General features: G+C 41.8%; 46 protein-coding genes and 1 pseudogene (1 of these 47 running past the window's edge). 11 read left to right on the top strand and 36 right to left on the bottom strand.

Going from position 1 to position 57671, the window contains the following annotated elements; genetic code table 11:
- The 5 genes from CHI10_RS01530 to CHI10_RS01510 all read right to left on the bottom strand — a co-directional run.
- Nucleotides 1–107, bottom strand: the 5' end (the start) of a protein-coding gene (locus tag CHI10_RS01530; protein ID WP_095242516.1) for a helix-turn-helix domain-containing protein. Its footprint begins 1141 nt before the window's first position; 107 of the gene's 1248 nt are visible here — the first part of the coding sequence; the start codon lies at nt 105–107; the stop codon falls past the left edge of the window.
- Between the two features lie 109 nt (nt 108–216).
- A complete protein-coding gene (locus CHI10_RS01525) occupies nt 217–4404 on the bottom strand; it encodes a S8 family serine peptidase (protein WP_095242515.1) in 4188 nt (1395 codons plus the stop codon).
- Between the two features lie 211 nt (nt 4405–4615).
- Nucleotides 4616–4822 carry a hypothetical protein gene (locus CHI10_RS01520; RefSeq protein WP_095242514.1) on the bottom strand — a complete coding sequence of 69 codons (207 nt, stop codon included), beginning with the start codon at nt 4820–4822 and terminating at the stop codon, nt 4616–4618.
- Between the two features lie 109 nt (nt 4823–4931).
- The gene (locus CHI10_RS01515; RefSeq protein ID WP_095242513.1) at nt 4932–5876 is read right to left on the bottom strand and encodes an alpha/beta hydrolase; all 945 of its coding nucleotides are present in this window, start codon (nt 5874–5876) and stop codon (nt 4932–4934) included.
- A 67-nt stretch (nt 5877–5943) separates the two neighbouring features.
- Nucleotides 5944–7590, bottom strand: coding sequence for a flavin-containing monooxygenase (locus CHI10_RS01510; RefSeq protein ID WP_095242512.1), 1647 nt, complete (start codon nt 7588–7590; stop codon nt 5944–5946).
- 176 nt (nt 7591–7766) lie between these two features.
- Between CHI10_RS01510 and CHI10_RS01505 the strand changes: the two genes are divergently transcribed.
- On the top strand, nt 7767–8462 hold the full coding sequence (locus CHI10_RS01505) for a response regulator transcription factor (RefSeq protein WP_095242511.1): 696 nt from the start codon (nt 7767–7769) through the stop codon (nt 8460–8462).
- A 65-nt stretch (nt 8463–8527) separates the two neighbouring features.
- Here the strand turns inward: CHI10_RS01505 and CHI10_RS01500 are convergent, their stop codons facing one another.
- The 5 genes from CHI10_RS01500 to CHI10_RS01480 form a co-directional block, all read right to left on the bottom strand.
- Nucleotides 8528–9802 (bottom strand): L-cysteine desulfidase family protein, encoded by a 1275-nt coding sequence (locus CHI10_RS01500; protein WP_095242510.1) that lies wholly within the window; start codon nt 9800–9802, stop codon nt 8528–8530.
- 135 nt (nt 9803–9937) lie between these two features.
- Nucleotides 9938–10285, bottom strand: a complete 348-nt coding sequence (locus tag CHI10_RS01495; protein WP_095242509.1) for a hypothetical protein — start codon at nt 10283–10285, stop codon at nt 9938–9940.
- A gap of 107 nt (nt 10286–10392) precedes the next feature.
- Nucleotides 10393–11253: a carbohydrate ABC transporter permease gene (locus CHI10_RS01490; protein ID WP_095242523.1), complete on the bottom strand. Its 861-nt coding sequence runs from the start codon at nt 11251–11253 to the stop codon at nt 10393–10395.
- Between the two features lie 23 nt (nt 11254–11276).
- Nucleotides 11277–12164 carry a carbohydrate ABC transporter permease gene (locus tag CHI10_RS01485; RefSeq protein ID WP_095242508.1) on the bottom strand — a complete coding sequence of 296 codons (888 nt, stop codon included), beginning with the start codon at nt 12162–12164 and terminating at the stop codon, nt 11277–11279.
- A gap of 87 nt (nt 12165–12251) precedes the next feature.
- Nucleotides 12252–13520 (bottom strand): sugar ABC transporter substrate-binding protein, encoded by a 1269-nt coding sequence (locus tag CHI10_RS01480; RefSeq protein WP_179288922.1) that lies wholly within the window; start codon nt 13518–13520, stop codon nt 12252–12254.
- Between the two features lie 469 nt (nt 13521–13989).
- On the opposite strand from CHI10_RS01480, the gene CHI10_RS01475 reads away from it, so the two are divergent.
- From CHI10_RS01475 to CHI10_RS01460, 4 genes are all read left to right on the top strand, one after another.
- Nucleotides 13990–16158 carry a glycoside hydrolase family 3 N-terminal domain-containing protein gene (locus CHI10_RS01475; protein ID WP_095242507.1) on the top strand — a complete coding sequence of 723 codons (2169 nt, stop codon included), beginning with the start codon at nt 13990–13992 and terminating at the stop codon, nt 16156–16158.
- 79 nt (nt 16159–16237) lie between these two features.
- Nucleotides 16238–19573 (top strand): GH36-type glycosyl hydrolase domain-containing protein, encoded by a 3336-nt coding sequence (locus CHI10_RS01470; protein WP_095242506.1) that lies wholly within the window; start codon nt 16238–16240, stop codon nt 19571–19573.
- A 58-nt stretch (nt 19574–19631) separates the two neighbouring features.
- Complete coding sequence (locus CHI10_RS01465; RefSeq protein WP_095242505.1) at nt 19632–21248, top strand: glycoside hydrolase family 13 protein; 1617 nt, start codon at nt 19632–19634, stop codon at nt 21246–21248.
- Between the two features lie 67 nt (nt 21249–21315).
- Nucleotides 21316–22281, top strand: coding sequence for a LacI family DNA-binding transcriptional regulator (locus CHI10_RS01460; RefSeq protein WP_095242504.1), 966 nt, complete (start codon nt 21316–21318; stop codon nt 22279–22281).
- Between the two features lie 77 nt (nt 22282–22358).
- Here CHI10_RS01460 and CHI10_RS01455 read toward each other — a convergent pair whose 3' ends face one another.
- From CHI10_RS01455 to ystJ, 8 genes are all read right to left on the bottom strand, one after another.
- Nucleotides 22359–23813: a Kelch repeat-containing protein gene (locus CHI10_RS01455; RefSeq protein ID WP_179288921.1), complete on the bottom strand. Its 1455-nt coding sequence runs from the start codon at nt 23811–23813 to the stop codon at nt 22359–22361.
- Between the two features lie 195 nt (nt 23814–24008).
- The gene (locus CHI10_RS01450) at nt 24009–25106 is read right to left on the bottom strand and encodes a GerAB/ArcD/ProY family transporter (protein ID WP_095242503.1); all 1098 of its coding nucleotides are present in this window, start codon (nt 25104–25106) and stop codon (nt 24009–24011) included.
- A gap of 4 nt (nt 25107–25110) precedes the next feature.
- Nucleotides 25111–26280 (bottom strand): Ger(x)C family spore germination protein, encoded by a 1170-nt coding sequence (locus tag CHI10_RS01445; RefSeq protein ID WP_095242502.1) that lies wholly within the window; start codon nt 26278–26280, stop codon nt 25111–25113.
- A gap of 9 nt (nt 26281–26289) precedes the next feature.
- A complete protein-coding gene (locus tag CHI10_RS01440; protein WP_179288920.1) occupies nt 26290–27753 on the bottom strand; it encodes a spore germination protein in 1464 nt (487 codons plus the stop codon).
- Between the two features lie 161 nt (nt 27754–27914).
- Entirely contained in the window at nt 27915–29432 is a 1518-nt protein-coding gene (opuFB, locus tag CHI10_RS01435; RefSeq protein WP_095242500.1) for an osmoprotectant update ABC transporter permease/substrate-binding subunit OpuFB, read from the bottom strand.
- Nucleotides 29429–30382 (bottom strand): ABC transporter ATP-binding protein, encoded by a 954-nt coding sequence (locus tag CHI10_RS01430; protein WP_095242499.1) that lies wholly within the window; start codon nt 30380–30382, stop codon nt 29429–29431. The genes opuFB and CHI10_RS01430 overlap by 4 nt, the downstream gene beginning before the upstream one ends.
- Before the next feature lie 173 nt (nt 30383–30555).
- The gene (locus CHI10_RS01425; RefSeq protein ID WP_095242498.1) at nt 30556–30852 is read right to left on the bottom strand and encodes a hypothetical protein; all 297 of its coding nucleotides are present in this window, start codon (nt 30850–30852) and stop codon (nt 30556–30558) included.
- A gap of 137 nt (nt 30853–30989) precedes the next feature.
- A complete protein-coding gene (gene ystJ / locus CHI10_RS01420) occupies nt 30990–32195 on the bottom strand; it encodes an NADP-dependent malic enzyme (RefSeq protein ID WP_095242497.1) in 1206 nt (401 codons plus the stop codon).
- Nucleotides 32196–32334: 139 nt separating this feature from the next.
- On the opposite strand from ystJ, the gene CHI10_RS01415 reads away from it, so the two are divergent.
- Entirely contained in the window at nt 32335–33228 is an 894-nt protein-coding gene (locus CHI10_RS01415) for a LysR family transcriptional regulator (protein ID WP_095242496.1), read from the top strand.
- A gap of 47 nt (nt 33229–33275) precedes the next feature.
- Here CHI10_RS01415 and CHI10_RS01410 read toward each other — a convergent pair.
- Both CHI10_RS01410 and CHI10_RS01405 read right to left on the bottom strand, forming a co-directional pair.
- Nucleotides 33276–33979 (bottom strand): annotated as a pseudogene (locus tag CHI10_RS01410) (gamma-glutamyl-gamma-aminobutyrate hydrolase family protein).
- Between the two features lie 141 nt (nt 33980–34120).
- Nucleotides 34121–35770 carry a catalase gene (locus CHI10_RS01405; protein WP_095242495.1) on the bottom strand — a complete coding sequence of 550 codons (1650 nt, stop codon included), beginning with the start codon at nt 35768–35770 and terminating at the stop codon, nt 34121–34123.
- A gap of 229 nt (nt 35771–35999) precedes the next feature.
- Here CHI10_RS01405 and CHI10_RS22565 point away from each other — a divergent pair, with 229 nt between their 5' ends.
- Nucleotides 36000–36125: a hypothetical protein gene (locus tag CHI10_RS22565; RefSeq protein ID WP_258549827.1), complete on the top strand. Its 126-nt coding sequence runs from the start codon at nt 36000–36002 to the stop codon at nt 36123–36125.
- Nucleotides 36126–36423: 298 nt separating this feature from the next.
- Here the strand turns inward: CHI10_RS22565 and CHI10_RS01400 are convergent, their stop codons facing one another.
- Together CHI10_RS01400 and CHI10_RS01395 are read right to left on the bottom strand one after the other, a co-directional pair.
- On the bottom strand, nt 36424–37209 hold the full coding sequence (locus CHI10_RS01400; RefSeq protein ID WP_095242494.1) for a glucose-1-dehydrogenase: 786 nt from the start codon (nt 37207–37209) through the stop codon (nt 36424–36426).
- An 18-nt stretch (nt 37210–37227) separates the two neighbouring features.
- Nucleotides 37228–38082: a GRP family sugar transporter gene (locus tag CHI10_RS01395; protein WP_095242493.1), complete on the bottom strand. Its 855-nt coding sequence runs from the start codon at nt 38080–38082 to the stop codon at nt 37228–37230.
- 294 nt (nt 38083–38376) lie between these two features.
- Between CHI10_RS01395 and sstT the strand changes: the two genes are divergently transcribed.
- Nucleotides 38377–39609, top strand: coding sequence for a serine/threonine transporter SstT (gene sstT / locus CHI10_RS01390; RefSeq protein WP_095242492.1), 1233 nt, complete (start codon nt 38377–38379; stop codon nt 39607–39609).
- Between the two features lie 112 nt (nt 39610–39721).
- Here sstT and CHI10_RS01385 read toward each other — a convergent pair whose 3' ends face one another.
- From CHI10_RS01385 to CHI10_RS01365, 4 genes are all read right to left on the bottom strand, one after another.
- Nucleotides 39722–40027, bottom strand: coding sequence for a hypothetical protein (locus tag CHI10_RS01385; RefSeq protein WP_095242491.1), 306 nt, complete (start codon nt 40025–40027; stop codon nt 39722–39724).
- A gap of 57 nt (nt 40028–40084) precedes the next feature.
- Nucleotides 40085–40753 carry a P-II family nitrogen regulator gene (locus CHI10_RS01380; protein WP_095242490.1) on the bottom strand — a complete coding sequence of 223 codons (669 nt, stop codon included), beginning with the start codon at nt 40751–40753 and terminating at the stop codon, nt 40085–40087.
- Nucleotides 40737–42233: a DUF1538 domain-containing protein gene (locus CHI10_RS01375; protein ID WP_095242489.1), complete on the bottom strand. Its 1497-nt coding sequence runs from the start codon at nt 42231–42233 to the stop codon at nt 40737–40739. The genes CHI10_RS01380 and CHI10_RS01375 overlap by 17 nt, the downstream gene beginning before the upstream one ends.
- A 313-nt stretch (nt 42234–42546) precedes the next feature.
- Complete coding sequence (locus tag CHI10_RS01365) at nt 42547–44214, bottom strand: M4 family metallopeptidase (protein ID WP_095242487.1); 1668 nt, start codon at nt 44212–44214, stop codon at nt 42547–42549.
- A 410-nt stretch (nt 44215–44624) separates the two neighbouring features.
- On the opposite strand from CHI10_RS01365, the gene CHI10_RS01360 reads away from it, so the two are divergent.
- Together CHI10_RS01360 and CHI10_RS01355 are read left to right on the top strand one after the other, a co-directional pair.
- A complete protein-coding gene (locus CHI10_RS01360; protein ID WP_179288919.1) occupies nt 44625–46535 on the top strand; it encodes a CoA-disulfide reductase in 1911 nt (636 codons plus the stop codon).
- 138 nt (nt 46536–46673) lie between these two features.
- Nucleotides 46674–47006: a hypothetical protein gene (locus tag CHI10_RS01355; RefSeq protein ID WP_095242485.1), complete on the top strand. Its 333-nt coding sequence runs from the start codon at nt 46674–46676 to the stop codon at nt 47004–47006.
- Between the two features lie 50 nt (nt 47007–47056).
- Here the strand turns inward: CHI10_RS01355 and CHI10_RS01350 are convergent, their stop codons facing one another.
- Together CHI10_RS01350 and CHI10_RS01345 are read right to left on the bottom strand one after the other, a co-directional pair.
- Nucleotides 47057–47707, bottom strand: a complete 651-nt coding sequence (locus tag CHI10_RS01350; protein WP_095242484.1) for a YdeI/OmpD-associated family protein — start codon at nt 47705–47707, stop codon at nt 47057–47059.
- 22 nt (nt 47708–47729) lie between these two features.
- Nucleotides 47730–48182, bottom strand: coding sequence for an SRPBCC family protein (locus CHI10_RS01345; protein ID WP_095242483.1), 453 nt, complete (start codon nt 48180–48182; stop codon nt 47730–47732).
- Nucleotides 48183–48358: 176 nt separating this feature from the next.
- Between CHI10_RS01345 and CHI10_RS01340 the strand changes: the two genes are divergently transcribed.
- Entirely contained in the window at nt 48359–48757 is a 399-nt protein-coding gene (locus CHI10_RS01340; RefSeq protein ID WP_095242482.1) for a nuclear transport factor 2 family protein, read from the top strand.
- A 467-nt stretch (nt 48758–49224) separates the two neighbouring features.
- Here the strand turns inward: CHI10_RS01340 and CHI10_RS01335 are convergent, their stop codons facing one another.
- The 8 genes from CHI10_RS01335 to CHI10_RS01300 all read right to left on the bottom strand — a co-directional run bounded on the left by CHI10_RS01335 (nt 49225) and on the right by CHI10_RS01300 (nt 57422).
- The gene (locus CHI10_RS01335; protein WP_095242481.1) at nt 49225–49566 is read right to left on the bottom strand and encodes a hypothetical protein; all 342 of its coding nucleotides are present in this window, start codon (nt 49564–49566) and stop codon (nt 49225–49227) included.
- A 109-nt stretch (nt 49567–49675) separates the two neighbouring features.
- A complete protein-coding gene (locus tag CHI10_RS01330) occupies nt 49676–50383 on the bottom strand; it encodes a gamma-glutamyl-gamma-aminobutyrate hydrolase family protein (RefSeq protein ID WP_095242480.1) in 708 nt (235 codons plus the stop codon).
- A 93-nt stretch (nt 50384–50476) separates the two neighbouring features.
- Nucleotides 50477–51274 (bottom strand): M55 family metallopeptidase, encoded by a 798-nt coding sequence (locus CHI10_RS01325; protein ID WP_095242479.1) that lies wholly within the window; start codon nt 51272–51274, stop codon nt 50477–50479.
- Between the two features lie 378 nt (nt 51275–51652).
- Nucleotides 51653–53263 carry a peptide ABC transporter substrate-binding protein gene (locus tag CHI10_RS01320; RefSeq protein ID WP_095242478.1) on the bottom strand — a complete coding sequence of 537 codons (1611 nt, stop codon included), beginning with the start codon at nt 53261–53263 and terminating at the stop codon, nt 51653–51655.
- Nucleotides 53264–53336: 73 nt separating this feature from the next.
- Nucleotides 53337–54320, bottom strand: a complete 984-nt coding sequence (locus CHI10_RS01315; protein ID WP_095242477.1) for an ABC transporter ATP-binding protein — start codon at nt 54318–54320, stop codon at nt 53337–53339.
- A complete protein-coding gene (locus CHI10_RS01310; protein WP_095242476.1) occupies nt 54320–55318 on the bottom strand; it encodes an ABC transporter ATP-binding protein in 999 nt (332 codons plus the stop codon). Before CHI10_RS01310 ends, CHI10_RS01315 begins: the two co-directional genes overlap by 1 nt.
- A 191-nt stretch (nt 55319–55509) precedes the next feature.
- A complete protein-coding gene (locus CHI10_RS01305; protein WP_286136754.1) occupies nt 55510–56421 on the bottom strand; it encodes an ABC transporter permease in 912 nt (303 codons plus the stop codon).
- Nucleotides 56422–56495: 74 nt separating this feature from the next.
- Nucleotides 56496–57422: an ABC transporter permease gene (locus CHI10_RS01300; protein ID WP_095242475.1), complete on the bottom strand. Its 927-nt coding sequence runs from the start codon at nt 57420–57422 to the stop codon at nt 56496–56498.
- Nucleotides 57423–57671 lie beyond the last annotated feature (249 nt).

Genomic DNA, 57671 nt, shown 5'->3' with positions numbered 1-57671 from the left:
CGTTCGATTTTACTTAAATGAGTAACGGAACAGATTCCTTCCCCCAGCTGGCCCTGTGTCAGTCCTGCTTTCTCCCGGTAAAACTTAATAATTTTCCCAATGATCATGCTGCACCTCAGTATAAAGTTTCTATCATTATAGTGAAATTGGCGGGCATTTTCTATAGGATAATAGAAACAGGCAGGAGAACTTGACTCCTGCCTGCTGTTTTTATGATTATTTTTCTTTCGGCTCCAAACCAATCATCTTTAAGAAATCCGTAAGCCCTTTCTTTCCAATCCTGTCTTTCGGCTGATTTCCTTTTCCTGCTAATGAACCTTTCGTTAAGAAATTCTTTTCAATCCATCTGACATCTGTTTCATCGACTAAACCATCCTGGTTCATATCCAGATGAACATTTTTAGGGTTTTCTTCTCCATAATGATCAACAGCTTCTTTCAGATCCCGGATATCAACAATCTGATCCTGTGTAACATCCCCTGCAAGGTTATCTTCAGGATTAATTCTTACATACAGGCCTTGCTGCTCTCCCTCTTTTTCGATGCTTGCCATTACATTTTTATACTCAGCCATATGGCCAGGAACCTCTACATAGACCGTATAGGCTTTTTTATCTGCTGGCACAATGACCTCAAACAGCCCCCTGCTGTCCATTGACCCTTCATAGATTTTTCCATCTGCAGCTTTAGCATAAACCTTCGTCTTAAGCTTGGTAAAATCATATTTGCTGTCAATCCACCCTCCGGGAGTTAAGAAAGCTTCCGGAGCTATATTACCTGAAATACGTGAGTGAGTTGAAGTAAATTCAAAATGGTTTAAGCTGTAAGCCGGAATGTTTTCTGCTTTTGACTGACCTTGCTTCTGATAAGAAAGTTCCTTTAATCCAAAGGAGGTAAACCTTGTGAAATTAGTGTCGTCCACCATTTTAAAAGTAACATCAAGGAATGGCATATCTCCACTGATTCCTTCAAAGCCTGCTTTTAAAAGAGATGCTCCGACTTTCACAGTAGATTTTGAGAAAACTGGCTCATCTATTTTTATTTCAATTCCATTTTGATCTGCAAATTTCTGAAGCTCTGGATTTACTTTTACTTCCTGCAGCTCAAAGAAATCCAGATGAGGTTGAATCTCATATGAACCTGAGATAAAGTTCTTTACATTATTTAAATCAAGAGTCATGGTAATTTCATCATTCAGCTTCACACTGTTTTTATTAAAACGGCTCGCTGCATGTTCAGTGCCTTCCTTCATAAACACATACCGGGGAGATTTAAACATATTGGCTGCTGTTGCCATATCCCATGGGAATAGCCTTAATTGGTAAGGAGCCGTTTCATAATCTTCCGGAAGCACACCGAACTTCGTTGCGCCATCGTCATCCAGCGGCAGGAATCCGCTGATAAATGGTATTTCACTTTCATAATAAGCAGCTATATTGGTTTTTTGGGTATAATCCATCCCTTTTGACTGCAATAGGTCAACTGTTTTATCGGTCACCATTCCATGAACCCAGAATGCATGGTGGCCATCTTCAGTTGTTAACATGCTATCATTTATTTCAATCACACCCGGTTCAATGTCGAGATCCACTTCCGGCGGTGTATTGTCTACAATGCCTACACTTTCATGATGATAGGTCTTTCCCTCTGCATCCCGGCTGATTAAATCAAGGACATATTCACCTTCCGGCAGCTTTTGCATGTAATCGGCAATCGGCTGTTTCTTATTCCCTGTGAATGGATAAACAAGTCCTCTGTGGCCAAAGTATATGAGATATTCTTTATCAGGCATGGCCGCACTGGCATCATAGCTTCCTACAATTCCAACAGCCTTGCCTGTTTTTGCATTTTTTACAATTAAATCGAATGTCTCCATCGGGCTTTTAAATTTAAAGACAAAGTGCGTACCAGGCGCATAGTATTGGTGCATTGGTGTATCAGTCGTAATAGATGGCTGAAGCGGTTCTGCAAAATCGATGCCTTTATCCGTCACCCGGATCGCAAATGGAATTTGATAGCGTTCTTTTGGATTATCCTGATTCACCACATGAATATATCCTTCATAACGCCCGATTTCAGCTGTTTGCGGAATTGTAATCGCTGCTTGTAATTGTTCCGTTTTTCCCGCTCCTATTGTAACCGATTCTGGAAGGTCTACTTTAATATTATTTTTTACTCCATCCTGCACACCGTTCCGGGCTGAATGATATTCCACTGTTACATCATAGGATTGGTCCTGTCCGTTCTTGTTTGTCACTTGAAGTGTACGGCTATCCTTTATATCAGCACTGTCCAAATAGTGGTTTCCATAGCTGATGGAACCCGTGATTTCATCAGCCTCCACGTACTCTCCGTTTTCAACATGCTCTGTTTTATCCAGCACCTTAAATGAAACGTTAGAATGAACTGCCTGATAGGCATCCACACGGCCGGCACCAACTTCATACACGGAGTAGTCCTTTTTTAAATCATCTGACGTATTCATTAATGCTGTTTTCACATCGAATGGATCAAGATTCGGATTATCCTGAAGCATAAGTGCCGCCACGCCTGCTATATGAGGAGTGGCCATGGACGTACCATTCAGGCGTGCATAGGCAGATGTGTAATCCTGGCCATCTTCTGGATGGTTCATAAACTCCGGATAGGTGGAGAAAATAGAAACCCCTGGTGCCACGAGGTCAGGCTTTATATCGTAGTTGCTATTCACAGGGCCTCTTGAACTGAAATCGGCAAGAGTGTCTCCTTCCGTCTTAACCTCTAAAAGCTGGTCAAATGCTACAGAAGCTCCCGGATTGCCTTTTAAATATTCCCCATCCGCCTTTGAAAGCTGGAATGTCGGAATATACTTGGTGCTCTCACCTATATAGGCTGGAATTTCGCCCTCCGTATTATTAAAAATAATAACAGCTGCTGCACCGGCATTTTTGGCATTTTTCACTTTTTCCTCAAATGTCAGCTCTCCGCGTTCAATTAAGGCAATTTTTCCTGTAAGATTATTTCCAGTGAAGTCTTGCGGCGTGCCCAGACCAGTAAACTCAATTGGATATGATTTCCCTTCTAGTGCTTTTAAATCATCCGTGAAGTTTTTGGCTAATAATTTCATAGATTCAAAGACCTTCTCAGCTGCGCTAGCTTTAAAAGCTGGAATGGATATGGAGGCATCACTTGCTCCTACCGTAATTCCGAATGCACTCGTACCAGGTGCACCAAGCGTTTTTTCATTTGGTCCCGCATTTCCTGCTGCTACAACGGAAACGACTCCGGAAAGCATAGCGTTATTAATTGCAACCGAAGTAGGATATAAAGGATCATTTACGCTCGCTCCAAGTGATAGATTGATTACATCCATGCCATCTTCTACTGCTTTATCAATACCGGCCAGCACCCCGTCTGTCGTGCCGGATCCATATGGCCCTAGAACCCGGTAGGCATACAGATCAACATCAGGTGCTACTCCCCTGACAGCATAGTCGACTGCATTTTCTTTTTGGGCAGCAATGGTCCCTGATACATGCGTACCGTGAGAAGTATAGTAGGCGGCCCCTCTGTAATCAAATTCAGGCTGATTGGATGTTTCCCAATCATTGTAAGTTGCTTCCATTGGATCAGCATCATTATTGATAAAGTCCCAGCCTTTGACAGTGCCCGGATCAACGGTTTTAGGATCTTGTCCATTTTCTGTACGGTACCCTTTGTAAGAACCTGTTAAGTCAGGGTGTGTATAATCAATCCCTGTATCCAGAACTCCGACCTTGATGCCCTTCCCGGTAATCCCCTCGTCATGAAGATTGTCTACTCCGATTTGCGGAATGCTGTCTGCCATCTTCGGCTTCACTTTGGATTCCTTTACTGAAGGGAGATCCAACTGGACTTGGGCATTGCTCCAGATTCTTTTTACAGCACCTGATTGCAGGAGTTCATCAACAGCTATACCCGGCAGTGTCATGGAAACACCATTAAAGGCATTCTTGTATTCGCGTTTTACTTCAATTTTACTTGCGTCATACAGTAAACTGCCTTTCTTAGATTTCAGCTTGATAACATGGGTTTTGAATTCGTTGTGGGATTTGTCAACTTTTTCTTTAGCTGCTTGAAGAGACGTTTTTTTGCCTTTTAAAGCTTCTTTCTTTAGCTCAACCTTTGCAGGAGGCTGGTTAAATTCAACAATGACTTCGACCAACTCGGGAGTGGATGTATTTACTTCAGGAGAAATAACAAATCCAGGTCCAACCTCTAGCTGTTCTAAAGCATCCCTTTGTTCTTTAGAGAGGCTGCTTAAAATTTTTTCCGCTTCGTCCACCGTGATCTCCGGCTTCTGAGCAAGCACATTAAATGGAATGGAAGCAGTAAATAATAAACTTGCAGCCAGAGCTCCTTTTAATAGATTATTGCGTGACTTCATTTTTTTCCTCCTGCTCTTTAATTAGTAGAAAAGTAAGAATACTTACTATTTTCATCTTAAAGGGTGAGAGATGTGGCAGTAAATTGGGGTAATAAAAGAGGGACATTACTACTAAATTTAATATTTTCAGCTGGGATATATCTTGAAAATAGGATGATAAGCATCTTGATCACCGGGAGAAAAATTAAAATATGGAAGAACCGGACATTGATTACCCCAAATTGGGCAATGGTGGCGAGTTTGGGGATAACTTTAATTTCACGCGTTTTATGCCGAGTGTTTTCTTTTCCTTGCTATTTTTTTCGTCATGAAAGCTCTCTGGCGACTGGTTTCCTTTTCTCTCTGCCGATTTCGTCCTCCTCATGAACACTCTATGAAGACTGTTTTCCTTTCCGTTTTCGTCTTCATAAACGCTCATAGCAACCACTTCCTTTCAAATCTTCAAGTAATCTAGCAATTAGTTAATTTACAAATTAACACAAAAAAGACACTTCCCCAAAATCAGAAGTGTCCAATCTGCATAGCTATTATTTCGAAGCGACACTGCCCTGAAACACACGGTTTAACGCATCTGCCGCCTGCTCAATTGACTTTCTTCCCTGCTCCAGTACACCCGGCATCCAGAAGAATCCATGGATCATGCCGTCATATCGTTTGGCTTCAACCGGAACGCCGGCTTCTTTTAAACGCTCCGCATAGGCTTCACCCTCATCGCGCAGCGGGTCAAATTCTCCCGTTAACACCAATGCAGGCGGCAGTCCGCTTAAGTCTTTTGCCTGCAGCGGAGACGCATATGGATTTTTTCCATCCTCCTCATTCCGCAAATAATGATTCCAGAACCACTCCATACTGTCTTTCGTTAACAGGTAGCCGTCTGCATTTTCAGTATAGGATTCTGTTGCATAAGAATGGTTAGTTACCGGATAGATCAGCATCTGATAGGCAATTGAGATTTCACGCTTGTCTCTTGCCATGAGAGCCACAACGGCTGCAAGGTTACCGCCGGCACTGTCGCCGCCAACGGCAATGCGGTTTGGATCAACACCAATGGATGCTGCATTGTCAGCTGCCCACTTGGCTGCAGCGTATGAATCTTCCGCAGCAGCAGGAAATTTATGCTCTGGTGCAAGTCTGTAATCTACAGAAACGACCACGCAATTCGCCAAATTCGTTAACAGTCTGCAAGGAACATCAACTGTCTCAAGGTCACCAATTACCCAGCCGCCGCCATGATAGTATACGAGCGCTGGAAATGGACCTTCTCCTTTAGGAGTATATATTCGGACAGGGATTTCTCCTTCAGGTCCCGCAATTTTTCTATTTTCAATCTTCCCTACTTCCTCCGGCTCTCCAGCCAAAGCGCTGAAATCTGTAGTAAGGCGGGCTTCCTCCGGTGATAGCTGGCTCATCGGCGGAGCTCCTGCTGCCTCCATCTGTTCCAATAAAAATTTTGCCTGCGGATCTAATGCCATAATTATTTTCCCCCTATTAATATATTTATTGACAAGGCAGGATGAATGCCTGCCCAATCTATACCCACTATTTAACGGCAGTTTTTTCAGATGCTGTCAGGTTAAAACCTTCATAGCCTTTTTCGGCGACTTCTTCACAAATCTTCCGGTAGGTTCCTACACCGCCAAGATAGATTTGAAAGCCGCGGGCTTTTCCTTCAATATTGGCACCCATGTACCAGGAGTCTGTTTTGGTAAACAAAGTCTGATCGGCGATTTCACGGCAGTGCTTGCTCCATGTATTTTCCGACTCTTCTTTGACTTCAATGACAGCCTGATTTTGTTCCCGCATATAACTGATGCAATCAAATACCCACTCTACATGCTGCTCAATTGAAACCATCATATTGCTCAATACGGACGGACTCTCAGGTCCAGTCAGCATGAACATATTCGGGAAACCCGCTGTAGCGAGGCCAAGATAGGTTCGGGTTTGTGAGCCGCCTGCCCATTTTTCTTTCAGGGAGACGCCGTCTTTTCCACGGATATCCATCTTAAACAGCGGTCCAGTCATCGCATCAAATCCTGTGGCAAACACAATCATGTCAAGCTCATATTCATTATCCACAGTCTTAACGCCTGCTTCAGTAATCTCCTGAATCGGTGCCTCTTTTACATCCACCAGCGATACGTTATCCCGGTTATAGGTCTCAAAATAATCTGTATCTATGATGGTGCGTTTAGTGGCATAATAGAACCTCGGAAGGAGTTTTTCTGCAACTTCAGGATTTTTGACTGTTTCTCGGATTTTTGAGCGAATGAATTCAGCCACAATCTCATTCGCTTCCGGTGAGATGGACAAGTCATTATATGCGTAAGATAACTTAAGAAGTCCTCCTTCTTTCCAGGCTTCCTCGAAAACTTTTTGCCTTTCTTCAGGAGTTTCGTCAAAAACGGAAACATTTCTTGGCTCCTCCGGTATGCCGGTTATGGAATGGCGCATTTTTTCTCTGATATCCCCGTAATTTTTCCGTATATTATTCAGATGTTCAGGATCATTCGGCGTATTTCTGGCCGGGCTGCTGTACTGCGGGGTTCGCTGAAATACCGTCAAATGCCCGGCTTCTTTTGCAATAACAGGAATTGCCTGGATACCGCTGGACCCTGTGCCAATAATGCCAACCCGCTTCCCTGTGAAATCCACTCCTTCATGCGGCCAGTGCCCGGTATGATGCCATTCTCCTTTAAAGTTTTCCAGCCCTTTAAATTTAGGCACATTGGACGCTGACAAGCACCCTACAGCTGTTATAAAATATTGTGCAGAAACCTTTTCACCATTATTTAATTGGACGTCCCACCTATTTTTCTTTTCATCATATTGTGCGGACTGCACCCTTGTATTGAATTTCACATCACGCCGCAGATCAAACTTATCTGCTACATAGTTTATGTAGCTTAATATTTCAGGCTGTTCGGCGTATTTTGCCGACCAGCTCCATTCTTTCAGTAGTTCCTCAGAAAAAGTGTAATTATAGTAGATGCTTTCAACATCGCATCTTGCGCCGGGATAACGATTCCAATACCATGTACCGCCGACATTATCGCCCGCTTCAAATACCCGGGTGGAAAAACCGGCCTCCCGCAAACGATGCAGCATATACAATCCAGAAAAACCAGCCCCTACGACAACAGCATCAAAATCCGTGAGAGTGTTCGATTTTTGAAATGATGACATACTTTCTTCCTCCTCATGAAATTAATTTGAATGAAAGCGATTTCATTTTCCTTTTTAATAAGTTCCTCCTCTCCAGTACTTTTAATTTTTAACTATAACTAAAGCTTACTATCATTCGTTTGTATTGAATATTCATAATTTTCTATATATAATATCCCTATAAGGAAGGTGTTAATATGGCAATAGAATCTACCATTTTGGATAATATCCATAATTTAGAAGATGTCGAAACTCATGAGGAGAAACTGTATAAAATTTTAGAGGTTTATATGAACATTTTTCCTGTGAAAAACGCCTATTTATTTCGTTATTCACCTTTAGGTTTTATTGGTGAAGGTATCATCGCTATCACATGCCACGGATTAATACATATAAGAGATATCAGGGATGATGTTCGTTCATTGCCGCTCATTTACTCTGCCCTCTATGAAAGAAAAGCTAAATATTGTTCGGGAATCGAATACCTCAAGCAAATAAACATCAAATACATAACTACTTCCAATGTCAACTCCTTCCTTGCAATCCCCATTTGCTTTGGTGCAGTTCCTATCGGCTATATTTGCACAAACGAATTTGACGAACAGGGAAAAATTTCTGATCAGCAGCTTTCCTCTTATACTCAATTTGGTCAGCACATAGGAAAAACTCTTGAAAAAACAGAAGGAAAAGAAGATGCCCGGCTATTAAGCAGAAGAGAAATGGAGGTCATGAAGAGGATTTCCTGGGGCGAAAGCATAAAGGAAATGGCCGATTCCATGTTTATCAGTGAAGTTACCATTAACCAGTATATTAAAACAGCTATCAGGAAACTCGGAGCTCAAAATCGCACACAGGCAATTGCGGAGATGTTTCGGAGAGGGATGATTTCATGATACGTAGATGTTCATTCGCTGCACCAAAAAAGGCCCTTTTCTTATAGAGAGGGCCTTTTTAACATTTATTTCTCCATCATCAATTTCAAAATCAGCTCATCCGTATGACGGGTGCCTTCATTTCCTAATTTACAGAAACTCTCGATACTTTTTTCAACATCATCATGAATAAATCCATCGGTTGATTTTATTTCCTGATCGTTGAGTGCAAGAAGGGCAGACTGCACAGCTACATTAGAACAGGTAGACACTTTCATGGCACAGCCTGCTTTTGCTCCGTCACAGATCATTCCAGAAACATTCCCGATTGTGTTCTGAATGGCTGCTTTGATTTGGTGAAGCTGTCCATCGAGCAAATACACGATGGCTGCACTTGCCCCCATTCCTGCAGCAGTTACACCGCATAGTGCAGAAAGACGGCCAAATTTGGATTTAATATGAATGGTTATCAGATGACTGAGTGCCACTGCCCGAATCATTTTTTCATTTGTAACCTTAAGTTTTTCAGCAGCTGCAACAACTGGAAGAGTGACTGCTATTCCCTGGTTGCCGCTTCCGGTGTTTGCCATAACAGGCAGTGTGGAGCCTGCCATTCTCGCATCTGATCCAGCTGCAGCCAAAGACATTGCAGCAGTGGCAATATCATCCGACAAAATCCCCATTTCCACATTCCTTTTTATCGTTTTCCCTACCTTTAGGCCATATTCACCTGATAGGCCTTCCATTCCAATGATCCGATTGAGCTCAATGCTCTTTTTTACAAGTGTTAAGGAACTGATTTCCACACTAAGCACCCATTCATATATTTCATCAATGGTGAGTGCAATTAATTCATCTTCTTCAGATTGGATTCCTATATTTTCACATCCGCCCTGGTAGATAACTTCTCCATCAACCTCAATTAAAGAAATATTGCTGTGGTTATCAGAGATTACGACTCTGGAAGTGTGGATATCAGTTTTTAATACTGTTTCGATATAAAGCCTTTTCGGTGTCTCCGCCTGTAGGGAAGTTACTTTTCCTTCTTCAATAAGTTTAAGAGCCAGCAGCTCATCTTCAGGCCCTACTCCCTCTAATACTTCCAGCTTTCTTGCAGGGTCCCCTGCCACAGCGCCAATTGCCGCTGCGAAATCAAGACCATAAGAACTCATGCCCGGAATTCCGACTGATTTAGCATTTTTGATGATGTTTCCGCTCGCTTTTAAGCATAGCTCTTTTATTTCCCCTTTAGCATGGCTCTTTGCAGTTGCTGCAGCGAGTGCAATCGCAACAGGTTCCGTACATCCAAGGGCAACCACTAATTCTTTTTCCAGAATCCTTAAGATCTTGTGCTTCTCCATTTTCATACCCCTAATTGATTTAAGTAATAGAATGAAACTTTAACTATTATAATCCATATAGTGAAAAATGAAGAGAGGCAATATTTCCTTTCATACCAAGTTGACGGAAAAATAAAATAGGAGCAGCTCTGGCATCTAATCTTTGCAGAATAATGCACTGAGATTCTTCAAGGTATATAATCTTCCAGTCACCATAAAAAGGCTGTTATAGTTTCTTTGTACATATTCATCTATAATAGTGAGTCCCTTTACAAACCGGTTCACTAAATAATTTGTGTACTTTGGATCACAGACAAAGCGATTGATTCTAAATAGCTCATCTGCAAGGATATGAAACTTAAAGTCTTCAGCAATCAGTTTGATTTGTTGTAATTTGTCTGAGTCCAAATAGAAAATATTATTTTCGAGATTCTTATTCAGAAAGGTCAAAAACCCCCTTATATTTTCAGCGAGTAAAATGGCTTTTTCCATTTCAGGTTTCATATTTAATCCCCCCTTGTTACATAGTTCCGTTTACAAAGAATTTATGTAGGAGAGTACCCTCTTAACACACAAAAGGCCAGGAAACCGAAGTTCCTGGCCTTTACTATTTATTTCAACCCCGAAATGGTATAACCATCGATAATATATCGCTGGAAGAGAATGAAGATGATGATAATTGGAACAACCATGAAGGTTGATCCTGCCATCTGCAGGGCAAAGTTTCCGCCATATTGTCCTTTTAATAATTGGAGTCCGACCGAAAGAGTATAAAGACTTTCGTCGTTTGCAATGATCAGCGGCCACAGGAAGCTGTTCCATCCAGCGATAAAGGTTAATATCCCCTGTACTGCAAGGACCGGCTTAGCCATAGGCAGGACAATTTGCCAGAATACCCTTAATTCACTGGCGCCATCAAGCCTTGCTGCTTCAAGCAATTCATCAGGTATCGTAGTCATGAACTGGCGGAACAGGAATATCCCGAATGCACCCACCAGACCTGGGAGAACAATCCCCGCCATTGTATTGGTTAACTGCATCTGATTCAGTATCAGATACACAGGTATCATGGTTACCTGTCCAGGAATCATCATTGTAGCAAGAACGAGAAAGAATAATTTGTTCCGCCCTTTAAATTCAAATTTGGCAAAGGCATAGCCTGCCATCGCATTTAAGAATAGCCCGACAAAAGACCAAAGAACGACAATAAGCGTATTTTTCAAATAAAGAGCGAAGTTCATATTCACAAAGAGATTCTGAAAGTTTTCCAATGTGAAGTCCTGGGGCAACAAAGTGGGTGTGAGCTGCATGACTTCACTTTCAGGCTTAAAAGCAGAAAGTATCATCCAAATAAATGGAATGGAAACCAGCAATCCTCCGATGGCTAGGATAATACCTACGATCCATTGCTGGGCTCTTTCCTGCTTAATGCTGCTACTTAATGATTGCTTATGAACTGCATTGGATTTCATTTTGTTTTCCACCTCAGCTTTCATCAATAATCCTGTCCTTTTTTCTGAAGCTTAAATTGAATCATTGTTATGATAATGATGGCAATGAACAGTATGAAAGACCCCGCAGCCGCATATCCAAAGTTGCTGAATTGGAATCCATTCCGGTAAATGAACAAGGCAACTGAAGTGGTGCTGTCTAAAGGACCGCCATTTGTCATGACAAACGGTTCTTCAAAAAATTGCAGCCAGCCGATCATCGTCGTGATGGACACGAAGAAGATGGCGTATCTTAAAAGCGGAATCGTAATCTTGAACATCTGCTGCCAATTGTTGGCACCATCAAGCTGAGCCGCTTCATAGTAAGTTTTTGGAATACCCTGAAGCGCTGCCAGGAATATAATCATGTTAAGACCAATGGCTCTCCAAAGCGCAAGAGCGATCAGTGAAACCTTTGCCATTGTCGGATCCTGAAGCCATGGAACAGGCGGCAGGTGCAAAAACTCCAGCACATAATTAAATAATCCCAACTGAGGGTTATACAAATAGCTCCAAACCACAGCAACCGCAACAACGTTTGTGATGGAAGGCATATAGAAGACAACCCGGAAAGCTTTAAAGATGCGGGCTTTTCCAAAGTTGATTAGGAGAGCAATTCCCAGGGAACAAACGATGACTAGCGGTACACCAAATACCACATAAAACAGGGTATTAAGAATGGATTTTACAAAGATCGGGTCACTCACAACCTCTTTATAATTCTCTATACCAACAAAGCTAATAGATGACCAATCGGCTATCCCGACCAGATCCAGATCAGTAAAACTGATGATCAGGGCCACAAATATAGGGAGAATGGAGAATAATGTCAGTAAGATAAGTGCAGGAGCTATAAAAAAGTATGGAGTCTTGTTTGCCATAAAGCTTTTCATTGTAGGTCCCTTCCTTCTTAGTCCCATGAGTCAGGACTATTGGAGGCAACTGACAGACTTATGTCTGCCAGTGCCTATTTATTAATATTACTTCGTTAAAATTTCCTCAGATTTTTTATCAAAGTCGTCCATTTCGGATTGGATATCCGCGCCGCCACGATAAATCTTTTCAAATCTGCTTAAGAAATCCTGTGCAATTTTCTCAAAAGGTTTAATGACAGGCATTGGCTGTGCATTTTCCAGCTGCTCCCCAAAAACTTTGTAATATTCGTTATGCTGAAGCTGGTCATCATTCCATGCCTCTTTGTTTGCCGGTAAAGAGTTTGTCATTTCAAGCCACTTCACCTGAGTTTCGGGTTTGCTCATGTATGCAAGGAATTTAAGTGCTTCCTCTTTATTTTTTGTGTGCTGGAATACGGATAGGTTGGATCCGCCCAGTGTGGAAGTATTTGTTTCCTTAGCCGGAAGGACTGCAGTCGCCCACTTGCTCTCAAGTTCTGGCGCCTGGTCATTGATCAGCTTAACCATCCAGGGACCGCTTATGAACATCGGCAGAATTCCATCCCCTCTGAATGCCTGGACGATATCAAGACCAAGGTCAACCGGAGCGGATCCGTCTTTGAAGAATCCATTCAGGTACTCAACGGCTTCAACAAATTCCGGCTCATTGAAAAATGCCTGATTGCCTTCGATAAGCTTGGAACCATTTTGACGGGCCAGCATGAATGATAAGCTTTGCTCATTTGTATCAATGCTGATTCCGTATTTGTCCTCACCGCGATCAGCCAATTTTTTGGCTGCATCCTGTAACTCCTCCCATGTCTTTGGAGCTTCCTTATATCCTGCTTCCTCTAATAAATCAGTGCGGTAAAAAAGTACCCGTGTATCTACATACCACGGCACGCCGACCACTTTATCATCATATTTCGTTGTTTCGATTGAACCTTCGAAGAAATTATCTGCCCCAAGCTCAGGGTATTTTTCAGTGTGTTCAGTTAAATCAAGCAATGCATTTGCAGAAGCAAACTCAGGAATCCAAGTTGTTCCCATTTGCACAACATCCGGCCCTTTTTTAGAAGCAACTGCTGTTAAAAGCTTATCATGTGCCTGGTCCCAAGGGATTGCCTGCACCTTAACATCAATTTCAGGATTCTCTTTTTCAAATTCATCTGCAATTTTCGGAAGTGTTTTTGCCTCTTCGCCCATGCCCCAAACGGTTATGGTCTTCTGCCCCTCTTTTGAAGAAGATCCAGAATCAGATGAACAGCCTGCCAATGCCCCAGAAACCACCAGGGAACCCACCATAGCAACTGCAGCGAATTTTTTACTGAATACATTTAATAACTTTTGGCTCATACGTAAAACCCCCAATAAAATAATAGGCTTTGCTTTAAGTTTCCCGCTATTGTGTTGCTTCATTACTTCTTAAAGTACAAACGTAAAAACCTGCTCCATTTTTAAATGGTTTGGAAATTCCCCCTTTTTAGCGAAACGTTTCGAGTGACACTAAAAAAATATGAATTTATCATTATAGAAACGTTTTGATAATTAAGGGTCGAGGACAATAATCTCTTCTCCAACACTATAGAAACGTTTCGATAGGGTTATTATATGCTAATGTGAAATCGTTTTCAAGTATATTTTACAGCAGAAAATGAAATAATCATAAAATTTCATATAATATTTAACCAACCTTTTCGAAACGTTTCGATTTTTGATTGACTCAAAAAAAGAAAGCGCTTATAATGCAGTTGTATCTTTATTCGAAACGTTTCTATTTATTATTTAAAATATACTATAAGAAATTGGGGAGGGTACCCTGAAAATGAAGCAAAAACTAATATCCTTACTCGAAGAAATGACTCTCGATGAAAAAATTGCCCAACTTATGCAGCTGGCTACACCATTTTTTGAAGGTTCAAAGGATGAAGGGCAGATTACAGGCCCTCTCGCTTCCATGAAAATCAACGAGAACAGCATACACAGCTCAGGTTCAGTTCTTGGTGCTTCAGGTGGTGCAAAAGAAGCAATCCGTATTCAGAAAGCCCACTTAAAAAACAATCGATTAGGAATTCCTTTATTATTCATGGCAGACGTCATACATGGTTATAAGACTATTTTTCCGGTCCCTCTCGCCATTAGCTGTTCATGGGATCTCGATGGTGCACAGGAGAGTGCTGCCATTGCCGCTAAAGAAGCAGCTGTGTCCGGTGTCCATGTAACCTTTGCCCCAATGGTCGACCTTGTCCGTGACCCGCGCTGGGGCCGTGTAATGGAATCTACTGGTGAAGACCCGTTCCTGAACAGTGAATTTGCGAGAGCCTTTGTGCGCGGTTTTCAGGGTGAAGATCTGCAGAACAATCTTGAGAAAGTCGCCGCCTGTGTAAAGCATTTTGCTGCATATGGAGCACCAGAGGGCGGAAGAGATTATAACACGGTGAATATGTCGGAGCGGCAGCTGCGGGAATCCTATCTTCCTGCCTATAAAGCAGCTCTTGAAGAAGGCTGTGAAATGGTTATGACAGCTTTCAACACGGTCGATGGAATCCCCGCTACCGGCAATAGCGCCTTGATGCGAGGTCTCCTTAGAGACGAATGGAAATTTGATGGAGTTCTAATTTCCGACTGGGGCGCAGTAAAGGAAATGATTCCTCACGGAGTTGCCGAAGATGAAGCCGAAGCCGCACTGAAAGCCATCCAGGCCGGTGTGGACATTGAAATGATGACTTCATGCTATATCGACCATTTAAAAGAACTTGTGCTGAATGGAAAAGTGGATGAAGCACTCATTGATGAAGCGGTGCTTAGGATCTTAACCCTGAAGGATAAACTGGGATTATTTGAAAATCCAAACCGAGGTGCCGATGAAGCACTTGAAAAAGAACTCATTCTTAATGAGGATCACCGGCAAGCCTCCAGGGAGCTGGCGGTTAAATCCTCTGTTTTATTAAAAAACAACGGGCTTCTTCCTATTAATAAGGAAAAGAAATTGGCGCTTATCGGACCGTTTGCAAAAAACAATGACATTCTGGGTCCATGGTCATTTCTTGGGTCAAAAGAAAAAGCCGTTCAACTTTATGACGGGTTGAAAGAAAAAGTGGGCTCCTCCCTTCTTGTAACCGCTCAAGGCTGTGACATTGAATCCGTCACAGATGAACAGATAAATGAAGCACTTAAGATAGCTGAGGATGCAGATATTATCATCCTGGCACTCGGGGAAGATTCGGAAATGAGCGGTGAAGCCGGCTGCCGTGCAGATATCCGCTTGCCTGAAGCTCAACTCGAACTGGCAGCCAGGATAAAACAGCTTGGCAAGCCAGTCGCTGCTGTCCTCTTTAATGGACGCCCGCTTGATTTACACGGAATCTGGGACGAAGCTGACGCCATTCTGGAGGCTTGGTATCCAGGTACAGAAGGCGGAAACGCTATTGCCAATCTCTTGCTCGGAGATGCCTGTCCATCAGGAAAACTGACCATGTCTTTTCCTTATTCAGTCGGCCAGGTCCCTGTCTATTACAATCATTTTAATACTGGACGTCCTAAGGGGGCTCCAGATGCACAGGAAAGATACGTATCACAATATTTAGATATACCAAATGAGCCGTTGCTTCCCTTTGGATACGGCTTAAGTTACACATCGTTTGAATATGCTGACGCCAAACTATCACATTCTGTTCTGACTCCCTCCAAACCGATTATGCTGTCTGCAGAAATAACCAATATAGGCAGCCGTGCGGGAGAAGAAATTGTTCAGTTCTATATTCAGGACGTTTCAGGTGAAGTCGTCAGGCCTTTGAAGGAACTTAAAGGATTTAAGAAAATCACACTGGATCCCGGTGAAAAAGTCCATGTTACATTTGAGATCAAGGAAGAACAATTGCGTTATTATCATACTGACTTATCATTCAGGAGTGATAACGGAAAATTTGTCGCCTATATAGGTACAAACAGCAGGGACGTTACCCCGCTGCATTTTGAATTGATTAAAGATTGAACAAAATATATCAGTCTCATAAACCATTGAAATAGTTTATGGGATTTTATGAAACCTAAAAGGAAAGAGTTGACAATATATGACACAGTCAAAGTTCACCATTCAGGCTAATGATTTATCATTTACCTTTTTAAATAGCGGGGATCTATACGAAATTGCCCATTCATCCACTATGATCAACCAATGGCTTTCCAATCCAATAGATGGTTCCTTAAATAATATATTTCTGCGTATTCACGAGGAGACTGGCATCAGGACCTTTCCCCTGCTGGGAGTCAAGTCCCAAAGCACGGTCCGTACCGCACATAACCAAGTGATCTGGGAAGGGAAAGCTCTCGGCATTACCTATCAGGTTACATTCACATTGACAGAAAACGCTATCTGGTTCTGGAATGTTGAATTATCTGGAGATGGATATACAGCTGATGTTATCTACGGACAGGATTTGGGACTTGCTGATAAAGGTGCCGTTCGCACGAATGAAGCATACATGTCTCAATACATTGATCATAAAGCATTTAAAAGATCTGAAAAAGGTTTTGCCTTATGCTCCAGACAAAACCAGCCAATGAGCGGCGGATGCTTCCCTTATATTCAGCAGGGGTCACTCACTAAAACGATAGCCTATTCTACTGATGGGTTTCAATTTTTCGGATTATCCTATAAAGAAACAGACTTACCTGAAGCACTAAGTAAAAACTCTCTTGCTAATGAAATCTACCAATACGAATTCGCCTATACAGCCCTTCAGTCAGATAAGATTGAGCTGAAAGGCGAGGCACAGGTCGTCTTTTATGGCATCTTTAAGGAAAACCACCAAGAGGCAATCACAGAGCTGGAATTTGAGAATGATATAGTGAAAGCTTGGGGGAAGATTCCAAAAGCAGAAGCTCAAGGCAGCAAAATTGAGCCTGTCCGTCTCTCTCCTGCTTTTGGGAAACCGCTTGAAACGCTTACGATGAGCAGAGCGGAAATCGATGAGCTGTTCCCCCATCGCCATCAGGAAGAGACTTCCGGAAATTCGCTATTATCCTTCTTTACAGATCGGCATGAGCATGTTGTCTTAAAGGAGAAAGAACTGCTCGTTGAACGTCCTCATGGACATATCATCATGACCGGGGAAAATGTTGAGAACATCCAAAACGTCCTTACTTCCACTTTATATATGTATGGAATTTTCAACTCTCACATCGTGGTTGGGAATACATCTTTCAATAAAATGCTGACAAACGCCAGAAATGCATTAAACATCATGAAAACCTCCGGCCAGAGGATTTACATTGAAATTGACGGGGAATATCGTTTGCTAACAATGCCTTCTATGTTTGAAATGGGCTTTAATTATGGCAGATGGTACTATAAGACAGCAGATGACCTGATTATAATCACTTCCTATACATGTGCGGATGCTCCTCAACTAGAGCTGCATCTCCGCTCTGAAAAAGGAAAAGCCTACCGGTATCTTGTGACTAACCAGGTTTCTATGAATAATAACGAGTATAACCAGCCATATGAAATGGAGCATGATGGAAATACCCTTACTTTTAAGCCGGGAGAAAACTCCGACAGTTCAAGTGTTTTTCCTGACCTTGCGTACCGCATGCAAATAAACGGTACTGATTTCCAAATAAAGGATTCTAGTCTTTTCGGAGAAAATATTAATAAGGAAGCAGCTTCTCTTGCTGTAATTGAAATGGCTTCTTCAAGTCAATGGCAGATGGCCATTCAAGGGTTGCTTGAAGGGCAAGAGTTCCTAATCGGGCAAACCGATTTCCATGCAGAAAAAGAAAAGTATCGCGAATTTTTCGACTCAACCATGAACGGCTTCCGGCTTTCCAAAAAGGGAGCTGCTGTTGAGGAGCTAAATAAAGTAAACGCTCTTGCCTGGTGGTATACACACAACATGCTGGTCCATTACTCTGTTCCCCATGGACTTGAGCAGTACGGCGGAGCTGCCTGGGGAACGCGCGATGTCTGCCAGGGACCAACTGAGTACTTCATTGCCACACAAAAATATGATTCTGTAAAGAATATCATTACGACTGTGTACTCTCACCAGTACGCAGATGATGGTAACTGGCCTCAATGGTTCATGTTTGATGAATATTACAGATTCCAGCAGGAAGAAAGCCATGGAGATATCATTGTCTGGCCATTGAAGGTGATTGCTGAATACCTGAAAGCAACTAATGATTACTCTATATTAAGCGAATCAATCCCTTACACTGAAAAAGGCAGCTTTGAATTTACAAAAGAGAATGCTTCTCTTCTGGATCATATAAAAAAACAGATTCAGTATATAAAGGATCATTTTTTACATGAAACGTTTTTATCTTCCTATGGAGATGGTGACTGGGATGATACCCTTCAGCCGGCTAATGCCCAATTAAAGCAATATATGGCCAGCAGCTGGACAGTGGCCCTGACATTCCAGGTGATCAGCCAATTCTCTTCTTTATTGGAAGGCCATGATGATCAACTGTCTGTTGAGTTGAAGGATATTGCTGAGGGAATCAAAAGAGATTTCAGCACCTATATGCTTTCTTCGGAAACAATTCCAGGGTTTGTGTACATGGAAAATCCTGAAGAACCTGAAATGATGGTACACCCTTCCGATACGAAGACAGGGATACACTATCGCCTTCTCCCTATGACAAGGAGCATGATTGGCGAACTTCTGACGCCAGAACAGGCTGAGGAACACTATAAGATTATCAAAGAAAAGCTGTACCACCCCGATGGAGTCCGCTTAATGGACCGTCCAGCTTCATATACAGGCGGCGTCAGTACAAATTTCAAACGAGCCGAGCAGGCGGCTAATTTTGGCAGGGAAATTGGACTTCAGTATGTTCATGCGCACATTCGCTTCGTTGAGGCAATGGCCAAAATCGGGAAGTCAGATGAGGTATGGACTGGCCTGCAGAAAATCAATCCAATCGGGATCCAAAAGATGGTGCCTAATGCAGAGCTTCGGCAAAGCAATGCCTACTTCAGTAGCTCTGACGGAAAATTCAATTCCCGCTATGAAGCTGCAGAGAACTTTGATAAGCTTCGTGATGGCTCCGCCACTGTAAAAGGCGGATGGAGAATCTACTCCAGCGGTCCGGGAATTTATATGAATCAGCTTATTTCAAATGCCCTTGGAATCCGCCGCGATGGACAGGATTTGGTCATTGACCCTATTCTTCAAGCAGAACATGACGGTTTGGAATTCAACTTCAGCATTAATGGTAAAGAAGTGACATTCCTCTATCATCTCGGCAATCAGGAGATTCCCGGAATCAAGATTAACGGCAGCAAGATAAATGCACAAAGGATTTCCAACAGATACCGCACAGGCGGATACCAAATCAGCAAATCCGAGCTTGAAAAGCATCTAACACAAGAAAAAAATATAATCGACATTTATTTGTAATCGAGGATTTAGCGGCCAAATGAGGCCGCTTCCTTTTTCATGTCTGGAGGGCGTCAAGATGAAAATGAAATGGTGGCACAAAAGTGTAATCTATCAGGTATATCCCCGCAGTTTCAAAGACTCCGACGGGGATGGAATAGGTGATTTAAAAGGACTAATTTCAAAACTCGATTATATTGCAGAATTGGGAGCTGATGTCATTTGGCTCTGTCCAGTGTATGCTTCGCCAAACGATGATAATGGATACGATATTAGCGATTATTACAGCATACATCCGGAATATGGATCTATGCAGGATATGGATCTGCTTATCTCCGAGGCAGCCAGCCGAGGGATCGGCATCATGATGGATATTGTCGCCAACCATACCTCAGATGAGCACCACTGGTTCATTGAATCAAGAAGCAGTAACTGTAATCCTTACCGTGATTTCTATGTTTGGAAAGACGGCGTGGAGAATGGCCCTCCAAGCTCCCTTCAGTCCATTTTCAGCGGAAGTGCGTGGGAGTATGATTCCAATTCGAACCAATACTACCTGCACATGTTCAGTAAAAAACAGCCTGATTTGAATTGGCATCACCCCCCTGTCCGCTATGCCATTTATGATGTAATGCGTTTCTGGATTAATAAAGGAATAAAAGGATTCCGTTTTGATGTGATCGACCTGATTGCAAAGGATCTTGATAAATCAATCATAGCAAATGGTCCCCTCCTCCATGAATACCTACAGGAAATGCATCGGGAAGTACTGGAGGGAATGGATATTGTTACGGTAGGCGAAACCGGCGGGGCTGATTTGCAGCAGGCTATTCTCTATACGGACCCTTCGCGAAAAGAGCTGGATATGGTCTTTGCCTTTGAGCACGTTTCATTAGATGAACTGCCCGGTAAGCAAAAATGGGATTTGAAATCGCTCGACATAAAAGATTTAAAGCGTGTTTTTTCAAACTGGCAGACAGGCCTTTCAAATAAGGGATGGAATAGCCTCTTCTGGAGCAATCATGATCAGCCGCGTATTATTTCAAGATGGGGCAATGATCATGAGTTCCGCTATGAAAGCGCCACTATGTTTGCCGCTCTTCTGCATCTCATGAAAGGCACACCGTATATTTACCAGGGAGAAGAAATCGGAATGACAAATATCAAATTTCCTGATATAAGTTTCTACCGAGATATTGAGACATTCAATATGTATAATGAGCGGATAACGAGAGGTCAGTCTCATGAAGACATTATGAATTCAATCTATGCGAAAGGCCGAGATAATGCACGGACACCCATGCAATGGAATACCGAAAAGAATGCCGGCTTTACTAACGGACCTCCGTGGATTGAAGTGAATCCAAATTATTTATCCATTAACGCTGAAAGTGATCTCGGATCTAAGCAATCGATCTTCCGTTTTTATCAAAAGCTTATACAGCTGAGGAAGTACAATGACATCATTATGTATGGCCATTACTGCCTGCTTGACAGTGCACCGGAAGTCTTTGCGTATGAAAGAACTTATAAAGATGAAAAATGGATGATCATCGCTAATGTATCTGAGAAAAACGTAAAGGAGTCACTTCTCAGCTTTGGGAACAGGGAACTTCTTATTCATAATTACTCTTCCCCTCCCCATGACAAAGTACTTCGACCTTATGAAGCCATTGTTTATAAATTAAAAAATTGACTATAGCTGGAAGCGCTCACAATGTATAATAAGAGAAGAGCTTATTGCAGAGACTGGAGAGAGAATTGTGACAAGTATTAAAGACATTGCAAAAAAAGCGGGTGTCTCCATATCAACTGTTTCCTATGCTCTGAACGGCAGCCCAAAGGTCACTGAGGAGACTGCTGCAAAAATCCTGGCCATCGCCAAAGAGCTTAACTACGTGCCGAACGCTGCAGCACGTTCTTTAAAGAAAAGGGAAACAAAAATTATCGGGGTTTTTTTAACGAACTTCGGGGGAGCATTTTATGGACAGCTCCTGCAGGGTATCCAGGACTCTCTTAATAGCAAGGGATATGAGATGATTGTATGCAGCGGAAAAGAGTCCCACCGTTTTATCCCTGAACGAATGATTGACGGAGCTATTGTTCTGGACTTCTCTTTTTCGAGTGAAGAACTATTGAAGCATGCTGATGCAGGACATAAGATTGTTGTAATGGATAGGGAATTAATTCACCCCAATATTAACCAGGTACTTTTGCATAATACTTCGGGGGCCACTCTTGCGATTGATTACTTAATTGAAAAAGGCCATCGAAAAATATATGCAGTAAATGGTCCGGATGGTTCGTATGATGCGGTCCAGCGGATTGAAGCTGTTCGTCAGGCTGTGAAATGGAATCAGCAGATCGTTTACCGCGAACTTCCGGGTAACTTTAATAAGGGCGCTGGCGAGAAGGCAGCGGAACAGATCGTAAATGAATACACCGAGCCTGTTGCAGTATTCTGCCTGAATGATGAAATGGCAATCGGCATGTACAATTATCTTGCCCCTACAAAGTATGAAATTGGGAAACATATTCATATTATCGGCTTTGATAATATTGAGCTTTCCAGGTATACTCAGCCTCGATTGGCAACCATCGATTATTCTGAGCGTAAATGGGGCGCTGTTTCTGCTGAACACCTGCTAAAATTGATTGCAGGCGAACCGTTTGAAAATGAACGTATCTACGTTACACTCATACCAGGAGATTCGGTGCAATCCATTTAATTTAGCTGCAAATAAAAATAAAACAGCGCCTGAGCTAATGTTCAGGTGCTGTTTTGCTGTTACTTCCTGCCTTACTATCAGGAGGATTGTCCATCCGGAAGCATTTTCTTAAACAGATCCAGGCAATTCTTTTTCTTTTTCTCTTTCACCCAAACCTCGCAGCCTTCAAAGGGATTAGCCGTTCCCAAATAGAGATTGCCATTTTCAGAAACAAACAGGTTCCGGCATCCATAATTTTTCGGATTTCCGAGTCCGTTAATCGTTACCGGAAACCAATGAATGCCATCTGGGGACTTCCACAGGCTAAACCCAAATGTTAAGCGGGTTGCCGGAGAAATTAAGGCGAAGAACAAGTCAGATATACATTCGATCGGCAGGCTGCTCAACAGCGGATTTTCATCCAACAGGCTTTTCAGGACTTCCGGTAGAAGCGGCGGAACAAGATCTGTCCAGTCCCAGGTGCCAAGATAAAGCCAGCCATTATATTCTTTCAGCTGCCAGCAGTAGCCATTCGCAATATTGCCAAAACCGGATGGAATACCGCTAATAGCCGTGCCCCTCGTCCCGGTTTCAGGGTTCGAAGGTTCAACAGGCTTGCTTCCAATAACCAGTTCCCATTGATCATTCTGATCGATTCGGATTAAGTCAAAGCCCTTGGGAGTTACAAGCCGATCATTCGGATCAAGGCTGAAGATGCCAAAATAGACAGCTGTCCCAAGGTATAAATAACCCTTATAGATTTCGAGGCTTAATGGCACCTCATTTCTTGCATCGCCCGCCCCTCTGTCTACAACCTTTTTCCAGCTGTTTGCTCTCGGATTCTCATCTTCTGATCTCCATAATTGAAAGCCTTCAGGCAGGGCTGTCCCAATATATAACCGATTATTGAAGCTTGACATGATGATTCCATTTCCCTGGGGATTTATTTCCGGATCCCCTGATAGATCGATTTGCTCCCAGCCATTCTTTTCGGGATCTTCACTTACATAAAGCAGCGTATTGGACACTTGCAGTTCATTTCCCGGGAGTGCAGCCAAATAGAGTTTATTGTTATGAACCACCATTGTCCTTGTTGATCCGCCCTGCAATAAACTCGGTAGCGGACGCCATCCTTCCTCATCTGTATATTTTAAAACGAGCAGGTTCGGACTAAAAGTAGCACAGCCGGCATATAAAGCAGACTCGCCAGATGGAGATGTGTAGGGAATCATAAATCGGAAGCCGACAATTCCGAGGGAAGGCTCTTTAAAGACCCGCTCCCATTTACAGCTTCCATCTTTTTTATATCGCCAGATTTCACCGCTGAAATCAGGATTCTTTGGTGTTAATTCCTCAGGCACTTCCATGTCGCCAAAAATAACACCGCCCGCGAGGACAGAATAGACAATATTCCGGCCTGTCCCAACATAAAGATACTCCTCAAACTCAGCAACAGACCATGCGTAATTGTTTTGCATGGCATTGTCGGGATTGGTTTTGTCAAACCCATTAACCGGGGTTATCTTTTTAAAACCACTTACATTAAACCCCATCGTTTTTACACCTCTTTTCGCTTTTTAATAGAATATGCGAAAGTATGAAAAACGCAGGGGCTAATGTCTTGGACAAGGGAAGAATTACGGGGAATTGGTGAAAGGCCTCTACTTATACAATTGAATTGTACTCTATTGTTTAGAAGGCTTGATGGAAAAAATCTAAAAGGAACAAGGAAGATCATCTAGTTCCGATTATTTTATTCTGCTTTTTATAAATGTAATGATAAACAAAAGTAAGGGCAAAAGAATCGCCAGCGGCAAATGGATGAATAACGGCACAAACTTCAGTCCTATCTCCAGATGCTGTGAAAGATTTTCTGCATATGCGTATGACAGCAGAAGAATGATCACTAGGATAGATACCGTCACAACCTGTGGTTTAACCTTTGCCATGCTGGATTTTGCAAGATTCATTCCGGCGAAGGTAAAAATGGCAATTTTAAAATAACCGCCGAAGATAATGATAATTACCGCAAAGATGTCCAGCCGTTTAATGAAATCAAAAAGTGTTACCCGCTCAATGGCCTCTATCAAAGGAAAAGTAAAGTTCTTCGCTAATTCCGGGTGAAGTACTCCAATGGTTAAGAATGAAAAAAGAGATAATAATAGCGTGAAAAAGATAATAATAAAGCTTCCCTTTTTAGATACCGCTGATCTGTGCTCACGTTTCAAATAAGGGAAAATCATAAGGAAAGCGATGAGCTCTCCGTACGGAAAGGTGACCATCGTTGGCACAATACTGGCTATTTTCTTTACATCAACCTCAAAGATAGGATCAATGTATTCCCAGTGAAAAATTCCGCTAATGAGAATCCAGAATGGAATCAGGAATAGAAACAGCACGGTTACACTGCCTATAATGACGGCAGAGCGCATAAAGGCCTCCAGCCCCTTTATGTAGGTATAGGCAACAACGAGGAAAATGGATAGTTTTACAATCAACGGTTTCATGGTATAAAGCAGCGTACTATTGATGAACATGGTAAAATCCGTTAAAACGCGGGATGCGAGGTAAGCAAAGTAAAGGACATACACGAGTGACGCTGCAGATCCAAGAAATTTCCCAAGATTCCTTTTCAAAATCACGGAAAGGTTCATATAATCGTTATGTTGCCAAATATAAACATACATTTGAAAAATAAGGAGCCCGATAGTCCCTGCTGTAAGAATGACAATCCAGGAGGCCTTTTCAGCCGATAGATTCAGACCAAAAATAACGGAACTTCCTATCAGGAATAGCAGCATAGCGAACATTGATTCAATGATTCCAATGATTGGTTTGTTCTCCATGTTATCAGCCTCCCTTCTTGTAATGCCCGATATTTTGTACTTTTATATTCGTTTTAAGCTTAATTTCCGCATTTTTAATAGGTACTGGCCAATCTGATTTCAGTTTCTTCCATGTCCCCGGACTTTTCTCCCTCATCATCAGCCCTAACCCCAGAGGGTCCATCTCATTTTCCTGTGCTATGGCGAGTAGGTCCTGCACATGATTCTGGATTGTTTTTTCAATCTGCCTTTCAAGCAGCTGGATATCATGGGGTTTTTCTAAATCCACATTACATTTTATCTGGCTTATATCACCCGAAAGCCTTAAGTTATAATGAAAGATATACTTATCTTCATATGTTTCTACCTGTCTTTCTCTGGCCAGATTTCCAAGAACGCGAAAGGTGAATAGGTTGTTCTCATCTTTTGGGCAGCTTGCTTCAATTGAAAAACCGGATTCGCCTCCCTGCAGAATGGTTATGATGGCAGCATCCCGATAATCAAGGAACACTGATAACTTATCTTCTTTAAAAAGGGCAAGCCCGCCATAAGCAATATGAGCAGGGCTGGTCGTTTCAAAGTTCCCTCTTTCCTTCCCGCTTTTGAGATCTCCTACTACTTTAATAAAAGGCATTGCGATATCCTTTCCCTCCTTGATTTCATCAACCTTGATCTCCGTCGCGGTCACAGGAATATCTCTGCCCAGCTTTTGGAGAATGTTTTCAATTTCAAAAGCTGAAAATCCTTCAATTGGAGAGTAGATCTTCAGCAGTTCACTTGCATTGACATCCCGGGCAATGACCAGATTTGCATCAGATGGAATCTGTGCAGAATGCAGAATATAGTCATAAACGTCCTTGGCCTTCCCCTCACGGGCGAATGCTTCACCCAAGAGAATGACTTCTATCTGTTTTAAATAATTATAACGGGAAATATTTACAGAAATTCTTTCTAAAGCTGCATCAATTGTTTTACCCGTTGCTTTATAAACTACATAGGGGGAGTTGGGAACCTGTGATTTACCTGCAACGGCAGCAGGATTGATCAACTGCAGGGATACCTCATACCCGTCCTCTGCATGGTCGACCCCCATAGCAAATGAAAAAGAAAGTTCATTCAACTCATGTTTATCCAATGGGGCAAGGAATACCGCCGCCACCGATAATAACATAAAGAGCATATAAAGATATTTCACTGTGATCACTCATTTACGGCTATTTTTAAGAAGATCGTCCTTATCATATTTTTTGGGAGCATTTATAATCTTTTTTAATGAAAATCGAATAAAAGTATCTTTTAAATCGGCTTTTTTCACCGGTGTGATCGGTGATAAATATGGCACTCCAAAGCTATTTAAGGATGTAAGATGATTAATTAAAACAATGGTTCCCAGGATAATGCCGTACAATCCAAACGTACTGGCCAAGAACACCAGAATATAACGGATCCCCTTGATTGCATTGCCAAAAGGATGAACAGGAATAGCAAAATTCAAAACATATGTAGCTGAAATGACGACAAGTGTCGACAGCTGGACAATTCCTGCTTCCGCTGCTGACTGGCCTAAAATAATCGTACCAATGATCGAGAATGCCAGCATGATGCCTGTCGGCAAACGTATGGAGCTCTCCAGGAGCACTTCAAAAATCACCATGAGCAGAATGACTTCAATGACTAATGGCAGAGGAACAATTTGCCTCTGTGCTGCCAGGCTGACGAGCAATTCACTGGGGATCAGCTCCTGATGAAATAATACAAATGCAATATAAAAAGGAATGAGAAAGATTGAAGCAACAAAAGAAATTATTCGAACCAGCCTGGTAAAATCGAACATGGATGTTTCATAATAGTCCTCCGGCGAATGGAAAAATTGGATGAACAGGGCAGGCACTATCAGTGCATCCGGAGATCCATCACATATAATCACCATTTTGCCTTCCAATAAATGGCCGGCCACAACATCCGGCCGCTCCGTTGTGAGAACCCGCGGGAATGGCGTAATCTGATCATCTGAGATGCTTTCCTGAATATAAGAAGAATCCAGAATAGATTTTAGTCTAATTGATTTTAGTTTGCTTTTGACATTTTTCAGGAGGTCCCGATCTGCTTTATCAGCTAAATATAGAAGATATACGCCTGTATTGGTCTCCTCTCCAATCGTCTGATCCTCAATTGTCAATTGGTCATTCTTAATGAACCGTTTGATCAGTGAAATATTATTATTGGCAAGCTCGGTAAAACCGATCTGCGGTCCCTTTAATACCCGCTGGGACTGCGGTGGTGAAAGCGCACGATCCTTCCAATCAGCCGTGTCTGCAGCCAGGCATGAATCAGCGCCGGATATAAATATTAGCGTATTTCCATTAGAGAGTTCGTTTACTGCTTCATTCAAGTCCGAGACGATCTTAATCTTGGAAATCTCAATTGTGTTTTCCATTTGCTGTATAGGATTTCTTGATAATTCCTTAAGTTTTAGAATTGGCCCAAGTATATGCTCCTGGACCGTTTTCTTATCTGCAATCGTATCGAGATACAGCAGACAGCCTGAAGTATCGGAAGAGAAAAAAAACGAACGGATAATAAGTTCTTTATTTTGATGAAACGCATCTTGAATGTACGATAAATTTTCGTTCAAAACCTTGGAAATACCCGTTATATCCTTCTTCATAAAAAACACCTTAATCACTTTTTTTCTTACTATCCCCATAGAAGGAATTATTATACAGCTGGTAAGCCAACAGCAGCAATTTGCAGTGAAAAAAACAGCCTTATTATAAAATAGGGCTGCTGAATCAAAGTGTTATTTTCTGTTTTACTAAATGGATAGGATTATTTCAGCAATCCTTCCTTCTCAAGATACTCCCTTGCCGTTTCTTCAGGACTCGCACCATCTACATTCACTTTGTAGTTCATTTCACGCATTTCATCATCGCTGATTTTTCCATCCAGCTTGTTTAGAGCTTTAACTAGTTCCGGATGGTCTTCAGCGGTTTCTTCTCTCAACAGCGGGGCGCCCTGATATGGCGGAAACAGGTGTTTGTCATCCTCCAGGACAGTGAGGTGGTACCTGGCAATTTCGCTATCTGTAGAATAAGCGTCCACTAAGTTGATTTCACCTTTTTCGATTGCACCGTAGCGCAGCTTGGGCTCCATGGTTAAAACAGTTGGAAAGTTCAAGCCATACAGCTCCTGAATACCCCGATAGCCATCCTCCCGATCAGAGAATTCAAGGGTGAAGCCTGCTTTTATGTTTTGCTCGACTGCTTTTAGATCTGAAATTGATTGCAGTTCATACTCTTCAGCGAGTTTCTCAGGCACTGCCAAAGCATACGTATTATTGTAAGACATCGGTTCTAACAGTTCCATGCCGAATTGTTCCTTCATTCCTTTTCTCGCCTGATCATATACCTCTCTGCGATCAGTGCTCACCGCAGTCTCTTTTAGAAATTCAGCAATGGCTGTACCGGTAAACTCAGGATACAGGTCAATACTGCCAGACTTCAGAGCATTAAAGACGAATGATGTTTTTCCTAACCCTGGTTTTAAGTCGACATTAAGGTCGGTATCATTTTCAATCAGCAATTTGTACATATTGATCAGAATCTCCGGTTCTGAACCAAGCTTCCCGCCAATGACAATATTCTCTTCTGATTCTCTTGTCAGCAGCGGGGTCGCCATAACCAGTATCATTGCGCCAATGAAGACTCCCAGCGCTGTGAGCGACCGTTTAAAAGACATATGCTCGAATCGTCGCAGCAGCATATCAAAAAGGATTGCCAATATGGCTGCAGGAATAGCACCAAGAATAATCAGAGCTGTATTGTTCCGGTCAATACCAAGGAGAATTAATTCTCCTAAACCTCCTGCTCCAATTAAGGCAGCAAGAGTAGCTGTGCCGACTATTAACACCATCGCGGTACGGATTCCGGCCATAATAACCGGCATGGCAAGAGGAAGCTCTACCTTCATGAGCCTTTTGCGCCGGTTCATCCCCATTGCCCTTGCTGCTTCAATAATGGAATCGTCCACTTCCTTTATGCCTGTATATGTATTTCTCAGAATCGGCAGAAGGGCATATACGACTAAAGCGATTATGGCGGGCACTTTTCCAATGCCGAATAAGGGGATCAGTAGGCCAAGCAGCGCTAATGAAGGTACGGTCTGCAATACGGCTGTTACCCCGATGATTCCTTCCGCAATTTTTTGCTTTTTAGTCAGATATATTCCAAGCGGGATGGCAATCAGGACTGCAAAAAATAAAGCAATGAGCGAAATCTGTATATGTTCAATCAGCACGCTTACTAATTGGCCTTTTCTTTCACTAAAAACAGAGCTCAAGGTATTCATGACCTCACCTCTCTTTTCATGCTGCCCGCCAAATTACGGATAACAGCCTGCCTGTTGACCAGCCCAATGATTTCCCCGTCCTCTTCCACAGCAATTTCATCATGAGCTGCCAATAAGCTTAGTGTTTCTTGGAGTGAAGCCGAGGCTGAAAGGACTGCCATGCTCTCTTCAATTACTGAAACCGGCAAAAGGAGGTTATGAAGGCTGAATCCCTCAATGTACTGCCCCGCCTCTTCCCCGACAAACTGCCTGACAAATTCGTTTTCCGGATGCGCAAGCAGTTCTTCAGGTGTGCCAATTTGGACGACTTCCCCGTCCTTCATGACACAAATGCGGTCGCCGAGCTTTAAAGCTTCCTTCATATCGTGTGTAACAAACACAATGGTTTTCTTTATTTTTTTCTGAAGGCTGATTAGGTCATCCTGAATCTTTTCCCTGCTAATGGGATCCAGTGCACTAAAAGGCTCATCCATCAGGATTATGGGCGGATTAGCGGCCAGTGCTCTTGTTACGCCCACTCTTTGCTGCTGTCCTCCTGAAAGTTCATTCGGCTTTCGGCTCCGGTATATGTCAGGCTCCAATCCGACCATTTCCAATAACTCATCAATCCGTTCTTTAATTTTCACCTGCTCCCAATTCTTAAGCTCCGGTACAATCGCGATATTTTCCCCAATCGTCATATGAGGAAAAAGGGCAATCTGCTGAAGTACATAGCCAATATCCCAGCGGAGCTCATGAATGTCATAGTCACTGATCCGTTTACCATTTATGAAAATCGTTCCTGATGTCAAAGGAATAAGCCTATTAATCATCTTCAGAACAGTAGTTTTCCCGGAACCGCTCGGACCAATAATCACAAAAAACTCGCCTTCTTTTATATGTAAGTTGATTGAATCTACAGCTTTGGTACCATCCCGATACTGTTTCGAGACATTTTCAAACTGAATCATTGCTCCACCCCTCTAATATGTTTACATCCTAATTATTCCCTTAACAAATTTCCGAAAAACGGTCCGCCTGCGTTTTCTTTTTTGCTGTTATACTATCATACAGATAGACAGGAAACATTTCCATTTTAAGAATCCAAAGAAAAAACAGCCTCCTGCATGGAGGCTGCCTGTTATTAAGCGGAAGATCTTTTCAGGTTCTTAAAGAGGTCCGGAAAGTCTTTTCTGATTGCTTCGCGGATATCCCCGAATGCAAGATGGCGAATGGGATAGGTTTTTACTTTCTTTAAGGTGGAATGTGGGTTTCCTATAAAAATATTAACGGTCTCTTCTAAAAATCTTTCCTGCTGAAACATATAATTGTTTCGATTTTCAAAGACTTTGTTTTCTGTTTGCTCATAAATAATGTAATAGTTTTCGATGATTTCACCACGGAACATTTCCTGCGTCTCAATTACTTCGTATACTTTCATCGGTATCAGTCTCCCTTTCAAATAAATTCATAGTGACGAAAGTGATAAGTTCAATCCCATTGGCAAAACCAGCAGCTTTATATTTTGGATACTATGATGGATTTTACTTGAACATGCCTTCACATGGTAATTTCACACTATTGGCTTATAATGTGGTTCAGTATAATTTCAATTTGGGCTGCACCTGTTTCCTGGGCTGCTTTTACTACCGCATCCCTTACTGCAGGGACAACCCGGCTGTCGAGCGGCCCAGGAATGACATAATCAGGTGTCAGATCTGTAGCATCGATTAAACCGGCTATAGCTTCGACAGCTGCCATTTTCATTTCTTCATTAATTTCAGTAGCCCTGACGTCGAGGGCGCCTCGAAAAATTCCAGGGAATGCGAGGACATTATTCACCTGATTCGGCAAATCGGATCTTCCTGTTCCAACGACTTTAGCTCCTGCCGCTTTCGCCTCATCCGGCATGATCTCAGGAACTGGATTAGCCATGGCAAAAATAATGGAATTCGGACTCATCGTCTCGACCATTTCCTTTGTTAAGGCACCGGCAGAGGAAACCCCGATGAACACATCCGCGCCAATGATAACATCCTCAAGCGATCCTTTACGTTTTCCTGGATTGGTGATTTTCGCGACAGACTCCTTGACAGGGTTCATTCGCTCCTGCCTTCCTTCATAAATCGCTCCCTTTGTATCACACATGATGATATCTTTTGCTCCCATATTAAGGAGCAGCTTGATAATCGCAATCCCTGCCGCACCTGCTCCATTGATTACGATTTTTATTTCATCCATTTTTTTGCCGGCAAGCTTCAGCGCATTGATTAACCCGGCTGCTGTTACGATCGCTGTTCCATGCTGGTCATCATGAAAAACGGGGATATTCATTTCCTGCTTCAGCCGTTCTTCAATGTAAAAGCAATTGGGTGCCGCGATATCCTCCAGGTTAATGCCCCCAAAGGAAGGCTGAAGCAGCCTGACTGTTTTAATGATTTCTTCGGGATCCTTCGTATCAAGGCAAATTGGAACCGCATCAATCCCTGCAAAAGCTTTAAATAATGCAGCCTTCCCTTCCATAACAGGCATGGAGGCTTCAGGGCCAATATCGCCAAGTCCCAGCACAGATGTGCCGTCTGAAACCACGGCGATTAAGTTTCCTTTTATTGTATAATCATAGACCTTCTCAGGCTGGTCATGAATTCTTCGGCACGGCTCTGCCACTCCTGGGGAATAGGCTAAGCTTAAATCCTTCATGCTGTTCAGCGGCATTTTTACATCGACCGTTAACTTCCCTTGAAACTTCTCATGAAGCAGTAAAGATTCCTTCTGCAAATCCATTCTATTCATCTCCCCTTATTGAATATTGTTAATTTTCAGTATTTGTTGTAGATTATTATATAATGAGTGGCATCCATAAATGAAATACATATAATCTATAATCCTTATGCCTTTTGGTTATATGAGAGGAGTGCAGTAATTGGATATACGGCATTTAGAATATTTTGCTGAAGTAGCACAGCATTTAAGCTTCACGAAAGCATCCCAGACCCTGCATGTCACCCAGCCTTCCATCAGCAAAGCCATCAAGAATCTCGAAGGGGAACTGGGTGTGCCGCTATTTTATCGGTCATCGAAGCAGCTTGAATTAACAGATGCGGGTAAAGCGGTGTTAATCAATGCGAAAAAAGTGCTGGACGCATTTCAGAACCTGACATTGGAATTAACTGATCTGATGGAGCTGAAGGGCGGTGAAATCAAAATTGGCATACCCCCCATAGTCGGCGCAGCCTTCTTCTCGAAGCTTATCAGCCAATATAAAGAAAAGTTCCCATTGATCGAAATTAAATTAACAGAAGTCGGCACGAAGAAAATAAAAAAAGGGGTGGAAGATGGCACATTGGATATTGGCCTGATTTGCACGGTTCCGGCTCATGGAAGCAGTTTTGAAATAATCAATGTCCTAAGGGATCCCTTAATGCTGATTATTCACCGGGAACATAGACTTGCTTCGAAAAAGGAAGTGCACTTTTCAGAATTAGCCAAAGAGCCTTTCATCCTCTACCGGAAAGATTTCACCCTATATGATCTGATTATTGAGGAATGCGTAAACAGCGGATTTCAGCCTAATATCGTCTGTGAAAGCTCGCAAAAGGACTTCCTGCTGGGAATGGTTGAAGGAAAACTGGGAATCACCATGCTGCCAAGCAAAATCTGTCAAAATATAAACTGCACTGACCTTGTGGTTATGCCAATCTCTGAATCTGCTGTTAACTTAGAGCTCGGGATGATCTGGAAAAAGGATAAGTATTTATCTTTTGCGGTCCGGGAGTTTATTTCCGGTGCTGAGACTTATTTGGAGGAAGGGCTGTGAACGGCCGTCGCAAATTTTAAAAGTGCGACGGCTTTTCACCTTCTGTATTATTGTTTACAAGCCTTAACAAATGCATCAAATATAGCTTTTGAAGGGTTATCATTCTTTTGTGTCATGCATTCAGGGTGCCACTGTACCCCTAATGCAAAGCGATGCTCTTTACTCTCAAAAGCCTCAATAACCCCATCATTGGCCTCTGCACACACCTCAAAGTTTTCAGGCATTTTGCGGACAGCCTGATGATGATAGCTATTCACTTTAAAGCTTTGCATTCCAGTAACTTTGTGGAGGAGAGAATCTCTTTTTACATTCACAAAGTGTGTCGCATGCCAGCGGGGTGCTTTTTGGCCATGCTGCAGCAAAGGTGTACCCATTTGGGAATAGATGTCCTGATACATATCACCCCCAAGAGCAATACTGAGGATTTGGCAGCCCCTGCATATGGCTAAAATTGGTTTATCACGAGCGAGCATTTTCTGAATTATGCTGATTTCGAATGTATCTCTTTCAGGACAAATACTGCCCAGCTTTTGATGGGGTTCTTCACCAAATAGGGTTGGGTCGATGTCCCCCCGCCAGTAAGCAGAAGCCCGTCAAGCGTTTCAGCTAATTTTTCGATTTTGTCATCCTCCAGCAGATTAGGAATAACAATCGGAACGGCCCCTGCGTGTAACAATGATGGAATATTATCCATTGAAACGGAAAGCTGCTGATCATCTAAATTTGATGTAACTCCAATAATTGGTTTCATTCGGCACCTCTGGTTATATAGTTTAGAAGATTATTCTATAGAACCGGGAAGAAGTCCTATCTGCCACAAAAAAAATAAGCAAAACAAAAAAAACTGCCCAGAGGTCAGTATTCCTGACTTCTGAACAGTCCATGTATCCTATTAATATGGATCCGCTTCACGGCTATTCTCAACCGCTTCTTTTGATGCCTGGTTTTCAGCGATTGAACCCTGGCCATACTTAGATCTTCCAGCGTCACGGCCGGGAATTTGCTCTTCCCCGCTCATTGCCTGTAATTCCTTCATGACTTTTTCAATTCCTTCTTTCACACGGTGGCCATAGTCTTCATCAGCCTGTGTGAAATGTTCAATCATAGCATCCTGAATCCGTTTATCACATACTGCCAATGCCTCAGACAGGTTTTTAATCAATTCATCGCGCTCCCAATCATCAAAACTCCTGTAGGTATGTCCGGCCTGGCCATAATTGTTTGGACGATCGATCGGAGCGCTCATAGCAGCTGCGTTATAGGTTGGGCGATGCGGTGTGCGCCCCTCTTCAGGTGCTTCCTGAAAGCCGCCCTTCATTGACGGCTCGTAGTTAATATGCGGATTATCTCCTGCCTCTTTAGGGTCACGAGTATCCATTTGGCCGCGCTGCTGATTCGTACGGACAGGTGCTTTTGGCGCATTTACCGGCAATTTCAAATAGTTTGCCCCTACGCGATAACGCTGCGTGTCGGAATATGAGAAAGTCCGGCCCTGAAGCATTTTATCATCGGAAAAATCCATGCCATCAACAAGTACTCCCGTACCAAATGCAGCCTGCTCAATTTCTGCATGGTAATCCACCGGATTGCGATCAAGGACCATGCGGCCAACTGGCAGCCAAGGGAACTTATCTTCCGGCCATAGCTTCGTATCATCAAGCGGATCAAAATCCAATTCAGGGTGGTAATCATCCTCCATGATTTGGACAAACAGCTCCCATTCCGGATAATCTCCGCGTTTAATAGATTCAAATAAATCCTGTGTGGCATGGCCGACATTTTTTGCCTGTATTTCGTTTGCCTCTTCCTGTGTCAGATTGCGGATTCCCTGCTTGGGCTCCCAGTGATATTTCACCAGAACCGCTTCCCCTTTTTCATTCACCCATTTATACGTATTAACGCCGGAACCCTGCATGTGGCGGTATGTAGCGGGTATGCCCCAAGGTGAAAATACGAATGTAATCATATGTGTAGCCTCAGGTGTGCGAGATACAAAATCAAACATCCGTTCAGGATTTGGGACATTTGAAACAGGATCAGGCTTAAAGGCATGAATCATGTCAGGGAATTTCATCGCATCACGGATAAAGAAGATTTTCAGGTTATTGCCGACTAAATCCCAGTTTCCGTCCTCAGTGTACATTTTTACGGCAAAGCCTCTAGGATCACGTGCAGTTTCGGGGGAATCCTTCGCACCGGCCACGGTTGAAAATCGGACCATCAATGGCGTCTTCTTCCCTGCACCAGAGAAGACCTTGGCACGTGTATACTTCTCGACCGGCTCATCACCCACTTTTCCGTATGTTTCAAAGTAACCGAATGCGCCTGCTCCTCTTGCGTGCACCACACGCTCCGGAACCTCTTCCCTGTCAAAATGGGAGATCTTCTCAATGAAATGATAATTTTCTAAAGTAGCTGGCCCCCGATTGCCTATCGTGCGAATGTTTTGGTTATCCGTAACAGGATGCCCCTGCCGAGTTGTCAGTGTCTCACGACTAACATTCTGCTCATTTTCTGTATTCATATCTTTGTTATCTGCCACACTCAAACCTCCTAAAAATGAATGACCATATTTTGCTTCGGGTTCGAAATTTTATACCTGAATTTACTTTAAATGTTAAGTGTTGGAAACGTTTCCGAAAAAGGCTGCCTGGTTATAATACCCATCAAAATGGAAATGAAACCTTATTGCCTAAAAGTACTTAATTAATTTGATCCGAATAATGTTCGTGCCTTTGTAAAAAATATTCTTGTCCGGGGGAGGTGTAGACATGCCGAATCTTAATGATAATAAATTCAAAAAAATTCAATCTGAAAGTCAAAAGCAGGGTAAAACGTACGAAGAATATGCTGCTGAACTGGAAGCGAATAAAATGAAGGCTCAGAAAAGAAAATAAGGATGTGAGGCAGGTGATATCGCTCCTGCCTTTTTTGCTGCCACTTCTGAATAAAGATTCCCACTGTAAGTATCTAAAGGGTATATTTAATAATTTGTCCGCATCCCGGTCACAGTTTGTTAACATTTACGCATTACAATTTAATTGTACCGAAACATCAGAAAGCCCTTTTTCTTTACCCCTTCAGGTCCGGCCCTTCTTAAGCGGCCGGATTTTTTATGTCTTTTTCCGCTGGGCATTAAGAGTTCAGTTCACCGCCTTAAAAAAAGCCCTTCTCACAATAAGAAGAGCTTTCCATTCATCCTTTGCCAGCCTGAAATCCCGGATATTGTGTCATGCCTCCATCAGCATACAAGGTCATTCCGGTGACATAGCTTGCTTCTGTTGATGCCAGCCATACTGCACAGGCTGCTATTTCTTCCGGCTTGCCGATGTAGCCCATGGGTATGAGTTCAACGACACCTTTTTTCAATTCCGGGTCCTCAAATTTTTCCGCATTAATGGGTGTATCAATAGCACCAGGGGCAATACAGTTTACCCGGATACCGTGCGGGGCAAATTCAAGCGCAAGTGTCTCGGTCATCAATTTGACTCCGCCTTTGCTTGCTGCATAATGAACAAAATGAGGCCATGGAATTTCCTGATGAACAGATGACATATTTATGATCGAGCCTTTTATCTTGTTTTCAAGCATGTAGTCAATCGCTTCACGGCAGCCTAGAAATTGTCCCGTAAGATTCGTCGAAATAACTTTATTCCAATCCTCCAGGGTAAGTTCTTCAGATGGGACTTCATTTTCAATTCCCGCGTTATTGATCATGATGTCGAGAGAACCGAACGTTTTAATGGCATGTGCGATCATTCTTTTAACATCCTCTTCCTTTGTAACATCCCCCTGAATTGCAGAGGCACTGCCTCCAGCTTTCTCAATCGTTTCTATGATCCCCTGCACTTCCTGTTCCTCATTAAAATAATTGATGACTACCTTCGCTTTTTCAGCACCGAACCGTTCTGCCATTGACTTTCCCAGCCCGCTCGCTGCGCCGGTAATAACGACAACTTTTCCTTCAAGACTTGGATACATAAGAACCGCCCCTTTTTTTTATTTTTTCGTAAAGCCGAGCAATACTCCACCAGCGATAATAAACAAACAGCCAAGGAGTACCATAAACACCTGTTTTTTGCTTTTCCGCTCATTTAAAAAGAATAGCCCGCCAATGGTCGATATGACAATTCCAGTCTGAGAAAGTGAAAAGCTGGTGGCCACTCCGATCTTCGGAAGGGAAAGCAGCAATCCCAGATTCCCGGTGCTCCAAATCAGCCCAGTAATAATATTACGGATTGCATATTTGTTATATGGCTTGCGGCGAAGGGTTATGAGGAATGCTCCTGTTACCATTCCAATTGCCTGCGGCAGTATGGCAGACCAGCCGTCAATTTCAAACCAGCGGATTAGTACGACATACCCGACAAAGCCTGCGGTCGATAATAGGAGTACAAGCAGGCCTTTCTTGAGACTTTTTCCCTGTTCATTGTCATCCCCCTGTTTCAAGGAAGTCAGAACAGCACCTACAATAATGCAGACCAGAGAGGTGACTCCGATGATAATACTCATCCTTGTTTCCCATTCTTTAAAAATGAATACTCCAAAAAAAGTTGTTCCAATAAGCTGCAGACCTGTGGACATTGGAGCTGTCTTGGCAACCCCCAAATAGCGGACTGCCCCAAACTGATTTTTCTGCCCAATCGACCAGAACAAACCGGAAATAAAGCCGACTGCCCAAACGATATTGGGCAGATCCGGTCTCTTAAAAAGATAGACAGCGATGGCAAATAATAGCGCTCCTATTGTTGTGCCAAGCGTTTGGCTGTCCTCATCCCCGCCAAGCTTGTTGCTGACAAATACAATACTGCCCCATGAAACGGCTGCAATGAGGGCTAAGAGAATTCCTGTCATGGTGTGTACCTCATCTTTCGATTTTATGTATATTTTTAGATTGCAGTTATATAAGGACTCTTATTCCACAAGCCAAAAAAGTATTGAATTATTTATTATCATTCCTCATATTTAAACCACTAAAACCATAATTAACAGCAACCTATCTATTTAATAGTCGATTAACAGGTATTTCAATATAATAATTTATCGCACAATTTATAATATTTGTGTTAAACTAACAAATATCACTGTCGGATAACAGTGATAAGCCATTATTCTCTTTTATATAATAATCAATTCGGAGGGAATCAAATGAAAAACGCAATCAGCAAGTGGAACCAAATAAGCCTGGTAAAAAGAATTGTGCTGGGCATCATCGCAGGTATCACTCTCGCTTTGACTATTCCGAAAGCAGCGGGATGGGTCTCTATCTTCGGTACTTTATTTGTAGGTGCATTAAAAGCAGTTGCACCGGTACTGGTTTTTTTCCTGGTCATGCATGCCATTTCCAGACATAGAAGCGGACAGCAGACAAATATGAAGTCCATTATAGCTCTTTATGGTGTAAGCACCTTTTTAGCCGGACTTGTCGCCGTTGTAGCAAGCTTTATTTTTCCTGTTACCCTTTCACTTGCTCCGGGAGCTGAGGATGTGACACCTCCAGGAGGGATAGCAGAAGTTCTTACAACCCTGCTGACTAATGTTGTGGACAACCCGGTCAATGCACTGATCAACGGCAATTATATTGGCATTCTGACTTGGGCAATCCTTCTTGGCATTGCCTTAAGAAAAGCAGCTGACACTACAAAAAACATGCTCGCAAATTTCTCGGATGCCATCTCGACTCTGGTAAAATGGGTAATTAGCTTCGCCCCATTTGGAATTATGGGTCTTGTGTTTGATGCGATTGTCAGCAATGGTCTTTCTGCACTGATGGATTACGGCAAGTTACTGTTCATCCTCCTGGGCTGCATGTTCTTTATCGCTCTGGTTGTGAATCCGATTATCGTATTTTTAAATATTCGCAGAAATCCATATCCGCTTGTTTTTAGATGCTTACGAGAAAGCGGAATTACAGCGTTCTTCACACGCAGCTCAGCAGCAAATATTCCTGTAAATATGAGCTTATGCGAAAAACTTGGGCTGGATGAAGATACGTATTCCGTATCCATCCCATTAGGCGCAACGGTTAATATGGCTGGTGCAGCTGTTACAATTTCTGTTCTGACTCTTTCAGCGGTTCACACATTAGGTATTCAAGTGGATTTTGGAACAGCTCTAATCCTTAGCGTGTTAGCTGCTGTTTCTGCGGCAGGTGCTTCAGGTGTTGCAGGCGGATCCCTTCTCCTCATTCCTTTAGCAGCCAGCTTATTCGGAATTCCGGATGACATAGCGATGCAGGTTGTCGGAGTAGGATTCATTATTGGCGTATTACAGGATTCATGTGAGACAGCCCTTAACTCTTCCTCAGATGTTCTATTTACTGCTACGGCTGAATATGCGAAGGAGCGCAAGGAAGGAAAAGTTGTTAAGATGAGTGCCTAATAACGAAATGAAGGAGCCAGCCCCTGCGGGGCGGCTCCTTTTTTAAAACCTTTTGACTGAGAAGTCTTTTTTTATGTAATTTTGCTGAAATCCAACCACCTGCCTCTCACAATCACTTAATGACAGCATTTTTCCTGCTAAATATAAAAAGGCTGCCTCCTAGCGTAAGAAGAGAGATAAATTTACTTACAAGCAAGAGATAAGAGGTTTTATCTGAATCCATGGGTACATGCGGATGCTGGATAAGGGTGTAAATAATGAGAAGACCAAAGAGAAGAATCACATAGGCGTTATTAAAAGCCCTATTAAAGATTTCCTCCCCTTTATCTTCCTGGAAATTGGTTAAAATGGCAAAGCCATACGTGAAAATAAGAAGCATGGTGTAGATTAAAACTGTGACTGCAAAAAAGATATTCAAATTTTGCTGCCCCCTTTTCCATTCACTTCTGTTTCATCCATCAAATTGGGCTGCCATTCACTTGTATATACCGTATGTTTTGCTGACTTCCTGCACAAATATGATCCCATTGCCCGGCTCATCAATTTTAAGTTTTTTTCTTATCGAGGCAACAATTTTTTCTGTACTTTCTTCCTCTGACAGAATCAGCACGATTTCCTTCTCTGGTTCAATGGCCATTGAAAATAGCTTGCTGGTTTCATGAATACCCGATCCTCTCGCATTAATGACCGTACCACCTTTAGAGCCTGCTTCGGCTGCCGCATCAATTACATGCTCTGCACTTCCTTTTTCTACAACCACCGTAATGGCATGATACATCATTTTTTCTGCACCTCTTCCCTGCTCACTATTTCCGCTTCTGCAGCGGCTTGCTCCGATTACATTACAAACAGAAATGGCAAAAGCAATACCGTGGTTTGGTTTGCTGAATTTGAATTTCCTGTCAAGCTGCTGGAGAGCATAATCCGCTGTGTGCTTATCCGCCACCATCAGGACAATTTCCTTTTTCACATCAGTCAAGGATAAGAATTCCAGGAGGCGGTTTTGGATAGTCCCTTTTCCCAGGAGAACGGTTCCTCCTGAAATACCATTTGCCTTGGCAGTTTGCAGGACTTTACTTCCTGATCCAAAGTCAACAATCACATAGACTAATTCAAATCCGGCAAAATCAGAGTGACTGTGCATCCTTTTCAAAGCCTCCTTTTTTTGATTTTAGTTTAAAGATAAAGCCTAATACCTGCAGGGCAATCAGCGGAGTCAGTGCAACCATTGCGATCATGCCAAATCCATCTATTAATACATTGGCCCCTTCTATTGATTCTGCAGCGCCCTGCATAAATGCTAAGATAAAAGTAGCTGTCATCGGGCCAGATGCCACCCCGCCTGAATCAAAGGCAATCCCAACAAATAGCTTTGGAACAAAGTAGGTCATCGCAATGGCAATGGCGTAGCCCGGTAAAAGATAGTGCCATAGCTGCAGCTCAGGAATAATGATTCTTAACACGGATAAACCAACAGCAGCGCCAACACCTATTGAAAGAGATATCATGACGACCTTCCTTTTAACATATCCGCTTGTAACATCTTCTATTTGATGTGTCAGCACATGAACAGCCGGTTCTGCCAAAATGGTCACGAAGCCCAATATAAAACCTATAATAATAATGTATGCTTTACTGTCTAAAGAGGCTATGCTATGTCCCACTGCCGTACCGACATCCATAAAACCCGCATTAACCCCTGCTAAAAAGAGGACAAGTCCCAAAAAAGTAAAAACAATTCCCTTCAGTATTTTGTGAACTGCTTTTTTGGAGATTTTAAAAATCAGCTTCTGAAGCAGCAAAAAAATCAGTAAAATCGGCAGCAGGGCCAGAAATACTTCACCTGCAAGTATGGGTGTTTTATATAAAAATGGTCCAAGAATATCTGCAGAAGGATCATGATGTTCAAGACTGCCGGAAATTTTATCCGCTTTCGATAAGATACTCATGATCATGACTGAAATAATCGCGCCTGTAGAGGCAACGGCTACTAATCCAAAGCTATCCTGCTCAGATGCTTGGCTATCCTTTTTCAGTGAGGACACACCAAGTGCTAAAGCCAGAATAAACGGAACCGTCAAAGCTCCGGTGGTTGCCCCAGAAGCATCAAAAGAAATAGCCAGGAACTCCGGTGATGTGAAAATGGCAAGAATGAAGATGATAAGATACAGGATCGTTAATAATTTATACAATGGAAGGTTATACACAATTCTTACCAGGCCGGCGGAAAGCAAAGCAGCAATCCCGATAGAGACGATTACTACAATATAGCCCTTTGAAATTAGGCCTGATGTGACCAGTTCAATTTGCCCTGCAAGAATGTGCAGATCCGGTTCGGCTATTGAGATAATAAAGCCAAGAACGAGGCCAGCAGCAATAACAATCCAAATTTTATTTGTTTTTGCCATTCCAGCACCCATCATCTGTCCAATGGGGGTAATTCCAATATCCACGCCAAGCAGGAAAACAGATAATCCAATAATGATTAAAATGGCCCCAATCACAAAACGTATGATCAGGAAAGAGTCTAATTGAGTAATAGTGAAATTTAATATGATTACGAGAGCGGTAATGGGGAGAACTGCAAACAAAACTTCTTTAATTTTAGGCAATAGTACAGCCAAATATAAGTCATTCCTTTCTGATTAAAATTTGATACCATTCATAGACAGCACCTTCTTCTTTTTTTTTGCTCGCTTATGCAAATAAAAAAGCCTCCCGCAAAAGGGTATAATAGCCCCTTCGTGACAGACTCCACCTAAAAAAATAATATGTTCTTTATCTATAGTATGACATATGAATGAATATAGAAGAAAGATATTTTTATGATTTTTCAAAAATTTCATTAGTTTATTGTCCTCAATCGAAAAAAAGCACCTTCCCCCCTTGAACATTTACTTAGGGTCAGGTGCTATTTCTTTTTATTAATCTATCAGTCTAATAAATTCCAACTGCATCAAATCCAGCAGCAGTTGCCGTTTCTTCTGGGCTTCCTTCCCCGTATAGGTCAATGGCAGACTGAATAATCGCCTGGCGTGCATCACTGAAATCAGAATTAGAGGTCAAATAAACAGTTAAAGCACGATAATAAATTTTCCCAAGCTTCTCCCTGCCAATTTCCTGCCCGATCAGGTAGGCTGCATGGTTGGTAATAGAGGAGTTCACATGAACACCTCCATTATCGACATTTAGAGGCATGTCGTAAAATTCATCCATATGAGCCGGATAGACACCGCTGCCATATGCTGCTCTTTGCGGATTACTTACGACAACACTGTTTGGGTCGCTTAAGCTGCGCAATCTCGTAACACCATCAGCTTTTGCAGCTGGTGCCATAATGTCCTCGCCCATTTCCCAGTCTTCATCGTCAACCAGCACTCCAAAAACATCAGCGAAGGATTCGTTCAAAGCTCCGGATTGATTCCGGTATGCAAGGTTGGCAGTATGAGAGATTACACCATGGGTCATTTCATGGGCAGCAACATCAAGTCCAGCCGATAATGAAATGAAAAACTCGCCATCCCCATCACCATAAGCCATATAACGGCCGTTCCAGAATGCATTGTTATAATCTGTACCCATGTGAACATATGAATTGATTGCCATTCCTTCCCCGTCGAGAGAATTGCGGTCATGCTCATTAAGGAAATACTCATATACTCTCTCAGAATTATAATGCGCATCTACTGCAGCACGGTCATAATCCCCTATAAATGCAGCCGAATTACCGACATACAGGGCATCATTATTTGAATCCCAATCATTTTTAGAATCAAAAGTAAAAATACCATCCAAGTTCTCATGAGAGTAATCTGCTAAGCCAAACTTTGTCCCGGAGGCCCCTACTTTCGTTCGGGTAATATGAAGCTCCCTATGATCTCCATTTACGCCTTTTCCGAATCCTTTCTGGGTTTTATTTTCTTCAACATGCAGGATTCCATTGTATTGATCAATGACTTCACCCGATTTGGCGTCTACAAACACAAACCAGTTTCCAGGTTCACCTCCCATAAAGTTTACATTTACTTTATAGGCTGTATGATTTTTCCCTTCAAACGGGTAGATAACAAGTTCAGAAGTTGGCTCATATGTAAGATCTTTTGGAGCACCGACAGCGGTTAGAGCTGTTTTTACTGCAGCATCATGTTTTAATGACACCGCCGTGTCCACTGCTTCATCGGCAATTGCCTGATTTACTCTTCCATTCACGGATATTACTTCATTATTTTCATTATAATGGACAATTACTTCGGATCCTTCCACTGTCACACCATTGACTGCCTGACTAAACCTGACGTGGGTCATTCCAAGCTCATCTTTTTGAATATTTTTCACTTTCAGGTTTTTATCGGGACTTTTAATACCTGTTAGATCCTGATGCTTCTTTAAATAATTTAATGCATTTGCCGGAGTGCTGGAAGAAAATTTCTCTGCAAATCTCTCTTTTACAAATAATGGAACACTTGATTTCTCATTCCACTCCTTGGAAGCATGTACAGGCTGAATTTTCGCAGAATCTGCCGGCTGAGCAAGAACATTTACAGGAATGGAACCTGCAAGTAACGCAGATGACAGCAATACAGGTGCAAGCAGCTTTATTTTCATATTTTGACCTCCTATTATTTAGATACTCTAAATTATAGAATAGGAGACTGGTGTTTGAATGAATAATACGAATTATTTTTATATTGAATAAAATGTCGAATCAATAGTAAAAAAATACCAAACGCCTTTCCTTATACTAAATTATAATAAATATACAGGCCGAATCTATCATTTTATAGTTTTGCTTTTTTGTCTATTCTGTGTACGCCACAATATTGTCACACAACAATAAACAAGGATTTTATTGCACAATTTCATATACCCCATATAGTATATAAATATAAACAACATACTTTAAAACAACAGCATTAAAGGGGCTGACTGCACTTGTGAAGGAGTGAATACTTACGCGATTTAAACGGAATAAACCAGTTTAAGCATATTTTAAAAATAGTCAGGAGGAATTTATTATGTCAAAAAAAATTGTCATTGTAGGCGGAGTTGCCGGCGGTGCTACTGCTGCTGCACGATTAAGAAGATTAGATGAAAAGTCAACGATCGTCATGTTTGAACGTGGTGAACATATCTCGTTCGCCAATTGCGGTCTTCCCTATTATATCGGAGAAACCATTAAGGACCGAAATAAGCTTCTAGTGCAAACGCCAGAAGGTATGAGCAAAAAATTCAATCTGGATATCCGCAATCTTTCGGAAGTTATCGGAATTAGCCGTGAACAAAAAACAGTGGAAGTCAAAAACTTCCGAACCGGTGAAATATATGAGGAATCATACGACACACTACTTTTATCACCGGGAGCAAAACCAATCGTGCCGCCTATTGAAGGACTATCAGATGCGCAAAATGTTTTCACACTCAGGAATATTCCGGACACAGATAAAATAAAGGCATTTGTTGACGAGCGGCATCCGGAAAGGGCTGTTGTGATTGGAGGAGGATTTATCGGGCTTGAAATGGCAGAGAATTTGGCAGAGCTCGGGATTCACGTAACGGTGGTGGAATTAGGCAAGCAGGTGATGGCCCCTATCGATTATGAAATGGCCTCTATTGTTCATTCCCACCTCATTGACAAAGGCGTCGATTTGATATTAGAGGATGGAGTCAAGGCGTTTAAGGAGAATGGGAAAACCATTGAACTGGGAAGCGGGACAGAGCTTTGCACGGACATGACGATTGTATCCATAGGGGTAAAACCTGAAAATAAGCTGGCCCTCTTGGCAGGGCTGGATGTAGGACAGCGCGGGGGAATTCTTGTAAACGAGTACCTGCAAACGGAAGATCCAGATATTTATGCCATTGGCGATGCCATTGAAGTGAGGGATTTTATCAATGGAAATGCAGCCATGATTCCTTTAGCAGGCCCGGCTAACCGCCAGGGAAGAATTGCAGCCAATAATATTTACGGGAAGCAGGAAAAATATAAAGGAACGCTCGGTACATCCATTGCCAAAGTATTTGATTTAAACGTCGCATCCACAGGCATCAATGAAAAACAGCTGTCACAGCTGGGCATTATCTATCAGGCTGTGCATATTCATCCAAGCTCACATGCAGGGTATTATCCTGGAGCAGCTCCAATCAGTTTAAAGCTGCTCTTTAGTCCCGATACAGGAAAGATCTATGGTGCACAGGCAGTTGGAGAAGATGGAGCAGACAAACGAATAGATGTAATTTCCACTGCCATTAAAGGCAATTTGACTGTGTTTGATATGACTGAAATTGAGCTTTCCTATGCTCCGCCATTTTCATCTGCAAAGGATCCAGTCAATATGGCAGGATATGTGGCGGAAAACATTATTAATGGCGACACGGTTACCGTCCAGTGGAATGAAATCGATGAAATCGTTGAAAATGGTGGTCTCCTGATCGACGTCCGGGACTCAATCGAAAGGGAAATGGGCTATATTGAAGGTTCTATTAACATTCCGCTGAGTGAAATACGGGATCGCCTGAATGAAATCCCTAAGGACAAACCGGTTTATGTTTCATGTCAGGTTGGGTTAAGGGGCTATTTAGCTTCCCGTATTCTCAAAGAGAATGGCTATGATGTGAAAAACCTGGATGGGGGCTGGAAAACATATTCAGCTGTTCATCACCAGAAAAGGAGAGGCATCAATCCAGATCAAAAGGAGCGCATTCATCCGACCATCTCCATTGATGCATCCGGGTTAACCTGTCCAGGACCTATTATGGAGGTTCATAAAAATATAAAGATCCTTCAGCCAGGTGAATATCTTCAGATCACCACCACTGATTGCAATTTTGCGAAAGATATTGCTTCATGGTGTGAAAAAAATGGGCATATGCTGGTTCAGACTGAGGGCAGCAGCAAACAATATCAAACTACTATCCAAAAAGGGTAAGTGTTTTTCAGGATATGATGCTTGAGAAAAAGGAGGAATATCAACCTCCTTTTTCTAATGCTTAGGTTTCTATAGTACAGAATAGACATATTGGCTTATAATATGAGATGGCATTATTAAATGGAGGTGAATGATCCCTTGGGAAACATACATAATACATTTGGGTTAAACAAATTCAAAACGATGAAGGAAACATCTAAGGGTGTTGAATTTAAACATGTTGGAAACGGCGAAGTCATTTATCTGCTTCCAAATAAAGAAATTACGATTGTTTTAAATCCAAAAACCGTTGAAGGCAATAAGAAACTGGAGGAAAAATCCACTGGAATGCGTCATAGTACAGTCCTGCGGGAATTCCCTAAACGGGAACATACAGGAAATGAACCAATTTCCTATGGATATGCTTATAAGTTTTTATCTGAAGATGAATTAGATGCATTTCTTGATGAGTTAAATACACTTAGTTTCTAAAAAAGGTTCCTGCCCCTAATTATGAAAGTAACCTGGGGCAGGAACCTTTTTTACTTCTTCTTTTGTCTAAACAAATCAACAGATTTATAACCTTGTGATAAAATATCGACCATTTGCGATTCTCGTTTCTCACGGGTTTTCTGCTGCTTAACTGAAAAGATGTAGCGAGCCCAATCTTTTTGGTAACCCGGTGTCAAATCCTGATAAAATTTCAATTCACCTGGATAATCCGCTAATAGTTTTTCAACATCTTTTACATTGTCCTGATAATCAGCCACACATTGACTAGGAGCCGATGACTTTTTCTCTTTTTTCTTTTCGCGCTTCAACCCAACAACCGTAAAGACATCATCCATACTTACCATTCTCGAGAATTTCACTTCGCTATTTTCCACATACCCATCTTCTCCCACTTTCATTGCCGGAAAAATATCATCCCTATGAACGTATGTATCATACCGTTTATTCCCTTTTTTAGGATAAGCGAAAAATAAATATCCTTTTTCAAGCAGGTGTTCTTCATTAATTATTTTTCGTGTATAAATCACCATTTCATCAATTGTTTCTACAAAGATGAAGATTGCATCATGTTCACCTGATAAAGTAGTTTTGCATTCATTAAATACAGCATAGTCACTTGGCTGGTTAAGAACAGCCAAATTATTATATTTGTTAAGCTTTAATTTATCAATGATTGACATAACATTCTGCTCCTTAATACTTTCACTTTTCTAAATAGTTTATTAAAGTATCCAAATCTTTTGCACAGGCTTTCTTAAAGGCTCCAGCCATCATCTTTCCAAACAATTTTGAAAAGCCTGTGAGTCCCTTAATCTCACCAAGTAAAGTAACTACTGAAGCATCACCTTCTGAAGCGATTATGTATGTAAATAAAAATTCTCCTTTGCCTGTTGTACCTTTGGTTCCATCACAGCGCAGCACAATTTTATTGGGCTCATCGAGTTCGACAACTTCAAAATGTTCAGCAGCTTCTTTTCCAAACATTTTCCTTGTCTCTTTCCATTCACTCCCCACTTTTAATGGCCCGCTATCCTCCCGCTCTATTCCAACTAGGCCATTCATCCAGTTCTTTGCCGAATCAAGATCAATTAAAGCTTTGTAGGCATTTTGTACAGATACCTGAATGGATCTTTTCACTTCAAAATGGATACTCAAGCTAACTGCCTCCTTTGTAACTTTTTTCTAAAATATATCACAAATTAATAAAGTGCTCACTCTAAATTATAATAAGTTAACTAACCAAGATTCTCCTTATCGCAACATATTGTCATTAGTTTATCTATAACTTATACTTCAATTAAATTCATTAATGAGAAGAGAGGATGATTCAAATGAGCACAGAGCAACAATCGACGTCAAACCTATCAATGAAAGATAAAGCTGTTTCTTTTCTTCAGCTCGTAGCATCAGGCCAAGTCCGTGAAGCCTACCAGCGTTACATCAGCCCAGATTTTTCCCACCATAATCCCTATTTCCGTGGTGATGCCGATTCACTCATGCTCGCGATGGAAGAGAATGCAGGGCAAAACCCCAGCAAAATACTTGAAGTCAAACTTGCAATCCAAGAAAATGAAACCGTTGCCGTTCATTCCCATGTGAAGCAAAACCCCGAGGACCTCGGTGGAGCAGTTGTACATATCTTTCGGTTTCAAGACGGCAAGATTGCTGAACTTTGGGATGTAGGACAGCCTATACCAGAGGAATCGCCTAATGAGAATGGGATGTTTTAACGCAAATTAAATGAGCTTGCTGATTAAACTATTATATTTTTCTAAGACCGATACGAGATAATATACCCCACTTTTTTTTTTACTTATTATTACTCCAACAAAACACTCACTTGTTTGTATGCTATTTTGCTCAGGTATCTAGAAAGTGTTATATCACTAAAAGCTAATATGAACGGAAGCCCCTTTTGACTTCCGTTTATTTTATGATTGAGTTAATATAATCGAGGGTTTCTTCTTTTCCTATCGGATTATGACCTTGTTTTTCATCTGCGTTTAATTGAATATTTAGCCTGCCGGCAAACACCTTCTCAGATATCCCTTTCAAACCTGACATAAACGGAATCAGGTATTAAGAAACTTGGCGCGCAATACCGGACACAGGCGCTTGCGGAGATGTTTCGAAGTGGGATGATTTCGTAAACATAAAAAAGCTGCCCCATGGGTAAAATGGGCAGCATTTTTATGGATTAAATGCATGACAAGCTAAGATTTTTTAATGTATATAGCCTTCCCGTTAACATGAATAAGCTATTATAGTTCCGTTCTGTAAATTCATCAATAATCCGAAGCCCTTTTATGCATCGATCGACTAAATAATGAGTATACTTTGGATCCCATACAAAGCGATTGATTCTGATTAGCTCATCTGCCAGAATATGAAACTTATAATCCTCTGCAATCAGTTTGATTTGATGCAATTTGTCCTGATCCATATAGAAAATATTATGATCAAGATTTTTATTGATAAATGAGATAAAACCTTTTATGTTTTCAGCCAGCAAAATTGCTTTCTGCATTTCAACTGGCATTTTCCAATCACCCCAAAACGGCATTTATATGAAAAATGTATGTTTTGAGAGGATCTTTTAACACCTGGAAAAGGGATGCAAATCGCATTTTTCCGAAAGTTAAACATCCTTATTTATCTTTACAAGCTTCAGCAAATGCCTCAAAAATAGCGTATGAAAGGCCATCTTTTTTCTGGGCCAAACATTCCGGATGCCATTGGACACCTAATACGAAGGGGTGTTTCTTACTCTCATACGCTTCTATTACGCCATCACTTGAGGTGGCACAAACCTCGAAGTTTTCCGGCATTTTTCTCACAGCCTGGTGATGATAGCTGTTCACTTTAAATTTCTCCGTTTGAGTAATTTTGTATAGCAGCGAATCTTTATTTACATTCACAAAATGGGAAGCGTGCCAGTTAGGTGCTTTTTGGGAATGCTGCAATATATTTCCTCCGATCTGCGAATAGATGTCCTGATACATATCTCCTCCAGCAGCAATACTAAGGATTTGACACCCTCTGCATATGGCTAAAATCGGCTTATCAAGGGCAAGCATTTTTTGAATGATGCTTATTTCAAAAATGTCTCTTTCCGGACAGATACTCCCAAGTTTTTGATGGGGCTCTTCCCCAAATAAGGTTGGGTCTATGTCCCCTCCTCCCGTAACTAGCAGGCCATCCAGCGTTTCCGCCAATTGCATAATATTTTCTTCATCCAGCAGATTCGGCACAACAGTAGGTACAGCTCCGGCATTCACCAAAGAATTAATATTATCCAATGAAACTGAAAGACGATGGGCTTCTAAACTTGAAGTAACACCTATAATTGGTTTCATATAGCACCTCTTATTGATTGAAATTTTGAGATGATTTGAACATTATAAGCAGGGGTTTAGCCCATATCTCCTGTACACCTGCCAAACTCCCTTTTATAGAACAAAAAATAAAAATTTCAATACATCCATAAATCCACTGGAACTAAATTCAACTGTTTTAGGTCCTGATTGACTGGCCCCTGGATAGAATGATCCCCGATATGCATGGAAGTGCTCTCTGAAGGCGATCTCTACTTTGAACTCATCTGGAAGTTGGATTAAATATTTCGAAAGATCATCCGCCACAACTTCACGAACCTTTTGCTTAATCTCTTTTAACGCGAGTTGCGGATGGATGGAAATGGACGCATTTCCAATCCCCTCGCTGACTGCCAAAATCATGATGTTGGGATTTAGTTTCTGCGCTTCTTGACAGATCATTTTGTCTCCAGAAATGAATAGAATTGGAACCTTAAACATGGCTGAAGTGTACGCATTTATCAAAAACTCACTTGCAATTTCCCCATTAATTTTAATAGATTCATTTCTCGTATTCATCGTATGAGCTAGCGGATTCCCATTCGTTCCTCCTGCAGAATGGTAGCCAATAAAGAAGACCCCATCATACGTTTCATCTAAACCAGCCATCATGACATATGGATTAGTTGCCCACCCTCTCAATATCTTTATCTTTTCTGGCAGCTTGGACGGGTTCAAATTTCTTGCAGAATCATGTGCGTCTTTGATAAATATGTCGCTTGCACCTGCTTCAAATGCTGCCTCACATGCAGCATTTACTTCCTGTGTCATTTGTTCACAAAAATATTTACTGAAAGGACTTTCTGTATTCGTCTCTTGCCAGTTTACAATCCCTGCTACTCCTTCTAGATCGGCACTTATAAATAACTTCATACAATCCTCCTGTTTTTCATCAAAGTAAATTTACTGCTCTCTTAAGTAAAATATCCTATTATTTATAAAAAAGGTCTAGGCGAAGTTATACCTAGATCCTTTATACTTTAGGCTCTTGTCTCATAAATTTGGTTTTTCTTATAAATTCTGCCCGTTGATTTCCACTACGTGCACTTGCTTTCCGAGGAGAGAGCCTCCCACTTCCCTCTCCTCCCGCAGGACATTGGAAAAACACCTGGAATAAACACCATATGAAGAAAATGCGGATGTATTTCGAGGAGTCGAGTGCCCTCCGCTACAATCAACTCAGGTCAGTTAACCATAGTTAGCTGCCCGAAAAACAACAAACTTTAGGAAAACAGCTTTATATAAAAATGATTATTCTACACTGGCATACTCAAAGATTGTATGTCCTATATAATTCTTAATTACACCTTTTACTTTTGGTTTTACAAGATAAGAATCTTCATAGAAATAGAGAGGGATCACGGACATTTCATCCATTAGGATTTGTTCTGCACGCGCATAGTTTTCCATACGCTTTCCTTGATCTAAAATCTCCCTATTCTCCTTCATTAATGCATCATACTCTTTGTTTACCCATCGAGTGTCATCCGCCGTATTGATCGATTCAAATAAGGTTAAGTTCGTCATCGGGTCTAAGTAGTCTCCTGTCCAGCCATCTCTTGCAATGCTGAAGTTCCCAGCTTCCAGTTCATCCCAATAGAGCTTGGATTCCAGTGTTCTAATATTAACTTCCACGCCGAGATTCTCTTTCCACATGCTTTGGATTGCCTGGGCAATATCTTTATCCGTTTGGCTGGCCATTGTTAGAAAATCAATTTCAGGCATTCCTTTACCGTTAGGGTATCCAGCATCTGCAAGCAGTTTCTTGGCTTCTTCTATATCTTCTTTAAACATGTTTCCTGCGACATCACGGTATTCCTTATCCGTTTCCACACCATGCGGCATTCCATAAGGTACAAAACCGAAGGCTGGCTTCTCTGTTGATAGCATAATATTTTTTACAATTTGTTCACGATTCATCGCTATTCCAAATGCTTTTCTCACTCGTGGATCATCAAAAGGCTCTTTCGTAGTATTGATATCAAAATAATAGGTTCCTATACGAGGGGATGCAATATACTCTGAAGTATCCTTGTATTTAGCCATCGCTTCCGGGCTAATATTGTCTGATACGTCAATTTCATTATTCATATATGCTGCAAGCTCTGCTTCCGGCGCTTCAATGAATACAATCTCAAGCGTATCGATCTTCACTTTATCTGCGTTTAGGTAGTTTGGATTTTTCTTCAATACATACTTTTCTTTTGGCTTGATTTCAGAAAGAGTAAATGGACCTGTTGATAAATACGTTTCTGGTGATTTTGTCCAAACTTCCTTCCCTTCAACGACATCTTTTCTTACTGGGTAATAAGACGTTGTACATAGCAAGTTCAAGAAATAGGTGGTAGGATTCTCTAATGTGACTTCAAGGGTTTGATCATCAATCGCTTTTACCCCTACCTCATCTGCTTTTGCTTTCCCTTCGTTATAAGCAAGTCCGTTTTTTAAGTAATACAAGTCAAAAGCTGCACCTGATGCTACCTCTGGGTCTAAAACCCTTTTCCAGGAATATTCAAAGTCCTGAGCAGTAACAGGCTTGCCATCGCTCCATTTTGCATCTTTATTAATCTTGAATGTATACTTCGTTCCTGTTTCGTCAACTTGTGTATCTTCTGCCAGGGCAGGTACTGGCAAGCCACTCGCATCAATCGTATAGAGACCTCTAAAAAGGTTCTGCATAACGATGGAGGAGCGGGAATACGTGTTCAGCGTGGGATCCAATGTTTCTGGTTCATCCGGCAGCGCATAAGTAATCTTTTTTTCATCTTTGGTATTTTCGCTATTACTTTTTTCTGAACTGCAAGCGGCAATAACTAAAATAATGAATGAAAGCATAAGCGTAAGCCAAATTCTTTTTTTCATTTTCTTCCCCCTCAATTTATATATGAATTTAGTATAAAAAACTTATACTCACAAACTAGTAATACCGCATTTCTTAAACAACTACATGACATGCCACCATATGCTCACCTCCTATATCTTTAAGTATCGGTTTTTCTTCACTGCATGCTTGAATGGCATAAGGGCATCGTGTTCGAAATGCACAGCCGCTTGGCGGATCGATTGCGTTCGGAACATCTCCCTTCAAATGAATTCTTTCACTAATCTGTGCCTTATCAGGATCTGGTATGAGTGAAGCAGATAGTAATGCCTGAGTATATGGATGTTTCATGTTCGTATAAAGTTCATTTGCGTCAGCAACTTCCACCAGCGACCCCAAATACATAACACCAATTTTGTGAGATAAATGCCTTACCATAGATAAGTCATGGGATATGAATAAATAAGTGATTCCAAATTTCCCCTGAAGCTCCTCCAGCATATTGACTACTTGAGCCTGAATCGACACATCAAGAGCCGAGATCGGTTCATCACAAACAATAAAATCAGGCTCTACTGCAAGCGCTCTTGCAATTCCTATTCTCTGACGCTGCCCGCCTGAAAACTCATGTGGATAGCGATTAATGTGATCTTGTTTTAAACCAACCAATTCGATCAGTTCCTTGATTCGATCTGTCCGATCCTTCCCCTTGCATATTTGGTGAACATCCAGCGGATCTCCAATAATTTCTCCAATGGTCATTCTTGGGTCTAGAGAAGCGTAAGGGTCTTGAAAGATCATCTGCATCTTTTTCCGGAAATGAAGCATTTCTTTGTGATTAAGAGTTTCTATCTGATTACCATCGAAGATAATCTCCCCTGAAGTAGGTTCATAAAGCTTTAATAGCGTACGGCCAGCAGTTGTTTTCCCGCACCCTGATTCGCCAACAAGACCAAAGGTTTGTCCTTTTTTTATCGAGAAACTAATATCATTAACTGCTTTTAACACACTCTTGTTTCTTCCAAAAAAACCCTTTTTTATTTCAAAATGCTTCCTAAGATTTCTCACTTCAATCAAATTCTCGGTAGCTACTGCCATTAAACGCTTACCTCCCTTTGTACCTTCGGAGCCTTGGGATGCATGAGCCAGCATGAAGCACGATGGGTTTCAGTTAAGTGAACAAGCTGAGCAGGACGCTGCTCGCAAATTTTCATTGCATGCTCACACCTGGCTGTAAAAGGGCAGCCTTTAGGTGGGGCAATTAAATCAGGAGGACTTCCTGGAATAGGAATCAGCTTTCTCTTCTCTCCTGTAGACACTTTAGGTATGGAGCGCAACAGTCCCCAAGTATAGGGGTGCTGCGGATTATAAAAAACTTCCCTAATGGAACCCTCCTCAACGATCGTCCCCCCATACATAACCATCACTCGAGTACACATTTTGGCGACTACACCCAAATCATGTGTGACCATGACAATGGAGGTATCAAGTTTATTTTTCAAGTCATTCATTAGGTCAAGTATCTGCGCCTGGATGGTTACGTCTAATGCTGTTGTTGGCTCATCTGCAATTAAAAGCTTGGGATTGCAGGAGATGGCAATGGCTATCATAACTCTTTGCCTCATTCCACCTGAAAATTCATGAGGATACTGATTCAACCGACTTTCAGGGCTAGGTATTTCAACCAGTTTCAGAATTTCTATCGCTTTTTTCTTCGCTTCAGCTTTTGATAACTTCTGGTGGATACGGATAGGCTCCATGATTTGCTGTCCTATGGTAAAAAGCGGATTTAGCGACGTCATCGGGTCTTGAAAGATCATACCGATATCGTTTCCCTGCATCTTTCTCATTCTCTTATAATCTATATCCATCAAATCGAGCCCATCAAAGATCAAACTATCCGCTTCGATACTGGCATTGTCGGGCAGAAGCCCCATGATCGAAAGCATGGAAACACTTTTTCCAGACCCTGACTCTCCTACTATTCCAATAGATTCTCCTTTATTTATATGAAAAGTGATCCCTCGGACAGCCTGAACATGGCCAGCCTCAATATGAAAAGTAGTTTTCAAATTATTCACTTGAAGTAATCTCACACTGGCACCTCCTTTAATTCTTGGCTCTGTTGACCTCCGCTCCTGGAGCTCAGCGAACCGCGGGCGGTCCGGGAGCCACTTCAAGCACTAAGCCTGCGGGGTCTCCCTTTAACTCACTCCTCCCGCTGGAGTCTCGCTCATTCCGGTCCAATCAACAGGGTACAAATATCAACAATTAGCTTTAACATAGCCTATTTCTTAAGCCTCGGATCTAGTGCATCTCTTAATCCATCGCCGATAAAGTTGAGTGAAAACATGGTTATACTAATCGCTAAAGCTGGAAATAGCATTTGGTATGGTTCAGTAAATAAGGTTGGGATTGCATCGTTGACAAGAGTACCCCAGCTGGCAATCGGAACCTGGATGCCTATTCCCAAGAAGCTGAGAAAGGCCTCTGAAAAAATGGCTGATGGAACTAAAAAGGTTACTGTAACAATAATTGGCCCCATGCTATTAGGAAAAAGATGCTTAAATAATATCCTGAATTTTGATGAACCAATTGATCGGGCAGCAAGGGCATATTCCTGGTGTTTTAACGTAATCACCTGGGACCTTACAATTCTCGCCGTCCCAATCCAGGATGTAATACACAGAGCTATTAAAATACTTTGTAATGAGTTGCCGAGGAACATCATCACTAAAATGATGTATAACAAATCCGGTATCCCAATAAGCATGTCCACAATACGCATCATAATCATGTCTATTCTGCCGCCAAAATATCCTGAAATTCCTCCGTAAAGCACACCAATAACCATATTTATAGCAGCCGCTGCAATTCCAATGATTAAGCTGATTCTCGCTCCATATAAAGTTCTGACGAAAATGTCCCGGCCAAACTTATCTGTACCAAACCAATGGTCGGACGATGGACCTTGATTCCCGTTTTCTATATTTTGGCCGTCATATGTATATTCAGATAAAAATGGACCGAAAATAGCAGCCAGCGTAATGAGGATAACAATGCATAAACCCATCATGGCAAGCGGATCTTTTCTAAACCGAGACCATGCATCCTCCCAATATGATTTGCTGGGACGTGAGATTTTCTCATTTTCAAGCTTTATTGAATGATCAAGTTTCTCAAATAATTCATCCGGAATATCTTCAACATGATGATCGATATCAGACCTGCGTTCTTCTTGGCCAACCCTTATAGATTGATTCACTTCCTCACCTACTCGTTGATTTTTACACGTCGATCTATCACAGCATAGAAAATATCTACGATGAGATTCGAAATGATGATCAAAGCTCCAAAAAAAACAGTCATTCCCAATATAACTGAATAATCACGGTCGCTTATACCTGTTACAAAATCCCTGCCAATTCCAGGGATTGAAAATATCCTCTCGATGACAAAGCTACCTGTTAAGAGAATGGCAACAAGCGGACCAAGATAGGTAACGACTGGAATAATGGCATTCTTTAATGCATGCTTGCATATAACACTAAGCTCATGTACACCCTTGGCTCTAGCCGTCCGAATATAATCCTGGCGCATGACCTCCAGCATACTTGACCGCATTAATCTAGCAATATAGGCAATCGGGTAAAAGGCTAGTCCGATTACGGGCAAGATATAATGCTCCCAACTGGATAATCCGAATGAAGGAAGTACCTTTAAAACAACTGAAAACAGAAAAAGGAGAAGTACGGCGATAACGAAGTTGGGAATCGAAATTCCGATCGTTGCAATAATCATTGATAGCCAATCTGCCCATTTCCCTCTCTTTACAGCTGATATAATCCCTAAAGGAATACCGATAAGGAGAGCAACAAAAATGGCGATAATCCCTACTTTTGCTGAGATGGGAAATCCTTGTTTAATTAGATCGTTAACGTTGACATCTGCTTGCTTAAAGGAGATTCCAAAATCTCCCCTTACTAAGTTTTTTAAATAGTTCCCGTACTGCACGTATAACGGATCATTTAATCCGTATTTTTCTTCAACCTTTTCTAAAACGCTTTTGGGAACATTACGTTGTTCTGAAGGACTAAAAGGCCCTCCTGGAACAGCATGCATTAAAAAGAAGGTAATCGTTGTTAAGAAAAACATCGTGACAAAACCAGCGATTATCCTTTTAAAAATGTAACTCCCCATGACATCCCTCCTTAAATTTTTTACGCAAATACATTGCGCTTATATATGAAGATATTTATTCAACATATTATTAATTAGTTCCTCTAAATATAAATTTAATATTCTAAATATTTAAATAATAAACAATAAGAACTATAACTATGTATTCAATAATTGTTTACGGAAAAGGAGTTCGGTCATTGTTTGGCAAAAAAAAGGGCCTGTCACCTCATCTTCTAAAAAGAAAATGAGGTGACAGGCACGTTTATA

The sequence above is a fragment of the Bacillus sp. 7894-2 genome, from assembly GCF_002272225.1.
In the GTDB taxonomy this organism is placed as follows: domain Bacteria; phylum Bacillota; class Bacilli; order Bacillales; family Cytobacillaceae; genus Cytobacillus.
This window is presented reverse-complemented; position numbering and strand designations above follow the sequence as displayed.

Coding starts and splice junctions, on each gene's coding strand:
- CHI10_RS01525 (WP_095242515.1), bottom strand. CDS start 4,404: ATGAAGTCACGCAATAATCTATTAAAAGGAGCTCTGGCTGCAAGTTTA.
- CHI10_RS01520 (WP_095242514.1), bottom strand. CDS start 4,822: ATGAGCGTTTATGAAGACGAAAACGGAAAGGAAAACAGTCTTCATAGA.
- CHI10_RS01515 (WP_095242513.1), bottom strand. CDS start 5,876: ATGGCATTAGATCCGCAGGCAAAATTTTTATTGGAACAGATGGAGGCA.
- CHI10_RS01510 (WP_095242512.1), bottom strand. CDS start 7,590: ATGTCATCATTTCAAAAATCGAACACTCTCACGGATTTTGATGCTGTT.
- CHI10_RS01505 (WP_095242511.1), top strand. CDS start 7,767: ATGGCAATAGAATCTACCATTTTGGATAATATCCATAATTTAGAAGAT.
- CHI10_RS01500 (WP_095242510.1), bottom strand. CDS start 9,802: ATGGAGAAGCACAAGATCTTAAGGATTCTGGAAAAAGAATTAGTGGTT.
- CHI10_RS01495 (WP_095242509.1), bottom strand. CDS start 10,285: ATGAAACCTGAAATGGAAAAAGCCATTTTACTCGCTGAAAATATAAGG.
- CHI10_RS01490 (WP_095242523.1), bottom strand. CDS start 11,253: ATGAAATCCAATGCAGTTCATAAGCAATCATTAAGTAGCAGCATTAAG.
- CHI10_RS01485 (WP_095242508.1), bottom strand. CDS start 12,164: ATGAAAAGCTTTATGGCAAACAAGACTCCATACTTTTTTATAGCTCCT.
- CHI10_RS01480 (WP_179288922.1), bottom strand. CDS start 13,520: ATGAGCCAAAAGTTATTAAATGTATTCAGTAAAAAATTCGCTGCAGTT.
- CHI10_RS01475 (WP_095242507.1), top strand. CDS start 13,990: ATGAAGCAAAAACTAATATCCTTACTCGAAGAAATGACTCTCGATGAA.
- CHI10_RS01470 (WP_095242506.1), top strand. CDS start 16,238: ATGACACAGTCAAAGTTCACCATTCAGGCTAATGATTTATCATTTACC.
- CHI10_RS01465 (WP_095242505.1), top strand. CDS start 19,632: ATGAAAATGAAATGGTGGCACAAAAGTGTAATCTATCAGGTATATCCC.
- CHI10_RS01455 (WP_179288921.1), bottom strand. CDS start 23,813: ATGGGGTTTAATGTAAGTGGTTTTAAAAAGATAACCCCGGTTAATGGG.
- CHI10_RS01450 (WP_095242503.1), bottom strand. CDS start 25,106: ATGGAGAACAAACCAATCATTGGAATCATTGAATCAATGTTCGCTATG.
- CHI10_RS01440 (WP_179288920.1), bottom strand. CDS start 27,753: ATGAAGAAGGATATAACGGGTATTTCCAAGGTTTTGAACGAAAATTTA.
- opuFB (WP_095242500.1), bottom strand. CDS start 29,432: ATGAATACCTTGAGCTCTGTTTTTAGTGAAAGAAAAGGCCAATTAGTA.
- CHI10_RS01430 (WP_095242499.1), bottom strand. CDS start 30,382: ATGATTCAGTTTGAAAATGTCTCGAAACAGTATCGGGATGGTACCAAA.
- CHI10_RS01425 (WP_095242498.1), bottom strand. CDS start 30,852: ATGAAAGTATACGAAGTAATTGAGACGCAGGAAATGTTCCGTGGTGAA.
- ystJ (WP_095242497.1), bottom strand. CDS start 32,195: ATGGATTTGCAGAAGGAATCTTTACTGCTTCATGAGAAGTTTCAAGGG.
- CHI10_RS22565 (WP_258549827.1), top strand. CDS start 36,000: ATGCCGAATCTTAATGATAATAAATTCAAAAAAATTCAATCTGAAAGT.
- CHI10_RS01400 (WP_095242494.1), bottom strand. CDS start 37,209: ATGTATCCAAGTCTTGAAGGAAAAGTTGTCGTTATTACCGGCGCAGCG.
- CHI10_RS01395 (WP_095242493.1), bottom strand. CDS start 38,082: ATGACAGGAATTCTCTTAGCCCTCATTGCAGCCGTTTCATGGGGCAGT.
- sstT (WP_095242492.1), top strand. CDS start 38,377: ATGAAAAACGCAATCAGCAAGTGGAACCAAATAAGCCTGGTAAAAAGA.
- CHI10_RS01380 (WP_095242490.1), bottom strand. CDS start 40,753: ATGCACAGTCACTCTGATTTTGCCGGATTTGAATTAGTCTATGTGATT.
- CHI10_RS01365 (WP_095242487.1), bottom strand. CDS start 44,214: ATGAAAATAAAGCTGCTTGCACCTGTATTGCTGTCATCTGCGTTACTT.
- CHI10_RS01360 (WP_179288919.1), top strand. CDS start 44,625: ATGTCAAAAAAAATTGTCATTGTAGGCGGAGTTGCCGGCGGTGCTACT.
- CHI10_RS01350 (WP_095242484.1), bottom strand. CDS start 47,707: ATGTCAATCATTGATAAATTAAAGCTTAACAAATATAATAATTTGGCT.
- CHI10_RS01340 (WP_095242482.1), top strand. CDS start 48,359: ATGAGCACAGAGCAACAATCGACGTCAAACCTATCAATGAAAGATAAA.
- CHI10_RS01335 (WP_095242481.1), bottom strand. CDS start 49,566: ATGCCAGTTGAAATGCAGAAAGCAATTTTGCTGGCTGAAAACATAAAA.
- CHI10_RS01330 (WP_095242480.1), bottom strand. CDS start 50,383: ATGAAACCAATTATAGGTGTTACTTCAAGTTTAGAAGCCCATCGTCTT.
- CHI10_RS01325 (WP_095242479.1), bottom strand. CDS start 51,274: ATGAAGTTATTTATAAGTGCCGATCTAGAAGGAGTAGCAGGGATTGTA.
- CHI10_RS01320 (WP_095242478.1), bottom strand. CDS start 53,263: ATGAAAAAAAGAATTTGGCTTACGCTTATGCTTTCATTCATTATTTTA.
- CHI10_RS01315 (WP_095242477.1), bottom strand. CDS start 54,320: ATGGCAGTAGCTACCGAGAATTTGATTGAAGTGAGAAATCTTAGGAAG.
- CHI10_RS01300 (WP_095242475.1), bottom strand. CDS start 57,422: ATGGGGAGTTACATTTTTAAAAGGATAATCGCTGGTTTTGTCACGATG.